Here is a 56,553-nt window from a genome sequence, read left to right as displayed (position 1 = left end):
ATCATCCCGCACGGCGGTCAGTACCTGCACGAGCGCTGGCGCATCCGGCTCGCCCACTGGCAACTGCGGCCCCTGTACCTGCTGCTGCGCACCGTGAACGGCGGCGGTGCCCCCTTCGCCCCGCGCGCCACCGGCGAACTGCGCCTGATCCGCCGCGAGACGTACATCCGCGACGTGCTCCTCCAGCTCTCCCGGCACCTCGACGAGGACCTGCGGGAACGCTCCTACGCCGCTGCCCGGGACCTCGGGTTCGAGCCCGGCCGGGCCAGGGCGCTGGCCGCCGCCGTCACGATCCTGGACGCCGTCGCCGCGCGGGAGCGGGCCCCGCAGTCCGACAGCGCCGCCTCCCCGTCCGGCCCCGACACCGCCTACCTGCTCCAGGAGATCCAGGCCGTGGCCCTGGCCCTGCGTCACCGCGACCACATCGAGGCGGTACGCTCACGCGCGGCCGCCCCCGGGAGAGAGAACGCCCGCGCATGACTGACCGTCCCACCCCCGCCAGAACCGCCGTCGTCCTGGGGGGATCGCACTCCGGCATGCTCGCGGCCCGCGCCCTGGCCGGCTTCGCCGACCGGGTCATCGTGGTGGAGCGCGACGCGCTGCCCGCCGCTCCCGGCCCCCGCAAGGGTCTGCCGCAGGCCCGGCACGCGCACATGCTCTGGTCGGGCGGCGCGCGGGCCATGGAGGAACTGCTGCCGGGGATCACCGGGGCGCTCGGGGAGGCCGGGGCGAACCGGCTGCCGGTCACGACGGACGTCGTCGCCCTGGGGACGCGGGGCTGGTTCCGGCGCTGGGCCGAGTCCCACCACGTGGTCCTCGCCGGCCGGGACCTGCTGGACGCGACCGTCCGCGCCCGGGTCCTGGCCGACCCGCGGATCGAGGTCGTCGAGCGGGCGGAGGCGGTGGGCCTGACCGGCACGGACGCGGCCGTCACGGGCGTCCGCATCCGGCCCTGCGAAGGCGGCCGCGAGCGAACCCTCGCCGCCGACCTGGTCGTCGACGCCTCGGGCCGCGGCTCCCGGGCCGCCCGGTGGCTGACCGCCCTCGGCCTGCCCCTGGCGGAGCGGCGCGAGGTCGACGCGGGCCTGGCGTACGCCAGCCGCCTCTACCTCGCCCCCGAGCAGGCCCGCGACGGCTTTCCCGTCGTCAACGTGCAGCCCGACCGGCGGGACGGCGGACCGGGCCGGGCCGGTTTCCTGCTGCCCATCGAGGAAGGCCGGTGGATCGTCACCCTGTGCGGCACCCGGGGCGGCCGGCCGTCCCCGGAGAACGACGACTTCGTCCGCTTCGCCCGCGAGGACCTGCGCCACCCCGTCATCGGCGACCTCCTCGAACGGGCCGAGCCGCTGTCCGACGTGGCGTACACCCGCACGACCGTCAACCGCCGGCACTTCTACGAGCGGATGCCGGTGTGGCCCGCGAACTTCGCCGTCCTCGGCGACGCCCTCGCCGCGTTCAACCCGGTCTACGGGCACGGCCTGGCCGTCGCCGCGCAGAGCGCCCTGCTCCTGCGGGACACGCTGCGGCGGCACGGCTGGTCGGCTCCCGGGCTGTCCCGGCTGATCCAGAAGGCGGTGTCCCGCCCGGTCGGCGCGGCCTGGGACCTGGCGATCGGGCAGGACGTCTTCTACCCGGGCGCGACGGAGCAGGGCCCGACGCTGCGGGACCGGCTCGTGACGGCGTACGTGGACCGGCTGATGTACACGGCGACGGGCAACGGGCGCATCGCCCGCCGGGTGACGGACGTGACGTCGCTGGAGCGGGGGGCGGGGGTGTTGCTGACACCGTCGGTGATGGTGGCGGCGGCGGTGGGGCCGTTGCGGCCGGCGTTGAGCGGGCCACCGCTGACGGCTGAGGAACGGAAGGCCGCCGGGCTGGCCTAGCCGCGGGCAGTCGTGCCTCCCCCCAGTGCCTCTCGGGCCTGGGACGTGTCCCCAGGGCGGCACGGGTGGGCGCGGCGGCACCCCGCGGCGCCGGGTCGCGCCACCACCCCCACGAGCGGACCTCAGCCTTGGAACGCGGGCTGGGCAACTCCCTTGCCCGCCCGCGGCACCACGAACATTGACCCCGCCAGTGCCGGCGGCTCCGTCAGTCCGGTCCGAGCCGTCGTGACGTACAGATCACTCAGCCCGGCCCCACCGAACGCACAGGCCGTCACCAGCGGCACGGGCAACTCGATCACCCGGTCCAGCCGCCCCTCCGGCGTGTACCTGCGCACCGCCGCCCCCTGCCACAGCGCCACCCACACACACCCGTCGGCATCCACCGTCAGCCCGTCGGGAAACCCCGCGCCGTCCTCGATCTCCGCAAGGGTCCGCCGCCCGGACAGCCGCCCGTCCTCGTAGTCGAAGACGTCGACCCGCCGGGTCGGGGAGTCGATGTAGTACATGAGCCGGCCGTCGGGGCTCCACCCCGTGCCGTTGCTGACGGCCACGTCGTCGAGCACGACATCGACCGAGCCGTCACCGGTGACGCGGGACAGCGTGCCGCCCCCGGGCGCCTCGTCGTAGCGCATGGTGCCGGCCCACAGAGAGCCGTCCGGCGCGACGGCCGCGTCGTTGGCGCGGCGGCCGGGCACGGGCTCACGGTGCAGCCAGCGAAAACCGCCGTCGGGGTCGAGGAGGCCGACCCCGTCGCGCAGGTTCAGCACCAGCCCCCCGCCGGCCCGCGGCTTGGCCGCACCCACGTGCTGTTCCGTCCGGCGGACCGTGCGGCGCCCGGTGGCCGGGTCGTAGGTGTGCACCCGGCAGCCGAGGATGTCGATCCACAGGAGCCGGCCGGCCGCCGCGTCCCAGGTGGGACCCTCGCCGAGGTCGGCCTCGGCCCGTACGGCGACCTCGTACGGCGTCGTCGTCATGCCACGCTCCGGTGGCCAAGGTGCTCGGACAGCTCGGCGGCGCCCTTCGCGGCGAGCTGCTCCAGCTCGGCGCGGCGCTCCTCGCTCCAGCGGATCATGGGCACGGAGATCGACAGGGCGGCGACGACCTGGCCGGTGCGGTCGCGGACCGGCGCGGCCACGCAGCTCACGTCCGGGTTGGACTCGCGGTTCTCGACGGCGAGGCCCCGCTCACGGATCTCGGCCAGGGTCTCGCGCAGGGCGGCCGGGTCGGTGATGCTGTTGGGGGTCATCGCGACCAGCTCGGCGCCGTCGGGGATCCGCGCGGCGAGCTCGTGCTCGGGAAGGGAGGCCAGCAGCATCTTGCCGACGGACGTGCAGTGGGCGGGCAGCCTGCGCCCGGCCGCCGACACCATCCGCACGGCGTGCGTGGAGTCGACCTTGGCGATGTAGATGACGTCCGTGTCCTCGAGGATCGCCACGTGCACCGTCTCGTCGCAGGTCTCGGCGACGGACCGGGCGACGAGCTGGCCCTCGGCCGCGAGGTCGAGCTGCTCGGAGTAGCGGGCACCGAGCTGGTACGGGCGCACGCCGAGCCGGTAGCGTCCGGGCTGGCCGGGCACCGGGACGATGTACTTCCGGGCGGCGAGCGTGGTCACCAGCTCGTGCACGGTCGTGCGCGGCAGCTGGAGCTTGCGCACGATGTCGGGGGCGGAGAGCGTCCCGTCCCCGTCGAGGAAGAGCTCGAGAATGTCGAGAGCCCGGGTCACGGCTGGTACGAGGCGTCCCACGATCGGCCCCCTCCCTAAGTGTTCTCAGGCGCCTGTGCTGGCGATATCAACGTTCGAGATATCAACAGGCGATCGGCATGACGAACACAGGCTAGCCACAGAGGTTTGCCCGGGCAATGGGCAGAGGCCGGCGGGCGGAAACCCGTGAGCACGCCACAGACACGTGGCGTGCACATTAAAGTGCCCTGTGTGCGACACGTCACAGGTGTCGCAAGGGTGGGGGAATCTCTGTGCGTGACATGACCATGGGCTCGAACGTGTCTCTGACGGCCCTGAGCGAGAACACCGGATCCGCGATCGTGAGCCTGGGCTGGTCCAGCCCGACCGGGGAGGGCGACGCCGACGTGTCCGTCCTGCTGCTGGGCGCGGACGGCAAGGTACGCAGCGACGCCGACTTCTACTTCTACAACAACCCGGTGGCCGCCGACGGCAGTGTGCAGCTCCTCGGCAAGGAGCCGACGGGGGACGGCAGCGAGGACCGGATCAGCTTCGACCTGACCGCGGTCCCGGCCGACGTGGAGCGGATCGTCGTGGCCGCGAGCCGGTACGAGGGGGCCCGCTTCGGCGAACTGCACGACCTGCGGGTGACACTGGCCGACGCCGTGGGCGAGAGCCTCCTCCGGTTCGTCATCGAGGACGCCGGTCCGGTGAGCGCGATCATCTTCGGTGAGCTCTACCGGCGCGGGGAGGAGTGGAAGTTCCGGGCTGTCGGGCAGGGCTACGAGAGCGGGCTGGCCGGGCTGGCGACGGACTTCGGCGTCGACATCGAGGACGACGAGGCGGAGTGCGCGGCGGCGGTCGCGGAGGAATCATCCACCGTCGTCTCTCCCGGCACCCAGCCGCAGCCGACACTTGAGGCCGTCCCGGCACCGCGCCCGCCGGCCGACGAGGAAGCCGCCCCGAAGAGGCGGACGGCCCGGCCCCGGACCGCGAAGAAGAGGGTCACGCCGCCCAGGGCGCCCGCGAAGAGCCTGGCGGAGAACGAGACCTGGAGGCCGGCGCGGCTCTTTCCGGTCTCGGCGCTCAAGGGCGACCGCGACCGGGAGATGCGCGCCACCTCGGTCCTGTTGTCGGTGATGGCCCAGGTACCCCGTTTCGGCAGGCGGATCACCGCCCCGTTCGGCGCGCCGTCCGGCCGCATGGAGACGTTCACCGAGGTCTCCCTGCCGCACGGTGACACGCCACGGCGCCCCGACGGAGTGATCCGCGTCGAGCGCGCCGGCAAGCTGTGGACGGCACTCGTCGAGACCAAGACCAACGGCAACGCCCTCAAGTCCGAGCAGGTCCAGGCCTACATGGACATCGCCGCCCGGCGCGGCTACGAGGCCGTGATCACGCTGTCGAACGACGTCGCGCTGGAGGGCAGCCCGCTGGTCGACGTCAAGGTCGACCGGCGGCGCAAGCACCAGGTGGCGCTCTGGCACCTGTCCTGGGCCGAAGTCGCCCATCAGGCCCAGATGCTGATCCGGCACGAGGGCGTCGGCAACGCGGCCCGCACCTGGCTGCTCCAGGACCTCCTGCACTACCTCCAGCACGACAACTCCGGCTGCCACGGCTTCCAGAACATGGGCTCGGCCTGGGTGCCGGTGCGCAACGGAATCGACGACGAGACCCTCTGCCAGGGCGACCCGCGCGCCTTGGAGGTGGTGGAGAGCTGGGAGCGGCTCATCCGTCAGGTGTGCCTGCGCCTGGGCGGCGAACTCGGGCAGAAAGTGCTGCCCGCCCAGCGCACCCGGCGCGGCACCGACCCCGGGACCCGCCGCGCCCGTCTGGCCGACCAGCTGTGCCTGGAGGGCAGGCTCCACGCGGAGTTGCGCGTCGAGGGCGCCCCCGGCCTGCTCACCGTCAGCGCCGACCTGCGCACCGCCAAGCTGCGTACGTCCGTGGAGATCGCCGCCCCCGAGCAGGGCTACCCCCTGACCTGGGTCAAGCGCCTGGTCCGCCAACTTGCCGAGGCACCGGCGGACCTGCACGTCGAAACCCTGGTGGACGGCCAGGCGGGCGGCCCCCGGGGCACGCTGGAGCGGCTCCGCCCGGAACCGGGGGACCTGCTGCCCAAGGACAGCGCCACCCGGATCACCGGTTTCCGCCTGTCTCTTTTCAAGGGCATGGGCAGTGGCCGGGGCAACGCGGAGTCCGGCTTCATCCGCAGCGTCGACGACGCCGTGCACCGCTTCTACACCTCGGTGGTGGTCCACCTGGACGCTCCCGTATCCGGGCGGGCTGCGGCGAAGGAGCGGGCCACGGTGTGACGGCGTGGTGGGGGGGGGGGGGGGGGGGGGGGGGGGGGGGGGGGGGGGGGGGGGGGGGGGGGGGGAGGGGAAGGGAGGGGGGGGGGGGGGGGGGTGGTGGTGGGGGTGTGTGTTGTTTTTTTTTTTTTCTTTTTTTTTTTTTTTTTTTTCCCCCCCCCCCCCCCCCCCCCCCCCCCCCCCCCCCCCCCCCCCCCCGCCCCCGCACCGCCCCCAGCTCCCCCCGCAGCCGCTGCGCGCGCAGGACCAGTTCCAGTTCGAAGCGGCGGTCGGGGTCGTCGATCTCGTCGCCCCACAGTTCCCGGATCTGGCGGAGCCGGTAGCGCACCGTCTGCGGGTGGACGCCGAGCCGGGCCGCGACCTCGGGGGCTCCGCCGCGGGTCTCCAGCCAGGCCAGGAGGGTTTCCGCGAGGCGACGGCCGTGGGTCGGGCCGCAGTGGGTCAGAGGGGCCAGGCATCTGCGGGCCAGGTCGTCGATGAGCTCCTCGGGCTGGAGGAGGACCAGCGCCTCGGTGTGCTCGGTGCAGTAGAGGACCTCCCCGCAGGGGAGCAGGTCCCGTTCCATGAGGCGTACCGCGGCCTCGGCCCAGCGCAGCGACTTCGCCGCGTCGGTGAGCGGGACCGGCGGGCCGATCGCGCCGGACCAGCCGGCCAGGGCCCGGTGCAGGAGTTCGGGGCGGCCTGCCGCGTCCGGGTCGGGCACGACCATGCGGGGTTGCTCGTACTCCATGTCGAGCAGCACCCCCTGCCCGACCGCGGGGGCCATGGCCTCCCGGGCGGGGCGCAGCAGGACACCGACCGCGACCTTCCCGGGTAAGGGCCAGCCGATCCGGGCGGCCCGTTCGGTCAGCGCCTCGGCGGGGTCGCCGCGGTGGTGTTCGGCCAGCAGGAGTTCCATCAGGCGGCGCTGGAGGCGCAGGCGTTCCCCGGCCTGGCGGGCCGCGGCCTCGGCGTAGCCGCGCACGGACTGGTCGACCAGGCCGTCCAGGTACTCGTAGCCCGCGTCGACGAGTTCGTACATCGCCGGGGGCGGGATCTCCACGCGCTGGCCGATGTCGGCGAAGCGGCGCCAGGCCAGGCGTACGCCCATGCGGTAGATGGCCTGGAGGGAGTCGAGCGAACGGCCGTTGAGGCCCTCGCCGCGGCCGAAGTCCTGGAAGACACCGGGCGGGACGCTGGGCCGGCCCTCGGAGTGCTCCAGGTGCTGCACGAAGACCTCGATGGCGCGCCGGATGCCGACCAGGGCCATGGGTTCGCCGGAGTCGTCGAGGACGACGGGCAGATGCGGGTACTCGCGCTGGATCTCGCAGAGGATCTCCTCGGCGAGGGCGGGCGCCTCGGCCATGGCGATCGCCGCGAACCGGCGCACCTGCAAGCGCGGTACGTCGTGCCAGGCCGAGCGAGACGTGACGGTTCCGGTGCGGGCGGCCGTCACCGTCAACTCCCCTGCCCGGCCTGCTCGTAGGTGATCAGGGGGGTGTTCGGCTGGTCGGGCGTGGCTTCGAGCAGCGCGACGACGCCCAGCGCGGCGCCCACGGCAAGGGCGGCGGCGAGCGCGACGGTCAGCGCGGCAGCGAGCAGTCTCGACATCGCAGGGTCAGCCTCTCTGTCCGGATTCGTCCGGAGATCGTCCGGAGGTCGTCCCCCACCCCGGCATCCCGTCCCTGCCCGTCGCGCCCAGTCTCGACAAGCATTGACACCCCGTCAAGAGCGGCCTACGGTTCCCGGCCCAGCCGCACACGCGCCGTTCCCCGCCGTGCCGGCCCTCTCGTACGTCGAGCCGTCCCAAGCCACTGGAGTGCCCGGATGCGCCGTACAACCTCTCCCTTTTCGCTGGTCCTGCTGGGTCTCGGCACGTTCCTGCTGGTGCTGGCGCCCCTGCTCGCCTGGTACGTCCAGCCGCGTGCCGCGGTGAACCCGATCGACATCGACACCACCGCCGTCTACACCGGCCGGGGCAGCGTCTTCGACACTGACCGGATCGAGACGGTCCCCGACCGGAAGATCACGGTGACCCAGCGGGTGCGGGGCGACGTCGAGGACAGCGAACGCAGCGGCAACGCCGTCTGGGACGTGACGACCACGGTCGACACGGACAAGTCGCTGCCGGCCGCCGACCCGCATGACGCCCTGGACTTCACGCCGCACCGCTGGGTGATGGACCGCAAGACCACCCGGCCCGTGCACTGCTGCGGGGAGAAGCCGTACATCGAGGGCGAGGCCTATCTGAAGTTCCCCTTCGACGTGCGGAAACGCTCGTACCAGTGGTGGGACAACACCCTCGGCGACACGGTCGTGCTGCGCTACCGCGGCACCGCGAAGGTCCAGGGCCACACCGGCTACAAGTTCACCGGCTCCGTGCCGCCGACCAGGACCGGCACGCGGATGGTGCCGGGCAGCCTCGTCGACCAGCCCGAGCGACCGCAGGTGCTGGCCGAGGAGTGGTACTCCAACCACGGCTTCGAGCTGGTCGTCGACCAGGCCACCGGCCGCGTGATCTACGCGCAGACCGGGCCCAGGCGGACGCTGCGGGCACCGGGCGGGAAGAAGGACGCGGCGGTACTGCTGGACAGCCGGAAGATCTCGTTCACGACCGCGACACAGAAGGAGGCCGTGCGGCAGGCGAAGCGGGACAGCGGTCAACTGCGCCTGGTGGGCACGACGTTGCCGATCGGGGCCGGTGTGGCGGGTGTGGTGCTCGCGGTGGTGGGTGGCGTTCTGGTGGCGCGTGGGCGGAAGGAGCCGGAGCAGCCCACTCCGTCCGAGACATCCGGTACGCCCCAGCCCACCCTCACGATGTGATGTGACGTCAGCTCCAACAAAGCCCGAAATTGTCACGCCGGTGAGTAGCCGTGGAGAACGTCCGGGCGAAAACTGTCCAACCCCACCCGAGCACATCCCGTCCACGCTCCCCACCCAGGAAGGGCTCAGGCCCCCCACAGCCAGACCCCCCAGAGCCACACCTTCCCCACGCTGAGTTCCGCACCCCGAGACGAGTTGGAGCACCCATGCCCCAGCACGTACCGTCCTCGCTGCGCGCCGCGTCCCCCAGCGCGGAGCAGCACCTTCCGGCGCTCCCCCCACATCCGCGCCGGATCGTCTTCCTCGCCCATCGCGATCTGGACAACCCGTCCGCCGGCGGCTCCGAGCTGCTGGTCGACAAGCTCGCCGACGGCCTGACCCGGCTCGGCCACCAGGTGACCCTGCTGTGCGGGGGCCCCGCGGCCTTCCGGGACTACCGGGTCGTGTCGGCGGGCGGCCCGTACGGGCACTATCTGCGCGCCCGGTCCGCCTTCGCCCGCCAGGTCGGTGACTGCGATCTGCTGGTCGAGGTGTGCAACGGCATGCCGTACCTGGCGCCGCTGTGGCACCCCGGGCCCACGCTGTGCCTGGTCAACCACGTCCACACCGACCTGTGGAAGATGCGCTTCGGCGGGCCGCTGGCGCCGGCCGCGCGGATCGGGCGAAGACTCGAGCACTGGGCGCTGACCGGGGCGCAGCAGCGGAGTCTGCTGGTCGCCGTGTCCTCCTCCACCGCGCACGCGCTGCGGGCGATCGGCGTGGAGCGGGACCGGATCCGGGTCGTGCACAACGGGGTCGAGGAGCCTGGGCCGCGGGCCGAGCGCTCCCCCGAACCGCTGTTCGTCGCCGTCGGCCGGCTCGTCGAGTACAAGCGGATCGATCTGCTGCTGCGGCTGTGGGAGCGGGTGCGGCCCGTCACCGGCGGGCGGCTGGTCATCGTCGGGGACGGCCCCGAGCGGGCACGGCTGGAACAACTCGCCGGTCCCGGCGTGGAGTTCACCGGATACGTGTCGGAGGCCGAGAAGCACCGGCTGCTGTGCGCGGCCTGGTTGCTGCTGCATCCCTCCGCCGTGGAGGGGTGGGGTCTGGTCGTGACGGAGGCCGCGGCGCGACAGACGCCGACCGTGGCGTTCGACGTGCCGGGGCTCAAGGACTCCGTCGTGGATGGGGAGACCGGGGTTCTGGCGCGCGGTGAGTCGTCGTTCGCGGCGGCGTGGTGTGCGCTCGGCCTGTCCGGGACGCGGCGGGAGTTGATGGGGAAGGCGGCCCGGGAACGGGCGGCGCAGTTCCGGTGGGACCGGACTGTGCGGCAGTTCCGTGTGGTTGCCGCGGAGGCGGTGAGGGGCTGGGCCCCGTGAGGCGGCGTGCGGTGGTTCGCCCGTATGAACGCGACCCCTCCTTTCGCAGATCGCTGGCCCTGTTCCGGGCGTTCCTCCACGAGCAGGACGATCCCGAGAGCTGTTACTCGCTGCTCGCCCGGGACGCCGCCGATCAGGTCGAGGCCTACGACGGTCCTGTTGCCGGGCGTACCGTCGTGGACGTCGGCGGCGGCAGCGGGTATTTCACCGAGGAGTTCCGCCGGCGCGGAGCGCAAGCGTTCCTCTTCGAACCGGACCTGGCCGAACTCGGCGAGAAACCACCCGACTCGGCCGTCGTCGCCGACGGCTACCTCCTGCCCCTCCGGGACGGTGTCGCGGACGTCACCTTCTCCTCGAACGTGCTGGAGCACGTGGCCGACCCGGAGACGTTCCTGAGCGAGCTGGCCCGGGTGACGCGGCCCGGCGGGCTGATCTACGTGTCGTTCACCAACTGGCTGTCGCCGTGGGGCGGGCACGAGTGGGCCCCGTGGCACTACTTCGGTGCCGAGCGGGCCCGGGCCCGCTATCTGCGGCGGACCGGCAGGCCCGCCAAGCACGCCCTCGGCGAGAACCTGTTCGCGGTGCACATCGGATCCACCCTGCGGCAGGTGCGTGCCCGGGACGACGTCACGGTCGTCTCGGCGCGCTCCCGCTACTGGCCGTTCCTCGCGGAGGCCGTCGTCAAGGCCCCCGTCATCCGCGAGTTCGCCACCTGGAACCTCCTCCTCATCCTGCGGCGGTGTCCTACATGACAACCACGGTCCAGGCTCCTCCACCGGCAGCCGTCCCCACCACCGCGACCGCGGCGGGTCCGCCCGAGGGCCCGCGGTCGCGGCGCTGGCTGCTGGGCTTCTGGGCCGTGGCGTTCGTGCTGTTCCTGGCCGTGCGGCCCGGGCGGCAGACCTTCGACACCAAGCTCGGTGTGACGGTCGACCCGGGTCAGTTCCTCGCCGACCTGGGGCAGTTGTGGCACGACCGGGCCGGGTTCGGCGGGATCCAGGACCAGTACGTCGGCTATCTGTGGCCGATGCTGCCGTTCTACTGGCTGTGCGACCTCGTACAGCTGCCGGTGTGGCTGGCGGAGCGGCTGTGGATGTCGCTGATCGTGTCCGTCGCCTTCTGGGGTGCGCTGCGGCTGGCCGAGCGGCTGCGGGTGGGCAGTGGTGCCTCCCGGCTGCTGGGGGCCGTGGCGTACGCGCTGTGGCCGGTGTTCACCACCGTGATCGGGTCGACGTCGGCCGCCGCGCTGCCCGGCGCGTTCCTGCCGTGGGTGCTGCTGCCGCTGACGAACGAGCGGTACGCCGCCCGGGTCGCGGCCCTGCGGTCGGCGCTGCTCGTGCCGTTCATGGGCGGCGTGAACGCCTCGGCGACCCTGGCGTCGCTGCTGCCGGTGGGGCTGTACCTGCTGTCCCGGCCGCCCGGGCCGCGGCAGCGCAAGCTGATCGCCTGGTGGGCTCCGGCCGTGCTCGTCGTGACGGCCTGGTGGTGGGTGCCGCTGCTGCTGCTCGGCGTCTACGGCGAGAACTTCCTCCCCTATATCGAGACGGCGCAGACGACGACGGACACCATGTCGGCGACCGAGGCGCTGCGCGGCGCCGGGAACTGGGTCGCCTATCTGCACTTCGGTGAGGCGTGGCTGCCCGCCGGGTGGGCCGTGGCCTCGTCGGTCGTCGTGATCGTGTGCTCGGCGCTCGCGGCCGGGCTCGGTCTCGCCGGGCTCGCCCGGCGGGACATGCCCGAGCGGCGGTGGCTCGTGCTGACGGCGCTCGCCGCGGCACTGGTGCTGCTCGCCGGGTACGGCGGCGCGTTCGGGGCGCCGTTCCACGGGGTCGTGCAGGGCTGGCTGGACGGCTGGCTGTCGCCGTTCCGGAACATCTACAAGTTCCAGACGGGCCTGGCGCTGGCGTTCGTGCTGGGCCTGGCCCATCTGGTGGGGGTGGCCGCCGAGCCGCGCGGGGCCCGCCCGGTGCGCGGCCGGCGCTTCGCCCCGCTGGTCGCGTCGGTGCTGATCCTGCCGGGGCTGCTGTGGCCGTACCTCAACGGCTCGATCCTCAACCCGGGTTCCTTCCAGAAGCTCCCCGCCTACTGGCAGGCCACGGCCGACTGGCTGGAGAAGTACTCGCCCGACTCGCGCGCCCTGGTCGTCCCGGCGACCGCGCACGGCATCTACACCTGGGGCTCGCCCATCGACCAGCCGCTCGACGTGCTCGCCGAGTCGCGGTGGGCGCAGCGCGATTACGTCCCGTTCGGCACGCCCGGCAACCGGCGTGCGATGGACGCCGTCGAGCAGGCGCTGATGTCCGGTGCCGAAGTGCCGGGGCTGGCCGACTACTTGAGCCGGGCAGGGCTGTTCTACGTCGTCGTACGCAATGATCTCGACCCGGACCAGATCGGCCATGTGCCGACCACCACCGTCAAGCGCACCCTCGAACAGTCAGGGTACGAGCGGGTGACGGGGCTGGGGCCGGTGATGACCGGAGGGCGGCTCGCGCACGACGCCCCGCTCCAGGTCGAGGGGCTGTACCCGCGGCAGCGGGCGGTGGAGATCTACCGGCCGGCCGGGCAGGACGTGGTCCGGCCCGGGCAGGCGGGACTCATGCCGGTCTCCGACACGGCCGTCGTGTCCGGCGGCCCGGAGGCGCTGCTGCCGCTGGCGTCCCGGCTACGCGGCCGGGCGACCGTCCTGACCGGCGACAACCACCCGGGGCTCGGCACCCCGGCGGTGCAGGTGGTGGGCGACGGGATGCGGCGCGCCGACACCCGGTTCGGCGTGGTCAACGCCGGTACGTCGTACACGTACACGCGCGACGAGCGCAACGCGCCCGACGCCCAGCAGGACCCGGGCGAGAAGCCGCGCCAGATCCTGCCGGCCGAGGGCACCGACCACCAGACGGTGGCCGAACTGCGCGGCGCCCGCTCGGTGACGGCCTCCTCGTACGGCAACTGGCTGTTCCACCTGCCGCAGTACGACCCGGTGAACGCCTTCGACGGCAACCCGGACACGGCGTGGACGGAGGGCGCGCCCGACACACCGGACGGGCAGTGGCTGCGCATCGGCTTCACCGGCTCCTACGACATGCCGTCCTCCTTCAAGGTCACGCCGCTGCCGCAGGAGAGCGTGCGGGCGGCGGCGACGAAGGTGCGCGTGGAGACGGAGAAGGGCGAGCGGACGAGCTTCCTGCGGCCGAACGGCACGGCGCAGCGCGTCAGGGCGCCCGAGGGCGGCACCCGGTGGATGAAGCTGACGATCGTGGACTCGGTGGAGCGCCGGGCCGGGCTCACCGGCGCGGGCTTCTCCGAGATCGACCTGCCGGACGTGCGGGTGACACGGCTGCTGCGGCTCCCGGCGGACGCGGCCGACGCGACCGCGGACGCCACGGTCGTCTCCCTGCACCGGGCCTCCGACCCGACCGGCCTCTCCGCGACCGGCACCGAGGCCGGTCTGCACCGCCGCTTCACGACACCGGCCGCCGGGACGTACGAGGTGAAGGCGAGCGCGGTGCCGGTGCCGGGCGAGGAGCTCGACGAGCTGCTGTACGAGGTGGCCCCCGAGCAGCAGTCCCGGATCGTCGCCACCGCCGACTCCACGGCGCGCCTCGGCGCGGGCCTCACGGCCCGCAACCTCACCGACGGCGATCTGACGACGGCGTGGATCGCGGGAGACCGGCCGACGATCCACCTGCGCTGGGACGGCAAGCAGCCGGTCGGCGAACTGGTCCTGGCCCCCGCGGGCGGCCTGTCCACCCGCGCCTCCCAGGTGCACATCAGCTCCCCGGACGGCGCGACGATCGCCGGCGTCGACGAGAACGGCTGGGTCCGCTTCCCGCCGATCACCACGGACCGGCTCGACATCACGATCTCCGAGACGGCCCCGCTGACCCTGCACAACCCGGTCGCCGACGAGGATCTGCGGCTCCCGGTGGGCCTCACGGAGGCGTACATCCCCTCCCTCGACCAGTACCGCACCCCGCAGCCGGACGGAACCCGGAAGTTCTCGCTCCCGTGCGGCAAGGGGCCCGACGTGGCACTGGACGGCGAGCTGTACCGGACGGGTGCGAAGGGCACCGTGCGTGACCTGGTGGAACGGCGGCCCGTCGAGGTGACGCTCTGTCAGCAGGACAGGAAGGACGCCGAGGTGGAGCTGGCCTCGGGCGACCACCGGCTGGAGGGCGGCGACGCCGGCCCGCTGGCGCTGACGGACGTCACCCTGACCCGCGGGACCGTCCCGGAGGCCGCCGCGGCCGGGCGTGAGCTGCGGGTCCGGGACTGGCTGGGCGACCGGCGCGAGGTGTCGGTCGGCTCCGGCGCGGCCTCGTACCTGACGACGTACGAGAACTTCAACGACGGCTGGAAGGCCACCCTGAACGGCAAGGAGCTCACCCCGCTGCGGCTGGACGGCTGGCAGCAGGGCTGGCGGATCCCGGCCGGCGCGGGCGGCACGGTCAAGCTGTCGTACGAGCCGGCCACCACGTACGACGCCGGGCTGATCGGCAGCGGCGCCGGCATCGCGGTGCTGCTGGGCCTGGCCCTCTGGCGCCGCCGCGCCCCCAACCCCGACGCACCGCAGCCGGCCCCGCCGCTGCCCGGCCTGTGGCTCGGCACGGTGGCGCTGACGCTGGTCGGGGCCGTGATCGCGGGCTGGCTGGCGCTGCTGGTCCCGGCGCTGGCGCTGCTCGCGGCCCGGCGGCACGCGCTGCTGGTGCCGATCGCTTTCGCGGCACTGGCGGGAGCGGGCATCGCTGCCGCGTTCGGGGCCGGGGAGCCGGTGGGCGCGGGCGCGGGAGCGTTCGGCCGTACGGCCCAACTGCTGGCGCTGATCGGCCTGTTCGCGGGCCTGGTGAGTCTGCGGGAGGGGCCCTCCCCGGAGGCACCGACGCAGCAGCTGCCCAGGACCACGGACACGGGGAAGGGCGAGCCCGTATGACGACACCGGTACGCATCCCGTTCCCGGTGGTGGACGAGGTGTCCCGGCACTGCCTCCAGGAGGAGGAACCGGAGACGGTCCACATCGAGGTCCACCTTCCCGGCCCGGTCGACCGGACCCGTCTGCGCAAGGCGTTCACGGAGGCCCTGCACCGGCACCCGCGGATCCTGATGCGGGAGGCGAAAGGGCCGTGGTACCGGCGGCGCTACGAGTGGGAGCTGACGGGCGAACCGGACACGGAGGTGGTGACCTTCACGCCGGCGGGCCCGAGGGCCTTGCAGGACGCGAGGACCCGGGCCCTTACGGAGTCCCCACCGCTGTCCATGTCGCCGCCGATACGCCTTGAGGTAGTTGGCTTAGCTGCGGGCAGTCGTGCCGCTGGGGCGGCACGGGTGGGCGCAGCGGCACCCGGCCGGCGCCGGCGCGCGACCCCACCCGCCCTGGACACCAACGCCGGCACCGCACAAGGCACAGTCCTGTTCCTCACCATCAACCACACCGCCCTCGACGGCCCAGCCTGCCTCCGAATCCTGGCCACCGCCGCAGAGCTCTATGGAGGCCAGGACAACTCTCCCGCAGCACCCCCCACCCGTACACCCCAAGCCCTCCAAGAACCCCCGGACGCCCCGACCACCTGGTCACCCCCCGCGAGGGTCGCGCCCGGCACCCCCGACCCCTCCCCCGGCAACGGCATGCTGGTGACGGAGCTCCCCCTCCCTCACCGCCCCAAGGGCTCCCCCTACACCGTCAACGACCAGCTCATGGTCACCACGGCCCTGACCATCGCCCACTGGAACGGGGAGCACGGCGCACGCCCCCGCCCACTCCGCATCACGATGCCCGTGGACGACCGCCCCCGGGACACGACGATGCCCATCGGCAACGGCACCCGCCTGGTGGAAGTCCCTTTCTCCCCGGCCGAGTTGGACCACCCGGACATGCCGGCCCTCCTCCGGCGCACGGCGGAGCGGACCCGCGCCCTGAAGTCCCTGCCCCGCCCCCAACTGGGCCACGGCGCCGCCCTCCTCACCGCCCCCTGGGCCCCGGTCGCCGCCCGCGCCGCCCTCACCCGCGCCCTGCGCCGCGCCGCCGCGCCCTGGACGTCGACGACCCTGCTCAGCAACATCGGCCGTATCCCCTACCCCCTGGACTTCGGCGGGGAGACGGGCCGCGCGCACGCGGTGTGGTTCTCGGCGCCGGCCCGGATGCCGCGCGGTCTCACCGTGACCACCGCCTCCACCGCCGGCCGCCTCCACCTGGCCCTGCGCTGGTCCCGGGCCCTGCTCAGCCACGGCGACGGCGCCCACCTCCGCGACCTGTTCGAGCACTATCTGCACACCACGGAGGTGACCCCGTGACGCCGACGACCTCCACCACCGCCCGCCCGCCCCGCGACCTGCGGGACTTCTACGAGAACCCGGCCGTCCCCGTCGCCTCCGGCACCCCGCGCAGCCTGCGCCAGGCCCGCATGCTGGCCGGGGCGCTCGGCCCGGCGGGCCGAAAGCCGCAGACGATCCTCGACATCGGCTGCGGCGACGGCACCGCCGCCGCCACCGCCGCCCCGCTCCTGCCCGGCCACCGCGTCATCGGCGTCGACTGGTCCCAGGACGCCCTCAGGCGCGCCCGCACCCGCATCCCGTACGCGGTCCGCGGTGAACTCACCGGTGGCGGGCTGCCGTTCGCGCCGGAGTCGGCCGACGCCGTGCTGTTCAGCGAGGTGATCGAGCATCTCGTCGACCCGGACGCGGCGCTCGACGAGATCCGCCGGATCCTGCGGCCCGGCGGGCATCTGATGCTGTCCACGCCGAACTTGGCCGCCTGGTACAACCGCGCCCTGCTGCTCGCCGGCGTCCAGCCGGTCTTCTCGGAGGTCAGCCTGCGCGGCATCCACGGCCGCCCCGGCCGGGAGGTCGTAGGACATCTGCGCCTCTACACCGCCCGCGCGCTACGGGAGTTCGTCGCCGCGTCCGGGTTCGCCGTCGTACGGCTCGAAGGCGCTCCCTTCCACGGTGTGCCGCGCCCGCTGCGGCCGCTGGACCGGCTGGCCTGTGCGCGGCCGCAGCTCGCGTCGATCCTGCTGCTGCACGCCAGGAGGACGTAGCCCATGTGGTGGGGAGTGGCCGCGGCCCTGCTGGCGAACACCCTGTACAGCCTGGGCTTCGTGCTGGAGAAACGGGCGCTCACCGCGCTGCCCGAGGTGACGATCCGGCAGCCGGCCCGGCTGTTGCGCCTCGTCCTCGGCAGCCCCCTGTGGATCGGCGGCTCCCTCGCCCTCGCCGCCGGTTTCGGCGCCCAGCTCGTCGTGTACCGCACGCTCCCGATCGCCGCCGCGCAGGGCATCTTCGTCTCCGGCCTGGTGCTGCTCGTGCTGCTGTCGGCCCGGCTGCTCGGGGAGGAGACGAGCGGCCGGGAGCGGTACGCGCTGGCCGCGATCCTGCTCGCGCTGCTGATGGTGGTGCTGTCGCTGCGCGAGGGCTCGGACACCGTCAGCCAGGAGGCGCCGTACCCGTTGATCCTGCTGGTGTGCGTGCCGTCGCTGGCGGCCGGGCTGTGGCTGTACGGCTCCGCCGAGCGGCGTGCCCGCAACCGGCACCGGCGGCCGACGACCGGCGTCGAGTACGGGGTGGCCGTGGGGCTGCTGTACGGCGTCAGTTCGCTGGCCATCAAGGGCGTGTCGAGCCATCTGACGACCAGCGGGATCGGCGGCGCGGTGCTGGACCTGCTGAGCTCCCCGTATCCGTATCTGCTGCTGTTCACGGGCGTGTTCGGCCTGGTGATGTCGCAGGCGGCGCTCCAGCGCTGCCGGGCCTCGCTGATCGTGCCGGTGTGCACGACCGTGACGTCCCTGTTCACGGCGGTGCTCGGCACGCTGTCGTTCGGCGAGGCCCTGCCGGACGAGCCGCTGCGGCTCGCGCTGCGGGTGGCGGGCACGGCCCTGGCGGTCGCCGTGCTGCTGACCATGCCGAAACACGACCCCGCTCCCCAACCCCCCGCACCAGCCAAGGAGTTGGCATCCCCATGAAGCCCGACGACCCGCTGCTGAAGATTCTGGCGTGCCCGCTGGACAAGGGCCCGCTGCATCTGCTGTCCGAGGAGGCCGGGCAGGAGGGGGCGCTGTACAACCCGCGTCTGCGCCGCCGCTATCCGATCGTCGATGGCATTCCGCAGTTGCTGCCGTCCTCGGGCGAGCAGGTGTCGGACGACGAGCACGAGGAACTTCTCCAGAGGATGACCCCATGACCAGTCTGGCCGCCCGGCTCGCTCCCCTCCTGCCCGCCCGCGTGGTGGCCGCGACGGCCCGGGCGCTCTACCCCCGGTTCGAACCGGAGCTGGCCCGGCTCGCCGAGCTGTGCCCGCCGGGCTGCGGTACGGCGGTGGACGTCGGTGGCTGGTACGGGCCCTGGACGCACCGGCTGTCCGGCGTGGCCGAGCACGTGGTGACGATCGAACCGGTGCCTCATCTGGCCCGTCTGCTGACCGCCGCCGTCCCGCCGAACGTGCGGGTGATCCGTGCGGCGGCCTCGGACCGGCCGGGCATCGCCCGCCTGTGGCTGCCGTCGGACGACTCGGGCGACCGGGGCGTGTCGTCGCTGGTCCGGCGCGACATCCACGGCCGGGCGCTGGACGTCCCGTGCGTCACGCTGGACGAGCTGGGGCTGCGCGACGTCGGCTTCATCAAGATCGACGTGGACGGCAACGAGCCGGCGGTCCTGCGCGGCGCGACGGGTCTGCTGGCCCGCGACCGGCCCGCCCTGTTCGTGGAGCTGGAGTGCCGCATCCAGCCGATCGCCCCGGTGGTGACCTACCTGAACCTGCTGGGCTACGACGGCTGGGTCCTGCCCGGCGACAGCTGGGTGCCGCTGGCGAAGTTCCCCCTGGAGGAGCACCAGGCGGACGCCTCCTACGTCGTCTCGCACGGCCTGCTGCGCCGCGTCCTGCCGTACGACGCCCTGCGGGGCCCGCGCTACGTCAACTCGGTGCTCTTCCTGCCGGACGGCCGCCGCCCGGGCACCGCGCCGGTGGGCGACGATGGTTCCCATGCCCTCCGGAAAGCGCCCCGCTAGCCCCTTCACACCGCTCGACTTCCAGCTGGTGCTGCTGCGCCGCATGGCCGACCACAACCCCGGCCCGGTGGAGGACGCCCGGCGCGAGCTGGGGGCCTCCCTCGCGGACATGCGCGAGGCCAACAAGCGCTGGCAGGCGATGGTCCGCTCCCCGCGTTCCCGCTCACCCCTGTCCCGGTACCGCTCGGTGCTGGGTGAACCCGAGTCCCGTACGCCCCGCCGGATCGGCGACCTGGACTGCGAGGCCTGGCTCTGGCCCGTGCCGCTCTGGCCCGACCTGCGCTTCGAGGTGCTGACGGCCCCGAACGGCACGGTGTGGAACGAGTGGCTGGTCCGCGCCCCGGGCGCCGAGGGACCCGAGCTGGGCACGCTCGACGATCTCACCCCCTGGTCCTGCACGGTCGACGAGGCGGCCCGCGCCTTCGCCCCGGCCCGCCCCCTGGAGGGCACGGCCCCAACCCGCTGGGGCCTGGCGTTCACCGCGCCGGACGCGCAGGGTGTGCGGTGGGAGGTCGTCGCGGAGTTCACCTGGGGGCTGTTGCAGCGGGTGACCGTCACCGGCCGTCAGGGCTGAGATCTGGGCGCGTGATCAGCCGGCGGCGGCCAGGACTGCCTCGACCACCCTCGGCACGGAGTCCGGGTGCAGCCACAGGAACAGGTTCGGCTCGATCAGCTCCAGCTCCATCACGCACGGCTGCCCGTCCGGCCCGGTGACGAGGTCCACGCGCGCGTACAGCAGGTCCTGCTGCCCGGGGACGGCGGCCAGTGCCCGCCCGGCGACGTCGAGTTCGGCGGCGGTCGGCTCCCAGGGTTCGAGGTCGGGGTGGGCGACCTTGTCGGCGTCGTACGGTGTGCCCGGCGCGAGGACCGCGCCCTTGCGGCTGGCGTGCAGCAGGCGTCCGCCGAAGAACTGCAGGGCCCGCTCGCCGGCGGAGTCGATGCTGCGCATGTACGGCTGCACCATCGCCGTGAAGCCCTCGGCGTGCATCCGCTTGAGCTGTCGTACGGCCGTTTCGTGCTCGTCGTGGGTGTAGCGGGCCGCGAAACGGGCGCCGGCGCCCGAGGTGGGCTTGACGACGTACTCCTGGTGGTCAGGGAGGTCGGCGGGCTCGCCGGGCGCTATGTACCGGGTGGGGACGACGGGCACGCCGGCAGCCGCCAGATCCCCGAGGTACCGCTTGTCCGTGTTCCACCGCACGACCGCGGGCGGGTTGGCGAGCCGTGTCAGCGTTCCGCACCGCTCCACCCACGCCGCGAACTCCTGCGCCCGCCAGCTGTAGTCCCAGGTCGACCGGATCACGGCGAGGTCGTACCCGCCCCAGTCGGCGCCGGGGGCGTCCCACGGCACAGCGACCGCCTCCGCACCGGCGTCCCGCAGTGCCCGTACCAGCATGGGAAGGTCCTGGTCCTTGCTGGGCTCAGGACCGGAGTCGTAGGTGACGAGTGCGACACGGGGCACAAAGGGCTCCCTCTTCGTGCGATCGGATGATCGACCGCAGGCTAACAACCCCCGCCGGAACCGGAACAGCCCGCTTGACCTTCACCTTCGGTGAGACCCCAGCATCGGGGGCGGAACCGGAGGGAGGTGGCGAGGTGCACCGGGACATGCTGACGATCGGCGCGTTCGCGAAGGCGTGCCGGCTCTCGCCGAAGGCGCTGCGCCTGTACGACGAGTTGGACCTGCTGCGGCCCGCCCGGGTGGACCCGGACACCGGGTACCGGTACTACGCGGCCGGGCAGCTGGAGCAGGCCCGGCTGGTGGCGTGGCTGCGACGGCTGGGCATGCCGCTGGCCGAGATCCGCCAGGTGTGCCGGCTCCACGACCGCGACGCCACGGCCGCCGCCCGCGAGATCCGCGCCTACTGGGCGCGTGTCGAGGCGGAGACGGCGGTACGGCGGGACCTCGCCGCGTTCCTGGTCGCTCACCTGACAGCGGACTCGGACGAGTCCGGAGAGGACACCGCCATGCTGGAACTGCGTTACTCGGCCCACTCGGACACCGGTCGCGTCCGACCCGCCAACCAGGACACCGCGTACGCGGGCACCCGGCTGCTCGCCGTCGCCGACGGCTTCGGACCGGCGGGCGCGCCCGCGAGCAGCGCCGCCGTGGAGGCACTGCGCTTCCTGGACACGGACGAGATCCCCGCCGGCGGCGTCCTCAACCTCCTGGAGGACGCCGTGCGGGACGCTGCCCAGGCCGTCCGGGACGTGGCCGACGGCGCCGACGGCATCGGCACGACCCTGACCGCCCTGCTGTGGACCGGCTCGCGGCTGGCCCTGGTGCACATCGGCGACTCCCGCGCCTATCTGCTGCGCGACGGCGAACTGTTCCTCATCACCCACGACCACACGGTCGTCCAGTCGATGATCGACGAGGGGCGCCTGACGCCCGAGGAGGCCGTCTCCCACCCCCAGCGGGCCTTCCTCCTCAAGGCCCTGACGGGCGACGGCACGCCCACGATCCCGGACCTCCGCCTGCACGACGCCCGCCCGGACGACCGCTATCTGCTGTGCTCCGACGGCCTGTCGAGCGTGGTCCCCGAGGACCGGATCCGGGAACTCCTCACCCCGCCCACCGCCCCCGACGAGACCGTCCGGGCCCTGGTCACGGCGGCGAACGAGGCCGGCGGCCCGGACAACGTCAGCTGTGTCGTGGCGGACGTCGTGGCGGCGTGACCCGGACGGCCCAGGACCACGGGCCGTGCACCGCCCCGGCCGATCTACCGGGCGAGGACACCGATCACAGGAAGATTTCGCCCCGGCGGCACCGGCGGCTTGTGGCGCCCGGTGCCGCCGGGGCCGCCTGACAGCGCGGCCCGCGCTACGCCTCCTCCCCCGGCTCCCAGTCCAGCAACCGCACCTTCGCCACCGTACGGACGTGGCGCCGCATGGCCGTGGCCGCCCGGCGGGGCTGCTGTGCGGCGATCGCGTCGAGGATGGCCTGGTGCTGGGAGAGGGAGCGGGACGGGCGGCCGGGCTGACGGAGGGACTCGGTGCGGCTCTCGGCGATCTGCTCGGTGATGGAGCGCATGAACTCCGCGAGCAGAGCGCTGTGGGCCGCCGCCGTCACGGCCGCGTGGAACAGCCGGTCGCCCTCCACGCCGTGACCGCCCGCCGCGATCTCCTGCGACATGTGCGCGAGCGCCGAGCGCATCGCGGCCAGGTCCTCCTCCGAACGCCGCTCCGCGGCCAGTTCGGCGAGCTTCGTCTCCAGCGCCTCCCGGGCCTCCAGGACGTCGGGCAGGCGCCGGCGGCGTTCCACCATCCGCTCGACCGGCTCGGTGTCGAGGCTGTCCCGCACGAGGTACGTGCCGCCCCCGTGCCGGGCCTCCACCAGGCCCTGGACCTCCAGCACCACGATCGCCTGCTTCACCGAGGCGCGGCTCACCCCGAGCCGCTGGGCCAGATCCCGCTCGGGCGGCAGCCGGTCGCCGGCGCGCAGGCCGCCCTCGGCGACGTACTGACGCAGCCGCTCCAGCACCTGTTCGTAGAGGCGCTGTTTGGCCATGGGGCGCAGGGCGTCGGTCATGGTGTCCCCCTCTCGCCGGGAGCGTAACACCGGCCCCTTTCAGTGGCCGAGTGGCTGAACCAATTCTTGCGTACCCCCTTGACGGACGCCCGGGCCACACCCACGCTGTTCAGCCAACGCACCTCAAGTGGTTCAGCCACTCGGCCACTCTCCTGGGTGCTCCCAGCCGCTCCGGGGCCCAACGACGGGAGCCCGTATGTCCCCCGAACTCATCTCGATCCTCGTCCTCGTCGTGGTGTTCGTCATCGCCACCACCCGTTCCGTCAACATGGGCGCGCTCGCCTTCGCCGCCGCCTTCGGGGTCGGCGGGCTCGTCGCCGATCGCGACGCGGACGGCATCTTCGCCGGCTTCCCCGGCGATCTGTTCGTCGTCCTGGTCGGCGTCACGTACCTCTTCGCGATCGCCCGCGCCAACGGCACCACCGACTGGCTGGTGCACGCCGCCGTCCGGCTCGTGCGGGGGCGGGTGGCGCTCATCCCCTGGGTGATGTTCGCGCTGACCGGCGCGCTCACGGCGATCGGCGCGGTCAGCCCGGCCGCGGTGGCGATCGTCGCCCCGATCGCCCTGAGCTTCGCCGCCCGGTACGGGATCAGCCCGCTGCTGATGGGCGCGATGGTCGTCCACGGCGCCCAGGCCGGCGGCTTCTCCCCCATCAGCATCTACGGCTCGATCGTCAACGGCATAGTGGAACGCGAGAAGCTCCCCGGCAACGAGCTGGTCCTGTTCCTGTCGTCCCTCGCGGCGAACCTGGTCATCGCGGCCGTGGTGTTCGTCGTCTGCGGCGGCTTGAAACTGCGGGGGGACACAGCCGCCGGCAGTGGTGCCGCTGGGGCGGCACCCGTCCCACACAAAGCCGCGCCTCGTACCGCCGAGCCGCGGACCGACCCGTCCCCGGCACCCACGCCGAGCACGGAAACGACCACCCTCACCCCCTCCCGCACAGCCACCCTCGCCTCCCTCCTCGCCCTGGTGGTCGCCGTCCTCGTCTTCGACCTGGACGCCGGCCTCACCGCCATCACCCTCGCCGTCGTCCTCAGCACCCTGTGGCCGGAAGACAGCCGCAAGGCAACAGGCCAGATCGCCTGGCCGACCGTCCTCCTCATCTGCGGCGTCCTCACCTACATAGGCGTCCTCGACGAGATGGGCACCATCACCTGGGCGGGCGAGGGCGTGGGAAACATCGGCATCCCCCTGCTGGCAGCCGTCCTGCTCTGCTACATCGGCGCACTCGTCTCGGCCTTCGCCTCCTCCGTGGGCATCATGGGCGCCCTGATTCCCCTGGCCGTACCGTTCCTGGAACGGGGCGAGATCGGCGCGATCGGCATGGTCGCCGCACTCGCCGTGTCGGCGACCGTCGTGGACGTGAGCCCGTTCTCCACGAACGGCGCACTCGTGCTGGCCGCCGCCCCGGACGTGGACCGCGAGCGTTTCTTCCGGCAGCTGATGGTGTACGGAGGAATCGTGGTGGCGGTCGTACCGGCGGCGGCGTGGCTGGTGATGGTCGTGCCCGGATGGGGATAGACAGCCCCGCCGCCCACGGACAACCGCAGGCAACAGCTAAGGAGACGTGACGCGTGACCCCCCTCTTCCCGGCCCTGACCGAAACCCCGGCCGACGCCCCGGCCGACCGCCCCGCCCTCCGTTTCGGCGAGCGCTCCCTCACCTACGCGCAGCTCGCCGCCGCGGCCGGCGCACTCGCGGGCCGCATCGGCGAGGCCACACGGGTCGCCGTCTGGGCGACCCCCACCATGGAGACCGCCGTCGCCGTCGTCGCCGCCCTGCTGGCCGGCGTCCCCGCCGTACCACTCAACCCGAAGTCGGGCGAGAAGGAACTCGCGCACATCCTGTCCGACAGCGCGCCCGACCTGGTGCTCACGGCACCCGACGACCAACTCCCCTCCGCCGTGCGGAACTTGCCTCGCCTCGACGTCGACGTGCACGGCACCGGGCCGGTGCCCGAGGAGCACGCCGACGAGTCCGACCCGGCGCTGGTCGTCTACACCTCGGGCACCACCGGCCCGCCCAAGGGCGCCGTCATCCCGCGCCGGGCGATCGCCTCGACCCTGGACGCGCTGGCCGACGCGTGGCAGTGGACGGGCGACGACGTCCTCGTCCACGGACTGCCGCTGTTCCATGTGCACGGCCTGGTCCTGGGCACCCTCGGCCCGCTGCGGCGCGGCGGCTCGGTGCGGCACCTGGGCCGCTTCAGCACGCAGGGCGTCGCCCGGGAGCTGAACGCGGGCGCGACCATGCTGTTCGGCGTGCCGACGATGTACCACCGGATCGCGGAGGCGGTGACCGGCGACCCGGAGCTGGTGAAGGCGCTGACCGGGGCGCGGCTGCTGGTGTCCGGTTCCGCCGCGCTGCCCGTGCACGACCACGGGCGGATCGCGACGGCGACCGGGCGGCGGGTGATCGAGCGGTACGGCATGACGGAGACGCTGATGAACACCAGCGTCCGCGCCGACGGCGAGGCCCGCCCGGGCACGGTCGGGGTGCCGCTGCCGGGAGTGGAGCTGCGGCTGGTCGAGGAGGACGGCTCGGAGGTCACCGCGTACGACGGGGAGACGGTGGGCGAGATCCAGGTGCGCGGGCCGAACCTGTTCACCGAGTATCTGAACCGACCCGACGCCACCGCGGCCGCCTTCACCGCCGACGGCTGGTTCCGCACCGGCGACATGGCGGTGCGCGACCCCGACGGCTATGTCCGGATCGTCGGCCGCAAGGCCACCGACCTGATCAAGAGCGGCGGTTACAAGATCGGGGCGGGGGAGATCGAGAACGCGCTCCTGGAACACCCCGGGGTGCGGGAGGCCGCCGTCACCGGGGAGCCGGACGCCGACCTGGGCGAGCGGATCGTGGCGTGGATCGTACCGGCGGATCCCCAGTCCCCACCGTCACTCGACGAGTTGGCGGACCATGTGGCCAAGAGGCTCGCCCCGCACAAACGACCCCGCGTCGTCCATCACCTCGGCGCCCTGCCCCGCAACGACATGGGGAAGATCATGAAGCGGGCACTGCCCCATGACTGAGCGCCCCGCGACCGAGCGACTGCCCGCGACTGAGCGCCTCTCCGCCCGCGCGATCGCCGACGCCCTCGCCGACGACGCCACCTTCACCGAACTGCTCGCTCCCATGAGGGACTCGAAGCCCGACGGCCCGCTCGGCTGGCCCGGCTACGACGCCCTGCGCACCCGTGCCGCCGAGCGCACCGGCGAGCAGGAGTCCGTGGTCTGCGGCACCGCCCGCGTGGGCGGCATCCGGGCCGTGCTGATCGCGTTCGAGTTCGGCTTCCTCGGCGGCTCGCTCGGCGAACGCACCGGCGACCGGCTGGTCGCGGCGTACACCTACGCCCGGGAGCACCGCCTCCCGGTCGTGCCGCTGGTCGCCACCGGCGGCAGCCGGATGCAGGAGGGCATGCTCGCCCTGACGCAACTCCAGCGCGTGGCCCGGCAGTCGGCGCTCACCCGGGAGGCGGGGCTCACGCAGATCGCCGTGGTGCGCGACCCGACCACCGGGGGCGGCTGGGCCACCCTGGGCGCGGGCGCCGACGTGGTCCTCGCGCTGCCCGGGGCCCAGGTCGGCTTCGCCGGCTCCCGGGTACGGCCGGCGGACGCGGACCCGTCGGCGTACACGGCCGAGGCGCAGGTCGCGGCGGGCGCGGCGGACGCGGTCGTACGGCCAAAGGAGCTGCGCGAGACGCTGGGCCGGTGGCTGCGGCTGCTGACGTGCCCGTCCACCACACCGGCCCCGCCGCCCGAACCGCTCGGCGACGACACGGGCCTGCCCGCCACCGGCTGGGACGCCGTCCGGCGCGCCCGCTCACCCCGGCGCCCGCGCGCCGCCGCCTACCTGGACGCCTACTTCTCCGACCGGGCCGCGATCAGCGGCGACCGCTGCGGCGGCACGGACCCGGACGGCATGCTGTGCGGCTTCGGCACGCACGAGGGCCGTACGGTCGCGTACGCCGCGCAGACCGGAACCGCGACCCGCCCCGCCGGCTACCGCACCGCCGCCCGCCTGATCCGCCTCGCGGACCGGCTGGGCATCCCGGTGCTGACCCTCGTCGACACCCCGGGCGCCGCCAACGACGCGGCAGCGGAGCGGCAGGGCGCGGGCGCCTCGATCGCGGACCTGTTCGGCGCGGTGGCGGGCGCCCGCACCCCGGTGACGACGCTGGTGATCGGCGAGGGCGGCTCCGGCGGCGCGCTGGCGCTGGCCGCGCCCGGCAACACCTGGGCCACCCCGGACAGTTACTTCTCGGTGATCGCGCCGGAGCTCGCGGCGGCCATCCTCAAGCGGCCGCCGCGCGAGGTGGAGGCGACAGCGGACCAGCTCCGCATCCGGCCGCAGGATCTGGTGGAGCTGGGGGTGATCCGGGGGACCGTGGGACCGTGAACAGTGCCGAGTGGCACGCCCGGATCGAGTCACGGGGGCGGGTGGCAGGAGCGGGCTTCCTCGTCGCGCCCGGCACCGTTCGCGCATGTCGTGGGGGACGGCGAGGGCCTGACCGTGACCTTCACGGAGCGGCCCGGCTCCCCGCCCGCGCCCGCCCGGTGGTCGCCCACAGCGGCTGGGCCGGCTCGACGAGGCGGGCTGCGAGACCACCGTCACCTCCCTGGCACCGCTCCTGGAGGCCGCGCGCTCCCTCGAGCGCCTGTGAGGCCGAACCGCCCGTTCGGCGGCGCCCCGCCCGGCCCCCTCCGAAAGGCGCCCCCGTCCCCACCCGCGCACGATGCGAGGGAGGCCCGCCGCCCGGCGGCCCCACGTCTGCGAGGCCCGCCACCTGGCGGCCTCCCACGGTCTGTGCTCTCGGGAGGACCTGCCATGACCGCCAGTCTGGAGCAGTTGCGCCGCTGCCACTTCGCCGTCGACCTGGGGGCGGCGCGCACACGCGTCTACGTCAAGGGCGCCGGGCTCGTCGTCGACCAGCCGTCCGCCGCCGCAGTGAACACCCGCACCGGCGGGCTGATCGCGGTCGGCGAGCTCGCGGAGAAGATGACGGGCCGCACACCGGACTACATCCGGGTGGTCCACCCGGTCTCCGGCGGCACCGTCGTCGACATCGAGATGGCGCAGCGCATGCTGCGGCACCTGCTCGGCGACAAGATGCGCCGCAGCCTGCGCCGCAAGCCGATCCTGCGCGCCGCGGCCTGCACCCCGCACGACGCCGACCCGCTCGCCCAGCGCGCCACCATCGAGACGCTGGTCGGTCTCGGCGTCCGCCGCGTGGAGCTGGTCGACACGCTGATCGCCGCCGCCGTGGGCTGCGGACTGCCCGTGGAGCAGCCCGAGGCCACCATGATCATGGTGTGCGGTGCCGCGGCGACGCAGGTGGCCGTGCTCTCCCTCGGGTCGATCGTCACCGCCGAGCGCATGCCGGTGGGCGGTGAGGCCGTCGACCACGCGATCGTGCAGCACCTGCGCCACGAGCACGAACTGATTCTGCCCAGCCAGTCGGTACGGCCGTTGCAGCTCGCCCTGTCCGGCAACGGCCTCACCCCGCACGGCCCGGCCTCGACGGAGATCCACGGGCGGGACGTCGCCACCGGCCTGGCCCGCTCCGTCCAGGTCGACACCGCCGCCGTACGGGACGCCATCCAGACGCCGCTCACCGCGGTCCTGGACGGCATCGGCAAGGTGCTGCGCTCCTGCCCGCCCGACCTGGTCGCCGACCTCGCCGACCGGGGCATCATGATGGTCGGCGGCAGCGCGCTGCTGCCGGGCCTGGACCAGATGCTGCGTGAGGCGACCGGGATGCCCGTGCACATCGCCGAGCGCCCGGACGTGTGCGCCGTGCAGGGCCTCGGCGCGATGCTGGAGGGCAGGATCGAACCGCTGGCGCTGGATCCGCTGGGCGCCTGAGCCGCCGGAGTGCCAGGCCCGCCCTCAGCGGGCGAACCAGCAGCGCACGGTCGTCCCGCTGTCCCCCCGGTGCACCCGCACCAGGTCGGCGATGAGGTTCACCAGCAGCAGCCCGCGCCCGCCGCGCTGGTCCCGGGGCACGGGCCGGCGCCCGGCCAGGACGTCCGCGAGCCGCCCTCCGTCGCACACCTCGCACACCACGTACCCGTCCTCGGCCCACACCCGCAGCACCCCGGAACCGCCGCCGTGCACCACGCTGTTGGTGGTCAGCTCGGCCATGGCGAGGGCCAGGTCGTCCAGCTTGACGCCGGTGAGCCCGAGCCGCGCGCCCTCCCCGACGGCCACGTGCCGGGCCTGGGAGAGCGAGCCGGAGTCGAAGGCGAACGTCAGCGCGTCCGGCACGGGCGGCAGCGCCTCGTTGTAGCGGTCGACGACGTCCCCGGGCGCGTACGCGTCGCTGCCCTGCTCCAGCCGGGAGCCGGCGGGGATGACCGTGGGATGGGTGGCGTAGGCGTCGGCGATGACGCGCTCGGGGAGCCGCTCGGTGTCGTACGGGCACAGGATGGTCGCCGTACGGCCCCGGAAGGCCGCGTTGATGAGCGCCTCGTGCTGGACGCAGGCGGGGTACTCCGTGTCGGAGCGCCCGGCCCAGATCGGCTCGCCGATGATCCGCACCCGGCGCCCGGGCGGCTGGGCGTCGGCGAACGCGCGTAGCACACCGGGAATGATCCGCCCGGGATTGCGGCCGGCCTCGCACATGTCCAGCAGCCGCACCGACTCGGCGGCCTCGCCCAGCGCGTCCCGGATCAGCGCGAGGTTCTTGCCGGGGACCGCGACGGCCACGGGTTCGCCGGCCGCCAGGCCCTCGCGCACGAAGGGCACGGTGACGTCGAGGTACTCGGCCTCGTCACGGTAGAAGAGCGCGGGATGGACGAAGGGCTCGAGGGGGCCGAAGGGTTCGGCGACGGGAGCGGTCATGACACCGACACCTCGATCCCGGTGTGGTCGGGCCACAGCAGGTTCAGCGTCCGCCGCAGGGCCGGCGGCGGCTGTCGCACCACGAACCGCTTGCCGTACCCGAGCTGCCCGGCGGCGGCCGCGAGCGCGCCCGCGCCCGCGACGTCGACGAACGTCACGTCGGACAACTCCAGGTAGTACACGTCCTCATCCTCGCGAACGGCCTGCTCCAGTACGCCTTCCCAGATCGCACGTGTCGTCAGGACGACCTCGCCCGCCGCCCGGACACCCTGCCGCCCGGACAACGGGAACACCTTCAGGCCCGGCACGGGACCACGGGACCCCGCCGCCGACGCCCGATACTGAGTGTTCAAGCCCCTCTCCCCACGCTTGTGGACCACAGGCGCTCGTACCCGCCCGGGAGAGGCTCATTCCCCGCTGTGGTGTGTACTACGCCGTACGGCGGGCAGGCGCACCTCACACCGGCGTCCACGGGGGCGAGTGACGTCGTGCGGTTCCGCAAGGAGGAACACGACCGAAGAGGACCGAGAAGGCGGTGACATGACGTCTGCGGCATCACCACAGCGCACAGGAGGGTTGAACACACTGGTCATCAGTGGCCGCGTGGACGCGGAACAGGCTGAGCTCACCCCGTGCGGTGAGCTGGTTCACGGCTGCGCGGAAACACTGGCCAGGACCCTGGCCGAGCTGCCGCCCACGATCACGCGGGTCGAGCTGGACATGGGGGGTGTGCACTTCATGGACACGGCGGGCCTGCAGTTCCTCGACGTACTGGCCGACTTCGCCCGGCAGCGATTCGTGACGGTCACGACCACGAACTGGAACGGCCAGCCGCGCCGGATCCTGGAACTGGCGGGCCTGGACACGACCGACCCCCTGCGTCCCGCGCCCCACCCCGGCCCCGAGCCCGCCCAGCCGTCGGCCCCGGCCTCCTCCGCGGTCGCCCTGGAACGCTCGGAGCGCCTGCACGTCCTCCAGGAGGAGATCGAGCAGCTCCGCCAGGCCATCGCCTCCCGCCCGGTCATCGACCAGGCCCGGGGCATCCTCATGGCCACCCACGGCTGCACGTCCGACGAGGCCTGGCACATCCTGCGCGAGACCTCCCAGCTCTCCAACACCAAGCTCCGCGACGTGGCCGCCGCCGTGACGGCCGGCGCGAAGCCCGACGGCCCGCGCCCGTCCCCCGAGCTCCGCGAGGCCCTGCAGCGAGCCCTCACCCGCCGGGGCCGAACCTGAGCCGGGGCCGGAGGAACCCATCCCCGGCCGCCGCCCCGGTACGTCACCGGCGGCCGGGCCCACGGTGCGCCCCGGCCCATCGGGGTACTCGGCCGGCCACGGCCGGAGCGCGGGACACGCCTGCTCCGGTTCCACCGGCACGGGCAGGAGGCACCCGATGAGCGACCACACCCCGTCCCAGGCCGAGGGCGACCGCGACGACCGGCAGGACGCGCCCGACGGCACCACGCCGCCGCACCCCACGCCGTCCCAGGCGGAGGGGGACCGCGACGACACCGCCACGGAGGAAGACGACACCGGCTCCTGACAGGACCCCGCCCACCTGGCCAGGGCCCTTCTGACGCGTCGCACAACCTGGACGTGCCGTCCTCGTTGTGAGCAATGTGCCTCGCGCGAACACACGAACGGCAGACCGACGAGCGACCTCCGCCCGGGCGGTGATCGGCGACGAACCGGCACTGCGGGCGGCCTACGGGCTGTGCCGGCGCCGGACCAGGGAGCAGGACCCGGCGGAGCACGCCCGAACCGGCACTGCGGGCGGCCTACGGGCTGTGCCGGCGCCGGACCAGGGAGCAGGACCCGGCGGAGTACGCGCTGATCCAGCTGGTACCCGCGGCACTGCGCCCGGCCTGCTGGGCCCTGTGGGAGGCGGCCAACGCGCTCGGCGACCTCGGCGACGACCGCACCGCGCCCGCCGCCGCACGGGCCGCCCGGGTCGAGGAGTGGATCACCGCCCTGCACCGCGAACTGCCCGCCGGCTCCAGGCCGGACCCGATCCGGCACGCCCTGGTCGACACCGCGGCGCGCTGGCGCCTGGACCTGTCCGAACTGCACGGCGCCATGGTCCAGGTCCGGGACGACACCCACGGCAGGCACTTCACCGACTGGGCCGCCTGGCGCACCTGGGGCCGGGACAACCTGCTGCCCTGGTTCGGCCAGGTCCGCACGCTCTTCGACCGGGCCGGCATCCCCGTGGCGCTCCGGCTGGACACCCGGGAGAGCTACGAGGAGTTCCTCGACGGCGTCCGGCTCACGGACATCCTCACCGACCTGTCCGCCGACCTCGCCCAGGGCGACCTCCTCCTGCCCGACGAGGCCGTGCGGTCCTCCCCGGGGGCCGCGGACGACCTGGCGCACCGGCGCTGGAGCCCCGCCGTCGCCGCCCTGGTCACGCAGCTGACCGGCCTGGCCCGCCAGTGGGTGACCCAGGGCGGCCTCAGCCGCGGCATGCACCCCGGGCCCGCCGGCGCCCTGGACACCATGGCCGCCCTGCTGCGCGATCGGCTCCGCCGGCCCGGCCCTCCTGCGGCGCCCGCCCCGGTCCTCCTTGTGTCCCGAACGCGTCCCGAACGCGCCCCGAAGACTCCCAGGATGGACGGCGTCGGTAGGCACAGGGCCGACCGGCACGCGGACGCGGACGCTCCCCGTTTCGGGGTCGGTGACATCGTGACGCAGTCCGCCGGCGGTGCACGTGGCGGAGTTGGTCATGGGTCGACCCTGGAGTTGCCGCCCTTACGGCCCCGCGGGTGGCTGTTTTCTGCCGCGCCTTCAAACGGACTTGCCGAGAGCGGGAACGAGTGTGACCGCTGCTTCGTAGGAGGTGACGGTCTTCTCGTCCCCGGCGGCGTCCGCCCGGGCCTGGATCTCTTGCAAGGCCCGGGCGAATCCGATGATCTTTGAAGTCGGACCCTAGTCCTTCGGCAGACCCTCCTCCTGCGCAACGGCGGCCTCGTCACGCAGCTTCTCGATGATCCCGGTGATCTCCTGACCCTGGTCCAAGGTCAGCGGCGGCGTGCGGTGACCGATGTCCCCGCAGATGGGACACGCGGGATCCGGCTTCACCACGGCCCAGACGCTCTGCGGCGCGTACTGGTGTGGCATCGACGGGATGACCTTAGGGAAGAAACCCCAGTCAGGAGCGGTGCTGACGATCCCCAGCGTGCGCCGCTCGCGGATGAGACGGCGCAGGGGGACACCGGCGGAAGAAGAACTGCCGGCCAGGATCCCGATGGCGGCTGAGGAGGCGGCACAGGTCACGAGGTGGATCGAAGGGCCGAGCACCGCCTCGCCCACCAGACGGCCGTCCAACCCATAGTCAGGGTCGGGACGGTGGGCTCCGGAGTCGCCCACGGAGCCCACCGCGCAGTTCCAGCAGGCCGTCTGCGCCTCCGGTACGCTGAGGACCACCTCGCCCGCAGCGGCGGCACGGTACAGGGCGCACGCCACCATGGGGATGCCCGCCGCGTAGGCGTGGTGGGCGAGCACCGCCTGCTCGGCCATGTCGTCCGTGGCACCGACCACCAGGTCGGCCCCTGCGAGAACCTCGGCGAGGCCGAGCTTGCCCAGCGGCTCCTGGAGCTCGTCGACTCGCACCGCCGGATCGACGGCCCTCAGGCGGCGGGCCAGGGCGGTGGTCTTCTGCGTGCCGACGTCCGCGGAGGCGTAGACGGTACGGGCGAGGTTCGCCCCCTCGACGGTTTCCGGGTCGATCAGCGTCAGCGAGCCCACGCCACAACGCACGAGGTCCTCGGCGATACGGCTGCCCACGGATCCCAGTCCGCACACGACCACGTGCCGACTCGCCAGATCACCGACCAGGGGCCACACTCTGTCCGTCGCGTCATCCACTCGGCGGCCCACCGCCGTACGTGCCAGGCTGGCGAGTTGACCCTGAGGAGACGCCGTGGGGTCCCAAGGCGAGGGCAGGGCCGTCAGTTCCGGCCGTTGCGACCGCTTGCCCGCGTGTGCCCCGTCACCCTGCTCCCATGTGACGGCAAGCGGGCCCACCACGGGGTACTCGGCGTCGACGAAAAGGGCGCCCACCCGGCCGGGGGCCGAGGACACGGGGACGATCAGGCGGGCTCGGTTGTTGACGTGGATAACCGAGGCGAGGTCGTCGCCCGTGTCCGGCCTCTTCCGGCTGCGGGACGTCCACCGACGCACGGATGTCGCTGAAGGCAAGTCCAGCCCCGCGGAGGCCAGATCGGCGCAGAGCTGGACGACCGTGCCGGGCACCCGCTGCAGCACAGTGTGCTGATGCGGATCCCGCCGTAGGACGTGGAGGGACATCCGCAGGCGCCTCCCGAGCCGTACGTCGTGGTGGCGGGGCCGGCCTTCGGTGACCACCGCGATCAGCAGCTCCGCCAGATGCGGGTTGATCTCCAGCATCCTGCCGGTGCTGGCCACATCGGTCGGGGAGGGATCCGGCACACCTTTGGGGTGGGTATGCACCGTACCGACCAGCCTGCCGTGCCGGGCCTGTTCAAGGAGACCGACGGTCGTGGAGAGTTCGGCCGAGATGTCCCAGCTGGCGCTGCTGTAGCGTCCGTGGGTGTCCTCGATGAGGAGGTGCACGAGGGAACCGCAGCCGAGTAGCACACCGCCGCGCTCGGGAGGAACGCTGCACAGTCGATCCCGGACGGCGCCGATGACGCCGTCCGTGAGCCGGACCGGGGCGGGGACCGCTGAGCGTGAAGCCGCCGCCTGGCCCCTCACTTGCTGAACCTCGGTTTCTTACCGGCCATGCGCAGGGATGTGTACGCCATCCACTTGGCCGCGTGGGTGCGGACTTCCGCCAGGTCGGCGGCCGAACGGCCGCCGGGGCCGCAGAGGACGGAGACGCTCTGCCCTCCGACCTTCACCGAGTACATGTGCTTCTTGTGGCTGATGACGTTGTCGAGGTTGGGCCGGATCGGGGTGATCCGGAACGCGTTCCCGTCACTGGGGGACCGGAACGCGAAAAAAACGAAGGGCAGCTGACCCGAGCAGGGAGGCTGCATCTGGAATTTCCAGCCCGTCAGGAAGCTGGTGACCACGGGCTGCCATTTCTCGACGTTGTGCGGGTCCAGCCTGCTCAATAATTCGACGTCGGCCTGGGAGGGGCCCGCATTTATCGCAGCCATGCGCTCCTGGGGAATCTTGGAGATCTCCTGGGAAACCCCGGAGGAATCACTCCTGACGAATCCTCCTCCGGGAACCAGCTCAACGTCGGGCCCGTTGTTCCGCTCCATGTCCTCAATCATCGAACGGACTTCGTCCCAGGACGCCCGTTCGCCAGAAGCCATGCGTTCCTGCGGGAGCCTTGAGAGGGGGATCCGCTGGTGCGTTCCCCCGTCGCTCGCGTCCTCCGGTGAGCCCGCCAGATGAACCAGTGAAGGGTTGCGTCCGGGTACCAACTCCACATCGTACGCGCCCAGGACGCTTCCGGCGGCGAATGCGGACGGGTCCTCGCACCTGGGCTCCGGGTCGTCCGGGTGAGTGAAGACGAAGGAATCGGTCTCTTCATCGTATCGGGGTGTCAGGACGATCGGCTCCCGAGTGGTGTCGTGGGAGTTGTGGGAACTGCGGGGCGAAGGTGCCACGGCCGCCCTCCTGCTGTGGTGACGAACGGGGAGCGGAGGCGTGCGCCGCCTTGTCTCTGATATCTGCCCCCGTTAGTGGATGGCAGGAAAGCTACCCTGCGAATGGTTTCTGGCAACAGGGATCGATGGCGAGGAATCGTTTTTCCGGTCGTATCTTGTACTTCACTCAGGGGCGGGAGTGACGGTAGAGGAAGAGGGCACTTCGCCAAGTCAACGACGGGTCGTCCGCATCCCCCTGCAGCCTTGTCTACGCAGCATTGGGCCGCAGTGAGTACGAGTGCCACTGGCCGGCGTGGCGGAAGATCCAGGCATCTCGAGGTAGAGCTGGGTGGCGTTTCTGACGCCTTCGTTCCAGCGCTGGTGCAGATAGCCAATGAACTGGTCGACGGCATGCGCCCGCTGCGGGCTCTTGGCTACAGCGGGCCAACCAGGTCCGCAACCGTCTCAACCGCGCACCGCGGCGGTCGGTCCCCGATCTTCACCGCCGCGTCCCTTGTGGGCTCACCGTCGGCTGTGCGACACAGCACGAACAGGCATGAGGGGACGGGCGTTCCCAGGCTCCGGCCAATGTGCTTCCTGTCGAGAAGGCGGCGCGCCATGCCTCCTTGGTTGGTGTGCCCCGGCGAGGGCCCGCGTCCCGTCCCGAGCAGCACGGTCCACAACCACTGGTCAGCGGCTCGAAGACCTGCCCGGCCAGTAGTTCAGTGCTCGAGCCAGCAAGGTGGCCGCGATAAGGGGCCGTTCGAGCTCTTGTACCGCCCCTCGCCCTTCGCCATCGAAGGCTGACCTCAAGTAGTCAACAAGCGTGTGGAAGGCCAGCGCCTTGCCGGCGTCGTGGAGTGCGGCGATTCTGACGTCCGGCACTCCCCAAGTGCTCAGTCCGCGGCGTGTATCACCGGTGACCACGAGGAGCGCCCCACCCCGCAACGAATCCTCAGGGAGCGCGTCAACAAGCTTGTCGGTGGATCCGCTCAGCAGTCGATCGAGCCGCGCAACTTCACGTATGTGCTGCCCGTACAGGTTGTTGGCCTCCGGCGTGAGCAGGGTTGTCCAGGCGCCATTGGTCGGGTTCTCGCTGAAGTCCGCCGCCATGGTTGTGGCATCAAGCATGTTCCGCATGAGAAGCCCCAGCCAGTAACGTTCCGCTTCGAGGCGATCGCGGAAGATCACGTCACGTCGCCCACGGACCCGCTCGCGCTCACGCAGACGGTCCTCGCCGTGAAAGCGCCCAGCCAGGCAGGCCGCCCGGTCCTTTGCCGACAGGTGTGTCCTTCCGCGACGGACCATGAGTCCGTCTTCCATCGATTGCACTGTCAGCATGGCCATGCTCGCGGCCAAGAGGCTGTAAAACTCCCCCATATCGCATAACCAGCGATCCCGCACCAATCGAGTACGGATCAGCTTCTTCGATTCGTGCGCCAGCACGAGAGCTCCGGCCTCGAGCGCCAGTAGATCCGCTTCGGACTCCTTTTCTGGCGACTCCACGCATTCGGCCACGTGCCCCAGGACGTGGTGTGCCATCTCGTGCCCAATGACGAACCGAATGGTCAGCATGAGAAAAAGGCCGCCCATGTCACCCTCGCCACTCACCGACTGTTCGGCCACGTCACGCCGGGTGGTCAACAGGGTGGCGACGCCATATGCTCGCCGGTTGAAAAGTTGGTAGCGAAGGTGCGACGTCAAGTACGCCGGGTCCTGCCCGACGGCTTCTTTGAAGCTCGCAATGAACATCCGGTAGAACATCTTCGGCAGGGAAACACCCGTGAGCAGGTGCAGGGATTTTCCCATGTACTGGCAATATGAGTTGCACAACCCGATCAGCGAGTCCGACACGAGCACCAATCCACTGCCGTCCGCGCACGGGATGTAGCGGGCCGAAATCTCGTCACTCGCCGTCGGTTTCACCACCAGCCGCGACAGCCGGTCTGCCCTCCCCAGAGTCGTGAAGGCGTCGGTCAGTTCGGCCACCGCCCTGTCGACAACGTCCGGGAGAGACTCACCGAACACCTTGGGCAGCTCCGGGTGCCAGTCGTCAGCGTCGCTCAACGCGCTGATGCGCACCATGTTTGCGCGCAGATACTCGGCGTAGCTCACGTCGTCCACCGGCAGGTAGGCATGAGCACGGGCTGCTGCCTCCGATTCGTCGGTCATGACTGCGGGCCGTGTCCGGCACATAGCGTGCCGATCCCGATCCGGACCACCAGAACGGCCACCAGGGCAGCGTGCGTGGGACTCCCTCCGAAGTCACCGAGGATCTCATAGAGTGCGAGGGCGTCGACCGCTCGGTCCGAGGCACTCGTCCCATGCGCCCCTCTTAGGCGCTCATGCCCGCACACCCTGCGCCGCAGCTCCGAAAGCTGCCGGTCGAACCACTCCCGGCCGAACCGGCGGGTGCGGTCGGGATCTTCGGACGACAGCCCCAGGCCCTGGCCCAGCAGTGAGGAGCCCAACAGCTCGTACAGTTCATCGTCGGTCTTGTTCAGGAACTGCTCAACCGGCATGACATCTCCACGGTGGGCGGAATGGTCGAGTTGCTACCGCGGGTCGTTCTCGCTCCGTCGACCGGCCGTCATGGCCCGTCGTGCACACGGGGCAGGACTCTCTTGACCCGCACTCCAGTCAGTACGTCCAGACAGGCCTGCACCGCTCGTTCGATCGCCTCCGTGTCGGGCGAACCCGGGGCCGCGTGCGCCAGCGCCTCGGGACCGGCCGGGACGACACTCGTGGTGGTGTCGCTGTTCCCGGACCAACTGCCCCCGACGCAATACAGCATCGAGCTTTTCCTTGACGTCGCTCACCGATGGCCGCCCCCTTGCGCACCCATGTACGCATGCGCGCCTGATCTCGCCGCCAGGGCGATGCGCCGGTCACTGCGCAAGCCACTCGGACACGGTGAACAGGACGGGGAACGCTCGGTCGAGTCGCGGCAGGGTAAAGAACACTGCAAAGCCAACCACAGCGGCCACAGGCATGAGCAGCCATCCGTACATGCTGCGCGGTGTGCGGGCCTTCGGGCGGACGAGACGCAGCGCCCTCGCCGTCAGATGCGGCCAACCTGCCAGGGTCACGCATCCGCATAGCAGTGCGCCGAGGGACCACGGCAACATGGGGAGCAGTGCGAAGAACACGTCCCGGTACGCCGTGCCGTAGGGGGTCAGCGGTGTCAGCCAGCTGCCGACCAGCATGCCTGTGGTGAGCAGCAGCGCGTTGCGTGCCGCCTCGGCCAGCGAACGGCCGAGGGTGCTGTCTCCATGCCTCTCCTGCCGCCATACGCCGACGGCAACGAAGATCCCGAGCGGTGCTCCGACCACCAGGGCCGAGAGGAACAGTGTCAGATTGTCCGTGGGCTCCCTGTCCAGCCGATTGCTCATGGCCGCCGCGAGGGTGACCCATGCGGTGCCGGCCAGGAAGCCTCCGACGAGTACGTAGAGCCAGGGGAAACGCAGTAGCTTCCCCGGTTCTGCCAGCATGAGCAGCCGCGCCTCCACGGACGGGTGCCATCGCCGCCAAGAGCTGGGGACGGCACAGCCGGGGCGCCGGGACGCAGAGCGTGCCCGCTTCTGCTTTGCCAGTCGGAGGGCCAGCGAGAGCTCCTGTGCCCGGTTCTGGGCGGCGCGCTGGTCGGCGTAGTTCTCCCTGCAGCGCAGGAGCTCCCGGACGATGAGCTCGATGACCAGCGTGAACACCGTCAGTGTCAGAATGCTGTACAAGAGACTCCAGTGGTCCCAAATGCCCGAGTCGAACGCAAGCAGGAGGACGAGGAGCACGGCGTTCACGGCGTTGCTGACGCGGAGTCCCACCAGCACGTTGAGCAGGATGACGTCTCGGTTGCGCAGGTGTGCGAGCTCGTGACTGAGGACGGCGGCGAAGACCTGGCGAGCGGCGTCGTCCTGCTTGTCGCCCAGAGCGAGCAAGCCGGGCCCTAGCGTCAGATAGGGCTTCCAGATCGGTATCCCAGCGGTGCCGCCGACGAAGGCATGATCCCCGATCCTCGGGGTCACGAAAAGCCTCGGGCGCCGCTTGAGCCCGGCTTCTGACACCAGCGTGGCGATCCGCTGGGCAGCGAGGGGATGCCGTGCCGGATCGAACGGGCGGCGCCCTCGGTTGCGTATCCGCCTCCAGACCATCTCGATACTGAAGACCACGCACCCGTAACCCCAATACACGACGGTGTAGGGAACGTGAGTGTTGGGGATGACCACCTCACCGCTCTCCGAAGGGGCGGCCATCTCGGCGTATACGGCGACATTCTCCATGTACACGTACACCCCGATGGCCAGTAGCAGGAACATCAGTCCGGTGTTGCGAGGGTGGGCGAGCACGTCGATCCGCGGGGAATGCCCGTCCGCGCGCTCGGCGACCGAGCCGGTTGCGGTCATGAACGCTCCTGCACGACCAGGCAGGCCACGACCGCGTCCGCAACCGCCTTGGCACGCTCCGTCGGCAGCATCCGACCTGCCTCACTGAGGGCGCCGGCATGAATCGCGGAGAGCTGCTCGGCCGAGAAGCCGCCGGGACGAACCACGGCCTGCGCCTCCTCCGGTCGACGCAGGAGCCTGCGTGCCAGCCGGGTCACGGAATTGCCGGTGGCATCGACAAGCGGTTTGGAGACACCGTCCGTCAGCGCCTGCCCAAGTGCGGCGCACACATAGACGACAGCGGGGGCCACGACATCGACCAGGTCGATTCCGCTCCCGCAGGCGATGTCCTGCTGCCGGAGGTCGCCGCCCTTGCGCAGCTGTGTCCGGGCCTTCCGCAGATGCTCCGGCATGTCGGCCTCGAAGGCCGCGACTTCGTCCGGTGCCACCTCCCCCAGCACCAGGAGAACGAACTCCGGGAGACCGATGCCTGCACGTGCCGCAGCACCCCTGTCGCCAACTGCCCCGCCCCGCTGTTTCCTCATACATGTCCCCCTTCAGCAGCCTCGTTCGGCGGTTGCCTTTCAGCACTGAGGGAAATTCTCTCGCCGCTTTCCGCTTTATATGGAGGAAGCGCACCTTTGATTACAAGAGGTCGAAATCAGACAAGTATGTTCACATCCGCACGGCGACAGGCCTTTCGGTCCTGGCCTCGATCTTGCCTCAACGGTCCCGTTTACGCAGGTCAGGGGGTAAACCCGTCGAACCTCGCTCGGGCCTCCCGATCTTCTCGGAGCCTTCCTTCCGCAGGACGCCGAACGGGTGATCCGAGATCAGCCTCCACACCCCCGGGGATCGGCGCCGCATTCCCCCTCAACCATGAAAGGTCGACTGCGACCCTCCAGGTGTCGGGCTACTGGTCCCGGAGAACCGACGACACACACCGGCTCGTCTACAAACCGACCGACGACGAGTTGATCATCGTTCAGGCTCGGTACCACTACTGACACGGCCCGGCCCAACGACGGGGCCTTCACCAAGCGGCTCCACAGGACCGCCGTTCCCTGGGGAATGCCGACCACGGAGAGGGCCTTCGCCCTCAGTCCCGTGGCGCTGAGTTATAACCCACCGCCGACGGATCCGCCCACAGCCACTGGCTGTCAGCCGTCCTCAGAGGCCAGGCCCAGCCTGGCCGGCGCCAGGACACCGCGTGCCCCCACCCCAGCGTCTTGCGATCCCCGTAATCACGGGCGGCAGTTGGGCGCGTCACAGGCTGTGGCCCGTCCTGTTCGCCTCCTGTTCGCCCTGAGGGCCGGCGGGCGGGGCGGTCGTTCCTCTCGGGATGAGGTGTGTGGGCAGGACGATGTGCTGTTCGCGGTTCGCCTCGGGGTCGTTGACGAGTCGCAAGGCCAGTTCCGCGGCGGCCCGTCCCATGTCCGAGGGGGACTGGGCCACGGTGGACAGGTCGAGCCATTCGGCCATCAGCTGGTCGTCGAAGCCGAGGACGGAGATGCGCTGGGGTACCTCGATCTGCACGGTGCGCAGGGTGGAGATGACCGCGGCGGCGAGTTCGTCCTGCTCGGCGAAGATCGCTGTGGGTGGTTCACGCAGGCTCAGCAGGTCGCCGACCGCCTGGGTGGTGCCGCGTTTGTCACGGGGCGGAGTGGTGACGACGAGGTCGTCGTCCAGCGGTATGCCCGCCTCGGCGAGTGCCTGCCGATAGCCGACGAGGCGCTCGCGTGAGCTGAAGCTGAAGCCTCGGGCGGTGACGGTGTGGGCGAAGGCGATGCGGCAGTGCCCGAGGTTGATCAGGTGGCGGGTGGCCTTGCAGGCGGCGGCGACGTCGTCGACGTAGACGCTGGGGCGGCCTGCGACGTGCTGGCTGACGTAGATGACCGGCATGCCCAGGTCGTCGAGCCGGGCGGTTTCCTCCTTGGTGAGGTCGAAGCAGAACACCAGGAGGGCGTCGGCGTTGCGCCGGGCCGGCAGACGGTCGAAGAACTCGGCCCGCTCGGCCAGGTCGGGGACCACGTAGACGGCCATCTCCATGCCCGCCTCCCGCAGCAGCGGGCCCAGGCTGGACAGTGCCGCTCCCATGAACCACGAGTCGAGCGTGGGTACGAGCACCGCCATGACGCCGGTGCGGCCGGTCACCAGGCTCGACGCCTGCCGCGAGACCGCGAAGTTCAGCTCGCGGGCAGCCTGCTCGACCCGGGCCCGGACCTCGGGCGAGACCGAAGTCAGGCCGCGCATGGTGCGAGAGACGGTGGACGGGGAGACTCCCGCCCGTTCGGCGACGTCGGCCAACGTGGGATGCCGCTGAGCTGGTGACATGAGCGGAAGTTAGCACAGTTCGAGCCTCCAACGGGAGCCTTGGTGACAGCGCTGTCACGAGGCGGTCGGGGGCTGAATGACCACTTCCATCGCGTAAGAGCAGGCGAGGACCACGTGATGCATCCTTAGCTACTGGAGCATTACGCATTGACTTCCCCTGAGTGCACTCCTAACGGTGCAAGCGTTGTCTCAGTGGAGGCAAGGCTGTCACCCCGAAGTCATCCTTCGATTCTTTGAGCTGCTCTTTTAATCCACCACCGCCATGACATCGCAGTCTCGCAACAGAGACATCCCAGAGGCATCTCGGTAGCCACTCCCTACAGGGCGCTCCCGCCGAGACGTCGGTTCCGCACGTCCAGGAGAGACAGCGAACGCCAGAACCACCAGAGTCCTTCAGTGCTCGGCCGTGCTTGTCGCCGCCGGGCTCGTCCTGACCGCCTGCGGCTCCTCCGACAGCGACAGCTCGTCGGGACAGTCGAAGAGCCCCTCGTTCACCGGCCGCGGACCGATCACCTTCGCGGCCGCCAAGGACAGCTCCGGCGTCGTCCAGAAGGTCATCGACAGCTGGAACACGCAGCACCCGAAGGAGAAGGTCACCTTCGTCCAGCTGCCGGCGGACGTGAACCAGCAGCGCCAGCAGATGATCCAGAACGCCGAACGAAGTCCGACGCCTACACGGTGCTCTGGACGGACGTGGTGTGGACCTCGGAGTTCGCCGCCCACCAGTGGATCGACCAGCTGCCCGCCAACCAGTTCCCGCTGGACAAGATGCTCAAGCCGGTGGTGGAGACGGGCAAGTACCGCGGCAACCTGTACGCGGTCCCGCACTCCTCCGACGGCGGGGTGCTGTACTACCGCTCCGACCTGCTGAAGAAGGCCGGCGTCAGCTCCCCGCCGACCACCTGGGCGGAGATGAAGGCCGCCTGTGCCAAGGCCAAGAAGCTTCCCGAGGCCAGGGACACGGGCTGCTACGGCGGCCAGTTCCAGAAGTACGAGTGACTGACGGTGAGCCGGACGTCGACACGCCCGTGGCGAAGAAGGGCCTGGACTTCCTCGTCGACTCCTTCAAGGACGGCACGATCCCCAAGGACGCCATCACCTACCAGGAGGAGGAAGGCCGCCAGGCGTTCCAGTCCGGCAAGCTGGTCTTCCTGCGCAACTGGCCGTATGTGTACTCGTTGGCCGAGAAGAGCAAGGTCGCGGGCAAGTTCACGGTCGCGCCGCTGCCCGGACTGACCGGGGCCGGCTCCTCCAGCCTCGGCGGCCACGACGTGGCCCTGTCCTCCTTCGCCAAGAACAAGGCCACCGCGCTGGACCTCATGAAGTTCCTCACCAGCGAGGCCAGCGCGGCGACGTTCCTCAAGGATGCCTCCATGGCCCCGCCGTACGGGTCCCTCTACGACGATGCGGTGCTGGTCAAGCAGTACCCGTACCGCTTCCGCATCGACGTCGCCCACGGCCTCGTCAAGGACCCCGAACTGCCCGACCTGCCGCCCGAGTCGGCGGGCGAGGCATCCCGAGAGCACGTCCAGCACCCGCACTGGGACCGCGACGAAGTGCACGACATCTACCGCACCTGGCGTCGACCGCCACCCCGAGGAGACCTAGGTCTCCTCGGGGCGGCCGCCCGCGCGACCGCGGCCGATCTTGCACAGCCTGCGCGACAACCAATACTTGGCTAGCCACATGTTTACTGTTACGTTGATTATGTGGCCAGCCACCTAAACGGGTGGCGGCATGAGAGGAGCCATCATGAAAGCCATCCGGTTCGACCGCTTCGGGGGCACGGACGTGCTGCACGAGGCGGACATCGAGGTCCCGCAGCCCGGCCCCGGGCAGATCCGCGTCCGCGTCAAGGCGGCCGGGCTGAACGCGCTGGACGGCAAGATCCGCTCTGGGGCACTGGAGGCCGCGTTCCCCACGCCGCTCCCCTCCGTCCCCGGTCACGAACTCGCCGGCGTGGTGGACGCCCTCGGCGAGGGCGTGCAGGACGTGCAGGTCGGCGATGAGGTGCTGGGCTGGTCGGACACCGGCTCGTACGCCCAGTACGCGCTGGCCACCACCGTGGCCCCCAAGCCCGCCGGCCTCGACTGGCAGCACGCGGTCGCGCTGCCGGTGGCCGCCGAGACGGCCGAGCGGGTCCTGGACCTGCTCGGCGTCACCGCCGGGGAGACCGTGCTGATGCACGGCGCGGCCGGAGCGGTCGGCACCCTGGCGGTCCAGCTCGCCACGGCCCGCGGAGCACGCGTCATCGCCACCGCCGGCCCCGCCAACCAGGACTACCTCACCTCGCTCGGCGCCACCGCGACCCTCTACGGCGAGGGCCTGGTCGAACGGGTCCGGACGCTCGCCCCCGACGGCGTGGACGCGGTGTTCGACCTGGCCGGCAAGGGAGCCCTAGAGGCCTCCATCACCCTGCGCGGCGGCACCGAACGCATCGTCACCATCGCCGACTTCCGCGCGCACCAGCTCGGCATCACCTTCTCCAGCGGTGGCCAGGAACGCTCGGCCGCCCGCCTGGCCGCGCTGGCGCAGGACGCCGCGACCGGCAAGCTCGTCACCACCGTCACCGCCTACCCGCTCGACCGGGCCGCCACGGCCCAGCAGATCAGCGACGCCGGGCATGTCCGGGGCAAGCTCGTCCTCACCCTCGACTGATCACGCCCGCCATTCCCTCTTTTTCCGATCATCACCTGGCCATCACCGCACCAAAGGACCACTCATGCTGAACGCCCTCTGGACACCGACCACCGTCGGCGACATCTCCCTCCCGCACCGCCTGGTCATGGCCCCCATGACCCGTGACCGCTCCACGCCTGAAGGCATACCGACCGAGCTCAACGCCGAGTACTACGCCCAGCGGGCCTCGCACGCGCTCATCATCACCGAGGGGACCCAGCCCTCCGCCGACGGCCAGGGCTACCTCCTCACCCCCGGCATCCACAATGACGATCAGATCGCCGGGTGGCGCAAGGTCACCGACGCCGTGCACGCGGCCGACGGCCGGATCGTCATCCAGCTGATGCACACCGGACGCATCTCCCACCCCGACAACACCCCTCACGGCCGTCAGCCGGTCGCCCCATCGGCGATCCAGCCCCAGGGCGCGATGTTCACCGCGTCCGGGCCCCAGGAGATGCCGACGCCCCGTGCGCTGTCGACGCAGGAGGTCGTGGCGACCGTCGACGACTTCCGCCGCGCCGCAGCGGCCGCCATCGCGGCAGGCGCCGACGGCGTGGAGATCCACGGCGCCAACGGCTACCTCGTGCACCAGTTCCTCGCCGACAACACCAACCAGCGCACCGACCGCTACGGCGGCTCCCTCGACAACCGCATCCGCTTCGCCGTCGAGGTCGCCACCGCCGTGGCCGACGAGATCGGCGCCGACCGCACCGGCCTGCGCATCTCCCCCGGCAACCCCTACAACGACATCGCCGAGTCCGACACCGCCGAGCTGTATCCGGCGCTCCTGCGCGCCCTCAGCCCGCTCGGCCTCGCCTACCTCCACATCCTCCATGCGGGCGACGAAGAGCTGCTGGGCACCCTGCGCGCGCTGTGGCCGACCACGCTGATCCTCAACCGGGCCGGCACCGACCTGCCCACCCGCGCCAAGGACGTCGACAACGGCACGGCCGACCTCGTCTCGGTCGGTGCCCTCGCGCTCGCCAACCCGGACCTGGTCGAGCGGCTACGCTCTGATGCGCCGCTGAACACCCCCGACCCGGCGACCTTCTACGGCGGCGGAGTGGCCGGCTACACCGACTACCCCACCCACACCGTCTGAGGAACCGATGCCCGCCCCCACGCACCGCACCCCCTCCACGGCCGGCGAGGGGCCGATGAGCTACGCGATCTTCCAGCTCGCCCGCGCTCACCGCGCCCGCGCCGCCGCCATGCTCCGCGAGATGGACCTGCACCCCGGACAGGAACTGCTGCTGATGCAACTCCTCGACCGGGACGGCCAGACCCAGTCCGAACTCCTCGAAAGCGTCGGCCTGGACCACTCCACCGTCTCCAAGTCCCTGCGCCGCATGCAGGACGCCGGCCTGCTCGTCCGCGAGCCGGCCGAACACGACCGGCGCGTCATGGTCGTGCACCTCACCGACAAGGGCCGGGCCATGCGCGAGCCCTTGGCAGCCATGTGGCGGGCCCTGGAGGAGACCTCCGCGCGGGACCTGTCGGCGCAGCAGGCGGAGTCCTTCGTCCGCACCGCCTACGCCATCGCCGACGCACTCAACAGCCCCGCTCTTCCGCAGGAGGAGTCCGAGTAACTCACCTCGGCGTGCACCCCGGTTCCAGGGGGATCAGGTGGCGCAGACGTGGACGCCGTCGGCCCAGGTCGCGAGGCGGCCGCATCACCCGCGTCAAGCTCGGAGAGGAGTTTCGAACCCGCCCACAGCGGATTTTTCCTTCCAACGCGCCGAGGCTCGGTCCCGGAACTGAGGACGGAGCCACAATGACCAGCGTGCTTGGCCAGGACGTTGCGAAGGCCAGGGTCCAGGCGAGCCGACCTTCAAGGACGCCCTGTATCCGGATCTCCTCGGCCGCCCACCGGTGCGGTCGCAACCCGCTCAGTCCTTGCAGGCTTCCACCCGCAAGCCTGGCTCGGCACGCGTAGGTGCGGGGTGAGTGGACGGCGACGGTGATGGGTCGGTCACGGCCGGGCATGGGCACCGAGCCGTCACCTAGGAGCACAACGCCGCCGGGCAACGCCAGGAGTGCCCGCTCGGCCCGTTGCGTGCGCGGGGCGCAGAACGGCGCCGCTGCTCGGGCCTGGCCGGTATATAAACGCTCTACCGCCGCTCCCGCACCGTCCAGGAGCAACTGACCGCCAAGGGAGAGCACCGCAGCGCAGGCCCCATCGATCTCCTGGTGGCCGCCGCCGCGGAAGAAGCGGGACTTACCCTGCTCCACTTCGACCGCGACTTCGAAACCATCGCCCGCACGACAGGAGAGCCAGTCCGCATGATCGACCTCAGACAGTAGAGCCTGAGCGGTCGCACGGACGGGCACCAAGTCACTCGCCGACCTCACGCCGGCGGAGGCACCGCGGCGACGCCCCACTGACGAGCGGCCCTCGTTCCGTGCACTTGCGCCCGGCTCACGGGCCGAATCCCCGACTCCCAGCTCGGATCGTGGCGCACTCGAGTGGGCCGCCGTCCCCACCGCCGACCCCGACAGAGCCGCGTACTCGAAGATCACCGGACAGCACTGTGCCGGACAGGTCGGTCTTGTAGGGCTTGCGCTCGCTCACGGTGTTCAGCCCAGCATGCCCGAACCCTCCGACCGGCTGGTCTGCCACAGCCCCACACAATCAGGTGACGATAAATCACCTACCAGCCCACATACCGCCCTCTCAGATCTCCTGGGGCTTGTAGGAGCTGGGGTCGCGCAGGATGACGCGGCGCAGGAGGTCGACGGTCTTGGTGACGCCCTCGACGGGGGCCACAAGAACGTCCTCGTGCTCGATGCTCAGGACGTCGTCGTAGCCGGCTCGGCGCAGGGCGAGGCAGAAAGCGCGCCAGAACGCGTCGTCGTGGCCATAGCCGAGGGTGACGTAGTTCCAGGAGCGTTCCTTGGCGGCCATGACGGGCAGCGTCTCCAGCCTGCTGGTCAGGGCCTGGCGGGTGGGTTCCAGCCGGGTGTCCTTGGCGTGCACGTGGTAGATCGCCTCGCCCAGGGTCTCGATGGCGGCCAGCGGGTCGGCCCCCATCCACATCAGGTGACTGGGGTCGAAGTTGGCCCCGACCACGGGCCCTACCTCCTCGCGCAGGCGCAGGAGGGTGGGGACGTTGTAGACCGCCTGGTGGGCGTGCATCTCCAGAGCGAGCTTGGGTACGCCCCGGTCGCGGGAGTGGGCGACGAGGTCTCGCCAGTACGGGAGTACGACCTCGGACCATTGCCAGTCGAGGATCTGTGTGGTCTCCGGCGGCCAGGAGACCGTGATCCAGTTGGGGTTGGCGTCGCCCGGCCCGCCCGGCAGCCCGGACATCATCACCACGCGGTCGACGCCGAGGAGCGGGGCGAGAGCGATCGTCCTGCGCGCGACCAGGTCGTGCTCGCGGCCGCTGGGCCCGGGGTGCAGGGGGTTGCCTGAGCAGGTGAGGGCGCTGATCGTGAGTCCTCGGTCGGCGACCTTGGCCAGCAGTTCGCGGCGCGCGCCGTCGCTGTCGAGAAGCCGGTCGATGTCGATGTGCGGGGCCGTGGACCAAGCGCCGGTGGCGAACTCCACGTGGTCCAGGCCGAGTTCGGCGGCCAGGTCCAGGGTCTCGTCGAGCGTGAGCTGCCCGACGCTGTCGGTGTTCAGACCGATCTTCATGATGCGTCCCGTCTGCGGTGTGGTCGGGCGGGGAGCGGTCGTTCCCCGCTGGTTCGGTGTGCCGGCGGTGGGGGTCAGATGTAGAGGGCTGGGCGGTCGGCGAGTTCCACCTCGACGCGGCGGCCCTCGGTCTGGGCGCGGATGCCCGCCTCGCAGACCGCGGCCACGGCGTAGCCGTCCCAGGCGCTGGGGCCGGTGACCTCGCCGCGTCGGGTGGCGTCGACCCATGCCTGGACCTCGCGGTCGTACGCTTCCTCGAATCGCTCGACGAAGCCGGGGGTGACCGTGCCGCCCCAGCGTCCACCGGTGGTGACGAGCATGTCGTGCCGGTCGCCGATGCGGGCGGTGCCGTGCTCGCACACCGCCTCGGCCTGGACCTGGTAGCCGTAGCGGGCGTTGACGTAGATCTCGACGTCGACCAGGGCGCCGCCGTCGGTTTCGAAGACGACGAACTGGGGATCGGCCAGTCCTTCGGGCGCGTTGCCGGAGGGCCGCGGCCGCATGACGGTGACGGAGGTGATCTCCTGGCCGAGCAGCCAGCGGGTGATGTCCATCTCGTGGGTGACGGAGTCGTTGATGAGCATGGCGCTGGTGAAGTCCGGCGGGCAGGACGGGTTGCGGTGCCGGTTGTGCAGCATCAGCGGCCGGCCCAGTTCCCCGCTGTCCAGCAGCGCTTTGAGTTTGAGGTACTCGTGGTCGTAGCGGCGCATGAAGCCCACCTGCACCCGGCGGTGCCCGAGGCGTTGCTCGGCCTCCAGTACACGCAGGGCGGAGGCGGCGTCGGGGGTGAGGGGCTTCTCGCACAGGACGGGCAGGTCGTGCGCGAACGCGGCGAGCAGGGCCGCCTCGTGGGCGATGCCCGGGGAGGCGAGCAGCACCGCGTCGACGTCGGGGGAGGCCATCGCTTCGGCGACGTCGCCGTAGGCCGCGCATCCGTCGACGTCGGCGGCGACCGTCTTGGCGCGATCGAGGTCGACGTCGACGACGGCGGCCACATGGGCGCCGCTGGTCACCTCGCTGATCCGGCGTACGTGGTCGGCGCCCATGCGGCCGGCACCGATGACGGCGACTCCAAGGGAGGTGTGGTGGGTCATGTGGTTCCTTGCCTGGGGTGGGGGGGTGGGGGGGCGGCGGTGACGGTCAGCAGTGGGCCGGCCGGATCCCCGCGGGTCCGGCCGTGACCTGGGGTGTACGCGTCAGCGTGTTCCCTTGGCGGCGAACGCGGCGACGGCGGCGACGTTGGACTTGTCGACGAAGGCCGGGCCGGTCAGCACGGGCGCGACGCCGCCGCCGCTGTAGTTGCCGTTGTTCTTGTAGAGCCAGAGGGAGTCGACCGCCAGGTAGCCCTGCAGGTAGGGCTGCTGGTCGACGGCGAACTGGATGCTGCCGTCCTGGATCGCCTTCACGAGTTCCTTGTTGAGGTCGAAGGTGGCGACCTTGGCCTTGCTGCCGCCGTCGGACACCGCCTGTGTGGCGGTCAGCGCGACCGGGGCGGCGAGGGTGACGACGTAGTCGATGGAGGGGTCCTGCTTGAGCTTGGCGGTGATGGTCGACTTCACGGACGGCATGTCGGCGCCGTTGACGAACAGGTTTTCCGTCGTGCCCGAGAAGCCCTTCTTGACGCCCGCGCAGCGTGCTTCGAGGGCGACCTGGCCCTGTTCCTGAATGACACAGGCGACCTTCTTGGCACCGAGGGCACTCAGCTTCTTCCCGATCGCCTCGCCCGCGACGGTCTCGTCCTGGCCGAAGTACTCGAGCAGGCCCTGCTTCTTCCAGTCGTCCACACCGGAGTTGAAGCCGACCACGGGTATACCGGCACGCACTGCCTTGGCCACCGTGTCCTTCATCGCGCCGGGCTTGGCGAGGGTGACGGCGATGCCGTCGACCTTCTGGTCGATCGCGTTCTGCACCAGGTTGGCCTGGTTGCCCCCGTTCGGGTCGGAGGAGTAGACCAGCTTGATGTTGTCCTTCGCAGCCGCGGCCTGGGCGCCCTTGCGGATGGTGTCCCAGAACGTGTCGCCGGGGACGGCGTGGGTGATCATCGCGATGGTCATGCGGGGCGTGGTGGCCTTGCCGACGGAGTCACCAGCTGCGCTCTCCTCCGACTTCTTGCCGCCCGAGCTGCTGGAGCAGCCGGCGAGTGCCAGGACTGTGCCGGCGGTCATGGCCACCAGGACGGTGAATCTGCGGGAGCGGGAGGAAAGCGAGCGGTTCATTTCGGCACCTCACTGTGCTGACTTGCGGGAAGGGGTGATCCAGCGGCGGGACGCGACACATCCCGTCGCGGGTCGGGCGGGGAGCTGTTGGGTGGCCGGCTCTGCGGCTCGGGATGGGGATCAGACGGTGAACGCGGCGCGGAACCGCTCCATGGCGGTGTGACTGTCACCGGAGGGCCATGCCTCCAAGGCGACCGCGCCGTCGTAACCGAGGTCGGTAAGGGCGCGGGCGACGGCCGGATAGTTGATCTCTCCGGTGCCGGGTTCGCGGCGGCCGGGCACGTCGGCGACCTGGATCTCTCCGATCAGGCCGGCGCTGTGCGCGCGGCGGATCAGCTCGATGAGGTTTCCCTCGCCGATCTGGGCGTGGTACAGGTCCAGATTCATCCGCAGACCGGGCCGATCGACTGCCGCGACCAGGGAGAAGACATCGGCGGCCGTGGCGAACGGGACACCGGGGTGGTCGACGGCGGTGTTGAGGTTCTCCAGAGTGAAGGTGACGCCCGCGCTTTCGCCCAGTTCGGCCAGGCGGGTGAGCGTGCGGTGGGCAGTGATCCACATCTGGCCGGTGGCGTCGCCGGTCACCGGCACCACGGGCAGGCCCTCGCTATCCAGGCCGGTGCCGTGCAGGTTGAGCCGGGGGCAGCCGAGATGCTCGGCGGCCTTGATCGACTCCTCGGCTGTGCGCAGGAACTCGACTGCGCCGTCCGGGTCGGTCAGGGTGCCGCGGATGTAGCCGGTCATCGAGGAGAACTCGGCGGGGGTCTGGGCCAGTGCGTTCAGGTCGTGCCGGGTCCAGTCCCAGATCTCCACCTGGAAGCCGGCCTCGTGGATGCGCCGGGCCCTCTCCTCGATCGGCAGGTCCCGGAAGACCATCTCGGCACAGACCGCCAACGTGTACATCGCAGCTCCAGAGTTATAACGTTCTAAGAGAACAGGAGCAGTACGCCAGGCACCGGGAAGCCTGTCAAGGGTTTGTGCGGACATTTGATTTATAACGTTGTAGCAACGTTGACCAGTGCGTGTCCTGCTTGGCTCGGTCTACGATCACCTCGGAGAAGCCCCTGGACCAGGAAGGCCGACGGTGCCATCGCGATCTGCCGTCCCGGACGGAAAGCGGCCGACGCTCAGCGACCTCGCGGCGCGGGCAGGTGTCTCCGTGCCGCTTGCTTCCATGGTCATGCGCGGTGCCAAGGGGCCGAGCGCGGCAAGTCGTGAGCGGGTACTACGGGCCGCGCAGGAGATCGGCTACCGGCCGGACAGCAGGGCACGCCTCCTGCGCAGCAGCCGCTCGCACCTGGTGGGAGTGCAGTTCGACCTGCGACAGCCCTTCCACGCCGACATGGTTGAGGCGCTCTACGCCGCGGCGGGGACGGCCGGCTATCAGATCGCGCTCAGCGCTGTCGCCGCGAACCGCAGCGAACAGGAGGCGGTGGAGACGCTGCTCGCCGACCGCTGTGAGGCGTTGATCCTGCTCAGCCCCCATGCCCCGGCGGCCCGGCTGGCAGAATTCGCGGCACAGCTGCCCGTCGTCTCCGTGGCCCGCCGGCTGCGTCCGCTCGCCGACGGCGTCGACGTCGTCCGCGCGGCCGACGACGAGGGCGCCCGACAGGCGGTCGACCACCTCGTGGCACTGGGCCATCGCGACATCGTCCACATCGACGGGGGCAGGGCGCCGGGCGCGGCGGACCGGCGCCGCGGCTACAAGTCGGCCATGAAGCACCACGGCCTCACCGACCGCGTCCGCCTCGTGCCGGGCGGGCTGACCGAGGACCACGGCGCCGCAGCCGCACGAACGCTTCTCGCCGAGGCCACCCGCCCCACCGCCGTCCTCGCCTTCAACGACCACTGCGCGATCGGCGTCCTCGACACCTTCCTGCGCGCCCGTATCCCTGTGCCCGACGAGATCTCGGTCGTCGGCTTCGACGACAGCCACCTCGCCCGCCTCGCCCACGTCCAACTCACCACGGTCGGGCAAGAAGCCCGCGAGCTGGCGCGCCGGGCCGTGAGCCGGGCCGTCGCCCGGCTGGAGGGTGGGGCGACGGACGACGAACGAGAAGTCGTCGTCACACCACACCTCGTCATACGAAGCACCACCAGGGCACCTTGCCGCTCCTGACCCGCTACGGCCCAAAACCCACCGTCGTCGGCGCCCTCGGCGAGCTCCTCGACCGCACGTCACGCCGCCTGCAGAGCGACCACTGCAACGAGGAGGGCCGGTCCCGCAGCCGTGCGTTCCGCCCCTTCACCCGCCGCGGCAGGTCAATTCCCGTGACCGACCTCGGCAAGAGCCACGGTTCCGGCGACAGCGACGGCATCGCCGGCATCCGCGCCATCTCCCGCCTCAGTGAGCCTCCGATCGACGCCATCCTCCTGTACAAGCAGCCAAAATCGCCGCTGGCAGCGCCAGGGAGTGTGGCCAGGGCTGCTCATACTCCTCGGCGCGAACCAGCGGGCGCGGTCGCATCGAGTGGCCGGTCAACGTCGACCCCCGATCTGCCGGACTCACCAGCATGCCGCCGGCACGCCAGTTCGGCCAACCCGGTGGCAACCGCCTTGGCCCAAGCGATCCCCCGAGCCACGAGGAGTCCCGCGGCGTGCGGTGGTGCGTACATTCGAACCCGTTCCGGGAAGGACGGCCGGTGCGCCCGGAGACATCGATCACCGAGGTCAGAGGCCGACAGACGTGATCCTGCCTCCGGAGATCAAGCTCGTGCGTCTCGCTGCTGGACTTCCTTGAGGACTCCGGCCACCGTCGCGAAGTCATTGTCCACGTGGAGGACGGTGTGCCCATGGTGTACAGCTGTCGCACACACCAACAGGTCGATCGCTCCCGCCGCCCGATGCTGGCCCCTCTGGGTCAGTTTGTACTGGGCGGTGTCGACCCACCGCCAGGCGTTCTTCGGAACCGGGGAGAGCAGACAGAGCGCGTCCAGTTCCTCGGCCAGCTCATCTCGGTGAGACGGGCTGGTCGCCGAGTAGAGGAATTCGGCACGTGTCGGCTCGCAGAGGTGGAACACCCCGGCGGCGATGTGTCCCTCCCAGGGGCGCAGCGCGCCCGGGGTGCGGAACAGGTGCCACAGAGCCGAGGCGTCCACCAGATACGTGATCACCCGAAGGCCTCGCGTCGCGCACGCTTCTCGGCTTCATGCGCCGCTGCGGCCTGCTCGAACTCGCCGCGCTCACCTCGCGCGGCCAGCTTCTCCGCGGCCTCAAGCCGCTTGATCCGCGCCACATAGTCCCGCAGAGCCGCGTTGACGGTCTCCTTCTTCGTCGTGGCACCCATGAGCCGCATGGCCTCGGCCAGCGCCTCATCGTCGAGATCAATCTGAGTGACGGACACCGGGCACCTCCAACATCCACGATGTATGCATCCAAGATACATCGCCAACATAGGGGCGCCTCAACGGGGCACCGCATCCCCTGGGAATCACCCATGAACCCCACATCCGACTTGACCGGAATCTGCGTCCCGAACCCGTCCTGTCGATCATGAAGATGCCTATCGAGACACGTCGTCAGCGTCGCTCAGTCCGCCCCGCCCACCTGCCAGCTAAGCCGCTGGCCAGAAGGTTTCTCCTCGCGTAGCGAGTGGTGGGGCGAGAGGACACCTGGCGCGTCCTCATTGAACCGACTGGACGTCACGTGAGCTTCAGAGCAAGGCCGTTCAGTGTCAGGTCCAGGGCGCCACGAGGACGAAGGAGCGGCTTGCCCGGTACGCGGCCGTGTTCTCGGCAGGGTCTAGCCACAGCTGAAGGTTGTCCCGGTGGCGGAGGTAGCGGCCGGGGAAGTTGTACGACTCCAGGGAGACCGAACCGGCCGTGGAACCGGGACGGGGGCAGAAGGTGGCGTCCTTCTGGAAGATGACGGATCCGTCGTCGGTGTCCAGCGGGATGCGGAAGGCGTAGTGCCGCAGATACCTGCCCGTGGCGTCCCTGAGTGAGTAGCAGCGGGGGTCGGCCAGGCCGGGAACGAAGGTGAAGGTGGCCGCCTGCCGGGTGGCCGCGGAGCTGGTGGTGCCGACCGGGTTCAGGATGCCGAGTCGGCCGGAGTGACTCACGTAGGCGCCGGGGTTGTCGACTGACCGCAGGGCGTGCAGCCCCGACAACCGCGCCTCAGCCTTCGTCGTCGGGGCTGCTGTCGGTGTCGGCGTCGGCGCCGGCGTCGGTGTCCGCGAGGCGGACGTTCTCGGGGACGGCGGCACGGGCGAGGTGGCGTGCGACGGCGGGGCCGCGACGGCGGGCCGCGGGGCCGGCTCGTGCGATCCCGTGGCGGTGTACCAGGCCACTCCGGCAGCCGCGAGCGTGACGGCACCTGCGGCTACCGTCGCCGCGGGCTTGGCGGCCAGCCTGCCGATCGTCCGCGCCGTACGGCCTGCACTGCTCGCCGTGCGCGTGCCCGCGCCGGCGGTCGCCCCGGCCGAGTCCGCCCCCAGCGCCCTGGCCAGTACCAGGCCGGCCAGGCCGACCGGCACCGGCACCAGCGCGAGGTCGGCCAGCAGCCCCTCCGCCGGTATCAGATCGGACGAACTCGACAGGCACTGCGGACAATCGCGGACATGGCGTGCCAGCCGCTTGCGCCACAGCCCGGACGGCCGCCCGTCCCACGAGGCGAGCACGGCGGCCAGGTCCGGGCAGTGCGGCGAGGCCGTCACAACTCGTACGACGGTGCGCGCCGTCTCCAGCCGCTCCTTGACCCGCTGGATCCGGACCGCGGCGTGCTGCGGTGTGAGACCGCAGGCCGCCGAGAGCTCGCCGCGGGTCAGTTCACCGGCGCTCTCCATCCACCACAGCGCGAGCACCTCGCGTTCCTCGTCCTCCAGCCAGCGGGTCGCCTCCACCGCTTCACGGCGCTGACCCGACAGCGCGAGACGAAGAATCGCCAGGTCCGCGAAGTCGGCCTGCGGAGCTGCTTCGTGGACGTTCTCCTCCAGGGGTTCCGTGGTGAGCCAGGTGCGCCCTCTGCGCCACCGGTCACGGACCTGCCGCACGGTGATGGCGACGAGCCAGGACCGGAACCGATCCGGTCGCTCCAGTCCGGGCAACCCGTCCAGGACCCGCATCATCGTCTCCTGGACCACGTCGTCGACGTCGCTGTGCCCGTCCAGCGCCCGCCCGACGATGTTGTAGACCAACGGCAGACAGTCCCGTATCAGCTGTTCCGAGGCCTGCCGGTCCCCGGCCCGCGCCGCCATGACGACGGCGACGTCCGGCCGTTCCTGCGTGTCCTGCGAGCGCACCCCGCCCCACCTGTCCCGTCGCCCTGCCGCTGCATCGAGGGCGACAGTGTGCCAGGAGCGAATCCGGAGGATGTGCGTGGGTCGCTTCTCAGGTGCCGCCCCAGACCTTCCTCGGTTCCTTGTTTTCCGTTATGCGCGACGCGCCGGTGCGTCTCCTGTGCGTACGGCCCCTGCTGACGATCCCACCCCGGACAGAGGGGGACAACGCTGCTTCTCTTGGCTTCTCCCTCTTGACACCGCTCTTACCCGACTCTAACTTTTCGGCCGAATCCACGAACAACGTCCGGCATTTCGAACCACGCATGCTCCGGACCCTTTTGGCTCGCCTCCCTCCCGCTCCGCGGCGCGAAACAAGGATGTCTTTCACCCCCGTCCCGGCACCCGCAGAAAGACAGGAAACGCACATGCCAAGGGTTCTCACCCGGCTGGCGGCGATACTGGTCGCCGCCTGCCTGCTCTTCACCTCCCAATCTCTGGCCGCACCCGAGCGGGCGGCCGCCGCCGACCCCGGCTACCTGATGACGCACTTCATCGGGGAGGGCTCGAACGGCCAGCAGATCTACTTCTCGTACAGCACGGACGGCCTGAACTGGTCCGAGCTCAACGGCGGCGGAATAGCCCTTCGCTCCACGGTCGGCACGAAGGGGGTACGCGACCCCGCACTGGTGCGGTCCCCCGACGGCAGCAAGTACTGGATCATCGCGACCGACCTGTGCATCAGCTGCGGGCAGAACTGGGAGGCCGCCGTGTTCAACGGCAGCCGCAGCCTCGTGGTGTGGGAGTCGACGGACCTGATCAACTGGTCGGAGCCGTGGCTGCTCAACGTCGCCGGCGCGATCCCCGACGCACGCAACGCCTGGGCGCCCGAGGCGATCTGGGACCCCGAGACCAACGACTACGTCCTGTACTGGGCGACGAACGTGCCCCTCAACGGCAAGGCGAAGCACCGCATCTACTACGCCCGCACCAGCGACTTCCGCACGATCACCACCCCGCAGATCTACATCGACCGCCCCGGCACCCAGGAGATCATCGACACCCAGATCGTCGAGATGCCCTCCGGAGTGGGCAACTACCGCTACGTGCGGGCCTC

The 56,553-nt window shown here is 71.3% G+C and carries 51 protein-coding genes and 3 pseudogenes (2 of these 54 cut by a window edge); 30 read left to right on the top strand and 24 right to left on the bottom strand.

The features are described from left to right. Together AC07F0_RS16405 and AC07F0_RS16400 are read left to right on the top strand one after the other, a co-directional pair. Positions 1–480, top strand: the final stretch of a protein-coding gene (locus AC07F0_RS16405; protein ID WP_478979392.1) for an MAB_1171c family putative transporter. The gene continues 741 nt to the left of window position 1, outside the view; 480 of the gene's 1,221 nt are visible here — the last part of the coding sequence; its start codon lies beyond the left edge, outside the window; it ends in the stop codon at positions 478–480. Next, positions 477–1,883, top strand: coding sequence for an NAD(P)/FAD-dependent oxidoreductase (locus tag AC07F0_RS16400; protein WP_478979389.1), 1,407 nt, complete (start codon positions 477–479; stop codon positions 1,881–1,883). The genes AC07F0_RS16405 and AC07F0_RS16400 overlap by 4 nt, the downstream gene beginning before the upstream one ends. Positions 1,884–2,005: 122 nt before the next feature. Here the strand turns inward: AC07F0_RS16400 and AC07F0_RS16395 are convergent, their stop codons facing one another. Then, positions 2,006–2,857, bottom strand: a complete 852-nt coding sequence (locus AC07F0_RS16395; RefSeq protein WP_478979386.1) for an SMP-30/gluconolactonase/LRE family protein — start codon at positions 2,855–2,857, stop codon at positions 2,006–2,008. Then, positions 2,854–3,627 carry an IclR family transcriptional regulator gene (locus AC07F0_RS16390; protein WP_478979383.1) on the bottom strand — a complete coding sequence of 258 codons (774 nt, stop codon included), beginning with the start codon at positions 3,625–3,627 and terminating at the stop codon, positions 2,854–2,856. The genes AC07F0_RS16395 and AC07F0_RS16390 overlap by 4 nt, the downstream gene beginning before the upstream one ends. Positions 3,628–3,866: 239 nt before the next feature. On the opposite strand from AC07F0_RS16390, the gene AC07F0_RS16385 reads away from it, so the two are divergent. Next, positions 3,867–5,879, top strand: a complete 2,013-nt coding sequence (locus AC07F0_RS16385; RefSeq protein ID WP_478979907.1) for a TerD family protein — start codon at positions 3,867–3,869, stop codon at positions 5,877–5,879. 193 nt (positions 5,880–6,072) lie between these two features. Here the strand turns inward: AC07F0_RS16385 and AC07F0_RS16380 are convergent. Together AC07F0_RS16380 and AC07F0_RS16375 are read right to left on the bottom strand one after the other, a co-directional pair. Further along, a pseudogene (locus AC07F0_RS16380) lies at positions 6,073–7,311 on the bottom strand (PucR family transcriptional regulator); the annotation flags it as partial. A gap of 2 nt (positions 7,312–7,313) precedes the next feature. Continuing rightward, on the bottom strand, positions 7,314–7,466 hold the full coding sequence (locus AC07F0_RS16375; protein ID WP_010042314.1) for a hypothetical protein: 153 nt from the start codon (positions 7,464–7,466) through the stop codon (positions 7,314–7,316). 216 nt (positions 7,467–7,682) lie between these two features. Here AC07F0_RS16375 and pgfA point away from each other — a divergent pair, with 216 nt between their 5' ends. From pgfA to AC07F0_RS16325, 10 genes are all read left to right on the top strand, one after another. Then, on the top strand, positions 7,683–8,678 hold the full coding sequence (gene pgfA, locus AC07F0_RS16370; RefSeq protein ID WP_478979381.1) for a cell envelope lipid trafficking protein PgfA: 996 nt from the start codon (positions 7,683–7,685) through the stop codon (positions 8,676–8,678). Between the two features lie 206 nt (positions 8,679–8,884). After that, positions 8,885–10,036 carry a glycosyltransferase family 4 protein gene (locus AC07F0_RS16365; protein WP_436729437.1) on the top strand — a complete coding sequence of 384 codons (1,152 nt, stop codon included), beginning with the start codon at positions 8,885–8,887 and terminating at the stop codon, positions 10,034–10,036. An 11-nt stretch (positions 10,037–10,047) separates the two neighbouring features. Beyond that, a complete protein-coding gene (locus tag AC07F0_RS16360) occupies positions 10,048–10,788 on the top strand; it encodes a class I SAM-dependent methyltransferase (RefSeq protein WP_478979378.1) in 741 nt (246 codons plus the stop codon). Continuing rightward, positions 10,785–14,960, top strand: coding sequence for an alpha-(1->3)-arabinofuranosyltransferase (locus AC07F0_RS16355; protein ID WP_478979905.1), 4,176 nt, complete (start codon positions 10,785–10,787; stop codon positions 14,958–14,960). The genes AC07F0_RS16360 and AC07F0_RS16355 overlap by 4 nt, the downstream gene beginning before the upstream one ends. Then, positions 14,957–16,318, top strand: a complete 1,362-nt coding sequence (locus tag AC07F0_RS16350; RefSeq protein ID WP_478979375.1) for a condensation protein — start codon at positions 14,957–14,959, stop codon at positions 16,316–16,318. The genes AC07F0_RS16355 and AC07F0_RS16350 overlap by 4 nt, the downstream gene beginning before the upstream one ends. Continuing rightward, positions 16,315–17,061 (top strand): class I SAM-dependent methyltransferase, encoded by a 747-nt coding sequence (locus tag AC07F0_RS16345; RefSeq protein WP_478979372.1) that lies wholly within the window; start codon positions 16,315–16,317, stop codon positions 17,059–17,061. Before AC07F0_RS16350 ends, AC07F0_RS16345 begins: the two co-directional genes overlap by 4 nt. Before the next feature lie 15 nt (positions 17,062–17,076). Continuing rightward, positions 17,077–17,982 (top strand): hypothetical protein, encoded by a 906-nt coding sequence (locus AC07F0_RS16340; RefSeq protein ID WP_478979903.1) that lies wholly within the window; start codon positions 17,077–17,079, stop codon positions 17,980–17,982. Then, positions 17,979–18,200, top strand: coding sequence for a Trm112 family protein (locus tag AC07F0_RS16335; protein ID WP_478979369.1), 222 nt, complete (start codon positions 17,979–17,981; stop codon positions 18,198–18,200). The genes AC07F0_RS16340 and AC07F0_RS16335 overlap by 4 nt, the downstream gene beginning before the upstream one ends. After that, positions 18,197–19,024, top strand: a complete 828-nt coding sequence (locus AC07F0_RS16330) for an FkbM family methyltransferase (RefSeq protein WP_478979366.1) — start codon at positions 18,197–18,199, stop codon at positions 19,022–19,024. Before AC07F0_RS16335 ends, AC07F0_RS16330 begins: the two co-directional genes overlap by 4 nt. Then, positions 18,990–19,598, top strand: a complete 609-nt coding sequence (locus AC07F0_RS16325) for a hypothetical protein (RefSeq protein ID WP_478979363.1) — start codon at positions 18,990–18,992, stop codon at positions 19,596–19,598. The genes AC07F0_RS16330 and AC07F0_RS16325 overlap by 35 nt, the downstream gene beginning before the upstream one ends. A 15-nt stretch (positions 19,599–19,613) precedes the next feature. Here the strand turns inward: AC07F0_RS16325 and AC07F0_RS16320 are convergent, their stop codons facing one another. Continuing rightward, positions 19,614–20,483: an ATP-grasp domain-containing protein gene (locus AC07F0_RS16320; protein ID WP_478979360.1), complete on the bottom strand. Its 870-nt coding sequence runs from the start codon at positions 20,481–20,483 to the stop codon at positions 19,614–19,616. A gap of 146 nt (positions 20,484–20,629) precedes the next feature. Between AC07F0_RS16320 and AC07F0_RS16315 the strand changes: the two genes are divergently transcribed. After that, positions 20,630–21,700: a MerR family transcriptional regulator gene (locus tag AC07F0_RS16315; RefSeq protein WP_478979358.1), complete on the top strand. Its 1,071-nt coding sequence runs from the start codon at positions 20,630–20,632 to the stop codon at positions 21,698–21,700. 145 nt (positions 21,701–21,845) lie between these two features. On the opposite strand, the gene AC07F0_RS16310 is transcribed toward AC07F0_RS16315, so the two are convergent. Next, positions 21,846–22,553, bottom strand: a complete 708-nt coding sequence (locus AC07F0_RS16310) for a FadR/GntR family transcriptional regulator (RefSeq protein WP_478979355.1) — start codon at positions 22,551–22,553, stop codon at positions 21,846–21,848. 196 nt (positions 22,554–22,749) lie between these two features. Here AC07F0_RS16310 and AC07F0_RS16305 point away from each other — a divergent pair, with 196 nt between their 5' ends. The 4 genes from AC07F0_RS16305 (at position 22,750) to AC07F0_RS16290 (ending at position 28,419) form a co-directional block, all read left to right on the top strand. After that, on the top strand, positions 22,750–24,075 hold the full coding sequence (locus AC07F0_RS16305) for an SLC13 family permease (RefSeq protein WP_478979352.1): 1,326 nt from the start codon (positions 22,750–22,752) through the stop codon (positions 24,073–24,075). Between the two features lie 53 nt (positions 24,076–24,128). Continuing rightward, on the top strand, positions 24,129–25,586 hold the full coding sequence (locus AC07F0_RS16300; protein WP_478979349.1) for an acyl-CoA synthetase: 1,458 nt from the start codon (positions 24,129–24,131) through the stop codon (positions 25,584–25,586). Beyond that, on the top strand, positions 25,579–26,952 hold the full coding sequence (locus AC07F0_RS16295; RefSeq protein ID WP_478979346.1) for a carboxyl transferase domain-containing protein: 1,374 nt from the start codon (positions 25,579–25,581) through the stop codon (positions 26,950–26,952). The genes AC07F0_RS16300 and AC07F0_RS16295 overlap by 8 nt, the downstream gene beginning before the upstream one ends. Before the next feature lie 429 nt (positions 26,953–27,381). Further along, entirely contained in the window at positions 27,382–28,419 is a 1,038-nt protein-coding gene (locus AC07F0_RS16290; protein ID WP_436731716.1) for a rod shape-determining protein, read from the top strand. A 24-nt stretch (positions 28,420–28,443) separates the two neighbouring features. Here AC07F0_RS16290 and AC07F0_RS16285 read toward each other — a convergent pair whose 3' ends face one another. Both AC07F0_RS16285 and AC07F0_RS16280 read right to left on the bottom strand, forming a co-directional pair. Beyond that, the gene (locus AC07F0_RS16285; protein WP_478979343.1) at positions 28,444–29,397 is read right to left on the bottom strand and encodes an anti-sigma factor RsbA family regulatory protein; all 954 of its coding nucleotides are present in this window, start codon (positions 29,395–29,397) and stop codon (positions 28,444–28,446) included. Beyond that, on the bottom strand, positions 29,394–29,750 hold the full coding sequence (locus tag AC07F0_RS16280) for an STAS domain-containing protein (RefSeq protein ID WP_478979340.1): 357 nt from the start codon (positions 29,748–29,750) through the stop codon (positions 29,394–29,396). Before AC07F0_RS16280 ends, AC07F0_RS16285 begins: the two co-directional genes overlap by 4 nt. A 187-nt stretch (positions 29,751–29,937) precedes the next feature. On the opposite strand from AC07F0_RS16280, the gene AC07F0_RS16275 reads away from it, so the two are divergent. From AC07F0_RS16275 to AC07F0_RS16265, 3 genes are all read left to right on the top strand, one after another. Next, a complete protein-coding gene (locus AC07F0_RS16275) occupies positions 29,938–30,633 on the top strand; it encodes an ANTAR domain-containing protein (protein WP_478979338.1) in 696 nt (231 codons plus the stop codon). Positions 30,634–30,790: 157 nt separating this feature from the next. Next, positions 30,791–30,940 (top strand): hypothetical protein, encoded by a 150-nt coding sequence (locus tag AC07F0_RS16270; protein WP_478979335.1) that lies wholly within the window; start codon positions 30,791–30,793, stop codon positions 30,938–30,940. 533 nt (positions 30,941–31,473) lie between these two features. After that, positions 31,474–32,313: a hypothetical protein gene (locus tag AC07F0_RS16265; RefSeq protein ID WP_478979332.1), complete on the top strand. Its 840-nt coding sequence runs from the start codon at positions 31,474–31,476 to the stop codon at positions 32,311–32,313. A 9-nt stretch (positions 32,314–32,322) separates the two neighbouring features. On the opposite strand, the gene AC07F0_RS16260 is transcribed toward AC07F0_RS16265, so the two are convergent. The 7 genes from AC07F0_RS16260 to AC07F0_RS16230 all read right to left on the bottom strand — a co-directional run bounded on the left by AC07F0_RS16260 (position 32,323) and on the right by AC07F0_RS16230 (position 39,813). After that, positions 32,323–34,128 carry a ThiF family adenylyltransferase gene (locus AC07F0_RS16260; protein WP_478979329.1) on the bottom strand — a complete coding sequence of 602 codons (1,806 nt, stop codon included), beginning with the start codon at positions 34,126–34,128 and terminating at the stop codon, positions 32,323–32,325. Then, positions 34,125–34,535 carry a hypothetical protein gene (locus AC07F0_RS16255; protein ID WP_478979326.1) on the bottom strand — a complete coding sequence of 137 codons (411 nt, stop codon included), beginning with the start codon at positions 34,533–34,535 and terminating at the stop codon, positions 34,125–34,127. Before AC07F0_RS16255 ends, AC07F0_RS16260 begins: the two co-directional genes overlap by 4 nt. A gap of 1,128 nt (positions 34,536–35,663) precedes the next feature. Next, positions 35,664–37,145, bottom strand: a complete 1,482-nt coding sequence (locus AC07F0_RS16250) for a hypothetical protein (RefSeq protein ID WP_478979323.1) — start codon at positions 37,143–37,145, stop codon at positions 35,664–35,666. After that, a complete protein-coding gene (locus tag AC07F0_RS16245; protein ID WP_478979320.1) occupies positions 37,142–37,495 on the bottom strand; it encodes a hypothetical protein in 354 nt (117 codons plus the stop codon). Before AC07F0_RS16245 ends, AC07F0_RS16250 begins: the two co-directional genes overlap by 4 nt. A gap of 68 nt (positions 37,496–37,563) precedes the next feature. Beyond that, the gene (locus AC07F0_RS16240; RefSeq protein ID WP_478979317.1) at positions 37,564–37,767 is read right to left on the bottom strand and encodes a hypothetical protein; all 204 of its coding nucleotides are present in this window, start codon (positions 37,765–37,767) and stop codon (positions 37,564–37,566) included. Between the two features lie 94 nt (positions 37,768–37,861). After that, complete coding sequence (locus AC07F0_RS16235) at positions 37,862–39,373, bottom strand: M48 family metallopeptidase (RefSeq protein WP_478979314.1); 1,512 nt, start codon at positions 39,371–39,373, stop codon at positions 37,862–37,864. Beyond that, complete coding sequence (locus AC07F0_RS16230) at positions 39,370–39,813, bottom strand: hypothetical protein (RefSeq protein WP_478979311.1); 444 nt, start codon at positions 39,811–39,813, stop codon at positions 39,370–39,372. The genes AC07F0_RS16235 and AC07F0_RS16230 overlap by 4 nt, the downstream gene beginning before the upstream one ends. A 390-nt stretch (positions 39,814–40,203) precedes the next feature. Between AC07F0_RS16230 and AC07F0_RS16225 the strand changes: the two are divergent. Further along, positions 40,204–40,359 (top strand): annotated as a pseudogene (locus AC07F0_RS16225) (type II toxin-antitoxin system YoeB family toxin); the annotation flags it as partial. A 259-nt stretch (positions 40,360–40,618) separates the two neighbouring features. Here the strand turns inward: AC07F0_RS16225 and AC07F0_RS16220 are convergent. Both AC07F0_RS16220 and AC07F0_RS16215 read right to left on the bottom strand, forming a co-directional pair. Further along, complete coding sequence (locus AC07F0_RS16220; RefSeq protein ID WP_478979308.1) at positions 40,619–41,686, bottom strand: LacI family DNA-binding transcriptional regulator; 1,068 nt, start codon at positions 41,684–41,686, stop codon at positions 40,619–40,621. 393 nt (positions 41,687–42,079) lie between these two features. Beyond that, positions 42,080–42,283 (bottom strand): hypothetical protein, encoded by a 204-nt coding sequence (locus AC07F0_RS16215; RefSeq protein ID WP_478979305.1) that lies wholly within the window; start codon positions 42,281–42,283, stop codon positions 42,080–42,082. Between the two features lie 81 nt (positions 42,284–42,364). Here AC07F0_RS16215 and AC07F0_RS16210 point away from each other — a divergent pair, with 81 nt between their 5' ends. The 6 genes and pseudogenes from AC07F0_RS16210 to AC07F0_RS16185 all read left to right on the top strand — a co-directional run. Beyond that, positions 42,365–42,685 (top strand): extracellular solute-binding protein, encoded by a 321-nt coding sequence (locus AC07F0_RS16210; RefSeq protein ID WP_478979303.1) that lies wholly within the window; start codon positions 42,365–42,367, stop codon positions 42,683–42,685. Then, positions 42,682–43,368 (top strand): extracellular solute-binding protein, encoded by a 687-nt coding sequence (locus tag AC07F0_RS16205; protein ID WP_478979301.1) that lies wholly within the window; start codon positions 42,682–42,684, stop codon positions 43,366–43,368. Before AC07F0_RS16210 ends, AC07F0_RS16205 begins: the two co-directional genes overlap by 4 nt. Before the next feature lie 70 nt (positions 43,369–43,438). Further along, entirely contained in the window at positions 43,439–44,344 is a 906-nt protein-coding gene (locus AC07F0_RS16200; protein WP_478979299.1) for an NADP-dependent oxidoreductase, read from the top strand. A 64-nt stretch (positions 44,345–44,408) separates the two neighbouring features. Then, complete coding sequence (locus tag AC07F0_RS16195) at positions 44,409–45,470, top strand: alkene reductase (RefSeq protein WP_478979297.1); 1,062 nt, start codon at positions 44,409–44,411, stop codon at positions 45,468–45,470. A 7-nt stretch (positions 45,471–45,477) separates the two neighbouring features. Beyond that, complete coding sequence (locus AC07F0_RS16190) at positions 45,478–45,957, top strand: MarR family winged helix-turn-helix transcriptional regulator (RefSeq protein ID WP_478979295.1); 480 nt, start codon at positions 45,478–45,480, stop codon at positions 45,955–45,957. A 520-nt stretch (positions 45,958–46,477) separates the two neighbouring features. Then, positions 46,478–46,672: pseudogene (locus AC07F0_RS16185) on the top strand (PIN domain-containing protein); the annotation flags it as partial. Positions 46,673–47,042: 370 nt separating this feature from the next. On the opposite strand, the gene AC07F0_RS16180 reads toward AC07F0_RS16185, so the two are convergent. From AC07F0_RS16180 to AC07F0_RS16165, 4 genes are all read right to left on the bottom strand, one after another. Further along, the gene (locus tag AC07F0_RS16180) at positions 47,043–48,005 is read right to left on the bottom strand and encodes a sugar phosphate isomerase/epimerase family protein (RefSeq protein WP_478979293.1); all 963 of its coding nucleotides are present in this window, start codon (positions 48,003–48,005) and stop codon (positions 47,043–47,045) included. A 74-nt stretch (positions 48,006–48,079) separates the two neighbouring features. Then, positions 48,080–49,099 carry a Gfo/Idh/MocA family protein gene (locus AC07F0_RS16175; protein WP_478979291.1) on the bottom strand — a complete coding sequence of 340 codons (1,020 nt, stop codon included), beginning with the start codon at positions 49,097–49,099 and terminating at the stop codon, positions 48,080–48,082. A gap of 102 nt (positions 49,100–49,201) precedes the next feature. Further along, a complete protein-coding gene (locus AC07F0_RS16170) occupies positions 49,202–50,221 on the bottom strand; it encodes a sugar ABC transporter substrate-binding protein (protein WP_478979288.1) in 1,020 nt (339 codons plus the stop codon). Between the two features lie 120 nt (positions 50,222–50,341). After that, positions 50,342–51,124: a TIM barrel protein gene (locus AC07F0_RS16165; RefSeq protein ID WP_478979285.1), complete on the bottom strand. Its 783-nt coding sequence runs from the start codon at positions 51,122–51,124 to the stop codon at positions 50,342–50,344. Between the two features lie 181 nt (positions 51,125–51,305). Between AC07F0_RS16165 and AC07F0_RS16160 the strand changes: the two genes are divergently transcribed. Beyond that, entirely contained in the window at positions 51,306–52,340 is a 1,035-nt protein-coding gene (locus tag AC07F0_RS16160) for a LacI family DNA-binding transcriptional regulator (protein ID WP_478979282.1), read from the top strand. 586 nt (positions 52,341–52,926) lie between these two features. On the opposite strand, the gene AC07F0_RS16155 is transcribed toward AC07F0_RS16160, so the two are convergent. The 3 genes from AC07F0_RS16155 to AC07F0_RS16145 form a co-directional block, all read right to left on the bottom strand. Beyond that, positions 52,927–53,334 carry a PIN domain-containing protein gene (locus tag AC07F0_RS16155; protein WP_478979279.1) on the bottom strand — a complete coding sequence of 136 codons (408 nt, stop codon included), beginning with the start codon at positions 53,332–53,334 and terminating at the stop codon, positions 52,927–52,929. After that, positions 53,331–53,564 (bottom strand): type II toxin-antitoxin system VapB family antitoxin, encoded by a 234-nt coding sequence (locus AC07F0_RS16150; protein WP_478979276.1) that lies wholly within the window; start codon positions 53,562–53,564, stop codon positions 53,331–53,333. The genes AC07F0_RS16155 and AC07F0_RS16150 overlap by 4 nt, the downstream gene beginning before the upstream one ends. A gap of 330 nt (positions 53,565–53,894) precedes the next feature. Beyond that, positions 53,895–55,460, bottom strand: a complete 1,566-nt coding sequence (locus AC07F0_RS16145) for a sigma-70 family RNA polymerase sigma factor (RefSeq protein WP_478979273.1) — start codon at positions 55,458–55,460, stop codon at positions 53,895–53,897. Positions 55,461–55,864: 404 nt separating this feature from the next. On the opposite strand from AC07F0_RS16145, the gene AC07F0_RS16140 reads away from it, so the two are divergent. After that, positions 55,865–56,553, top strand: the beginning of a protein-coding gene (locus tag AC07F0_RS16140) for a glycoside hydrolase family 43 protein (protein WP_478979270.1). It continues 742 nt past the right edge of the window; 689 of the gene's 1,431 nt are visible here — the first part of the coding sequence; the start codon lies at positions 55,865–55,867; its stop codon lies off the right edge, out of view.

Source organism: Streptomyces sp. NPDC045955 (assembly GCF_056430805.1).
This window is presented reverse-complemented; position numbering and strand designations above follow the sequence as displayed.

Excerpts from the sequence above, each read along its gene's own strand:
- AC07F0_RS16275 (WP_478979338.1), top strand. The coding sequence starts at position 29,938 with ATGACGTCTGCGGCATCACCACAGCGCACAGGAGGGTTGAACACACTG.
- pgfA (WP_478979381.1), top strand. The coding sequence starts at position 7,683 with ATGCGCCGTACAACCTCTCCCTTTTCGCTGGTCCTGCTGGGTCTCGGC.
- AC07F0_RS16290 (WP_436731716.1), top strand. The coding sequence starts at position 27,382 with ATGACCGCCAGTCTGGAGCAGTTGCGCCGCTGCCACTTCGCCGTCGAC.
- AC07F0_RS16180 (WP_478979293.1), bottom strand. The coding sequence starts at position 48,005 with ATGAAGATCGGTCTGAACACCGACAGCGTCGGGCAGCTCACGCTCGAC.
- AC07F0_RS16375 (WP_010042314.1), bottom strand. The coding sequence starts at position 7,466 with ATGTCGAGACTGCTCGCTGCCGCGCTGACCGTCGCGCTCGCCGCCGCC.
- AC07F0_RS16235 (WP_478979314.1), bottom strand. The coding sequence starts at position 39,373 with ATGACCGCAACCGGCTCGGTCGCCGAGCGCGCGGACGGGCATTCCCCG.
- AC07F0_RS16195 (WP_478979297.1), top strand. The coding sequence starts at position 44,409 with ATGCTGAACGCCCTCTGGACACCGACCACCGTCGGCGACATCTCCCTC.
- AC07F0_RS16335 (WP_478979369.1), top strand. The coding sequence starts at position 17,979 with ATGAAGCCCGACGACCCGCTGCTGAAGATTCTGGCGTGCCCGCTGGAC.
- AC07F0_RS16220 (WP_478979308.1), bottom strand. The coding sequence starts at position 41,686 with ATGTCACCAGCTCAGCGGCATCCCACGTTGGCCGACGTCGCCGAACGG.
- AC07F0_RS16365 (WP_436729437.1), top strand. The coding sequence starts at position 8,885 with ATGCCCCAGCACGTACCGTCCTCGCTGCGCGCCGCGTCCCCCAGCGCG.
- AC07F0_RS16400 (WP_478979389.1), top strand. The coding sequence starts at position 477 with ATGACTGACCGTCCCACCCCCGCCAGAACCGCCGTCGTCCTGGGGGGA.
- AC07F0_RS16350 (WP_478979375.1), top strand. The coding sequence starts at position 14,957 with ATGACGACACCGGTACGCATCCCGTTCCCGGTGGTGGACGAGGTGTCC.
- AC07F0_RS16385 (WP_478979907.1), top strand. The coding sequence starts at position 3,867 with ATGACCATGGGCTCGAACGTGTCTCTGACGGCCCTGAGCGAGAACACC.
- AC07F0_RS16325 (WP_478979363.1), top strand. The coding sequence starts at position 18,990 with ATGGTTCCCATGCCCTCCGGAAAGCGCCCCGCTAGCCCCTTCACACCG.
- AC07F0_RS16170 (WP_478979288.1), bottom strand. The coding sequence starts at position 50,221 with ATGAACCGCTCGCTTTCCTCCCGCTCCCGCAGATTCACCGTCCTGGTG.
- AC07F0_RS16255 (WP_478979326.1), bottom strand. The coding sequence starts at position 34,535 with ATGGCTGCGATAAATGCGGGCCCCTCCCAGGCCGACGTCGAATTATTG.
- AC07F0_RS16310 (WP_478979355.1), bottom strand. The coding sequence starts at position 22,553 with ATGACCGACGCCCTGCGCCCCATGGCCAAACAGCGCCTCTACGAACAG.
- AC07F0_RS16175 (WP_478979291.1), bottom strand. The coding sequence starts at position 49,099 with ATGACCCACCACACCTCCCTTGGAGTCGCCGTCATCGGTGCCGGCCGC.
- AC07F0_RS16250 (WP_478979323.1), bottom strand. The coding sequence starts at position 37,145 with ATGACCGACGAATCGGAGGCAGCAGCCCGTGCTCATGCCTACCTGCCG.
- AC07F0_RS16330 (WP_478979366.1), top strand. The coding sequence starts at position 18,197 with ATGACCAGTCTGGCCGCCCGGCTCGCTCCCCTCCTGCCCGCCCGCGTG.
- AC07F0_RS16285 (WP_478979343.1), bottom strand. The coding sequence starts at position 29,397 with ATGACCGCTCCCGTCGCCGAACCCTTCGGCCCCCTCGAGCCCTTCGTC.
- AC07F0_RS16270 (WP_478979335.1), top strand. The coding sequence starts at position 30,791 with ATGAGCGACCACACCCCGTCCCAGGCCGAGGGCGACCGCGACGACCGG.
- AC07F0_RS16315 (WP_478979358.1), top strand. The coding sequence starts at position 20,630 with ATGCTGACGATCGGCGCGTTCGCGAAGGCGTGCCGGCTCTCGCCGAAG.
- AC07F0_RS16240 (WP_478979317.1), bottom strand. The coding sequence starts at position 37,767 with ATGCTGTATTGCGTCGGGGGCAGTTGGTCCGGGAACAGCGACACCACC.
- AC07F0_RS16295 (WP_478979346.1), top strand. The coding sequence starts at position 25,579 with ATGACTGAGCGCCCCGCGACCGAGCGACTGCCCGCGACTGAGCGCCTC.
- AC07F0_RS16265 (WP_478979332.1), top strand. The coding sequence starts at position 31,474 with ATGGTCCAGGTCCGGGACGACACCCACGGCAGGCACTTCACCGACTGG.
- AC07F0_RS16355 (WP_478979905.1), top strand. The coding sequence starts at position 10,785 with ATGACAACCACGGTCCAGGCTCCTCCACCGGCAGCCGTCCCCACCACC.
- AC07F0_RS16190 (WP_478979295.1), top strand. The coding sequence starts at position 45,478 with ATGCCCGCCCCCACGCACCGCACCCCCTCCACGGCCGGCGAGGGGCCG.
- AC07F0_RS16395 (WP_478979386.1), bottom strand. The coding sequence starts at position 2,857 with ATGACGACGACGCCGTACGAGGTCGCCGTACGGGCCGAGGCCGACCTC.
- AC07F0_RS16245 (WP_478979320.1), bottom strand. The coding sequence starts at position 37,495 with ATGCCGGTTGAGCAGTTCCTGAACAAGACCGACGATGAACTGTACGAG.
- AC07F0_RS16305 (WP_478979352.1), top strand. The coding sequence starts at position 22,750 with ATGTCCCCCGAACTCATCTCGATCCTCGTCCTCGTCGTGGTGTTCGTC.
- AC07F0_RS16165 (WP_478979285.1), bottom strand. The coding sequence starts at position 51,124 with ATGTACACGTTGGCGGTCTGTGCCGAGATGGTCTTCCGGGACCTGCCG.
- AC07F0_RS16200 (WP_478979299.1), top strand. The coding sequence starts at position 43,439 with ATGAAAGCCATCCGGTTCGACCGCTTCGGGGGCACGGACGTGCTGCAC.